This is a genomic window from Paracoccus sp. S4493 (genome assembly GCF_000967735.1).
Lineage (GTDB): Bacteria > Pseudomonadota > Alphaproteobacteria > Rhodobacterales > Rhodobacteraceae > Paracoccus > Paracoccus marcusii.
The window spans coordinates 1-48,867 of sequence record NZ_JXYF01000018.1 but is presented as its reverse complement, the minus strand read 5'-3'; the positions used below and the strand labels follow the sequence as shown (position 1 = coordinate 48,867).

Below are 48,867 nucleotides of genomic sequence, written 5' to 3'. Positions count from 1 at the left end.
GCCCGCCGTCATCAGCGGCGCCGCGACCATGAAGATGATCAGCAGCACCAGCATCACGTCCACGAAGGGCGTGACGTTGATCTCGGACATCGGCAGGTTGCGCCGACGGCCCTTGCTGCGGACGCGCTTGACGACCCCGGATGCCATGTCAGGCCTCGTCCATCTGACGCGACAGAAGCGTCGAGAACTCGTCCGAGAATGCCTCCCATCCGCCGGTGATGCGTTCCGCATCGCCCGACAGCTTGTTGTAGAAGACGACGGCCGGGATGGCCGCGACCAGGCCCAGGGCGGTCGCCAGCAGGGCCTCGGCGATGCCCGGCGCCACGACGGCCAGGCTGGTGTCCTGGGTCAGGGCGATACCCTCGAATGCGGACTTGATGCCCCAGACGGTGCCGAACAGGCCGATGAAGGGCGCGGTCGACCCCACGGTCGCCAGGAAGGACAGGCCGCGGAACAGGCGCTGTTCCTCGCGCTGGATGGCCACGTTCATGGCCCGGTCGATGCGCCCGATGCCGCCCGCGATCAGCCGCCCGTCATCGCGGTGGCTGCGGCGCCATTCGGTCATGCCCGCGGAAAAGATCCGTTCGGACGGCCCCTTGGGACGGTCGCCAAGCCGGTCATAAAGATCGTCCAAGGGCTCTCCGGACCAGAAGGCGCGGTCAAAGCGGGCGGCCTCCTTGCGCGCCTGCGCAAAGGTCAGGAACTTCTGCACGATGATCGCCCAGGACCAGAACGAGGCCGCGATCAGCATGATCATGACCACCTGCACCGTCAGCGAGGATCGCCAGAACAAAGCCACGGCCGAAAAGTCGATGGCCTCGGCGGCCTGAATGGGTTCCATGGTCTACTGCCTCATCATCAGGGGCCGCAACTGCCCCCTGGCAGCCCGGCGTTGCGGCCTGTTACCCTGTAATTGCCACGGGTTTCAGCCCCCGCGGCAACACAATGGCGTCAATTTTCATCAACCTGCGTCCGTGTTGCCGCATCCGCGCGGCAGAGGCCACGGGTTCAGCCCTCCGGCAGCGCCCGCGACAGGGCAGCGGGCAGGCGCACGGGACGTCCCCGCCCGTCCAGGCTGACGATCGTCACCCGCGCCGAAAACAGCACCTCATCGCCGCGCAGCACCTGCTGGTCGACCACGATCCGCGCGGCCGTGGCGTGCGACAGGTCGGTGACCACGGTCAGCAGGTCGTCGAAGCGCGCGGGGCGCAGATAGTCGGCCTCGATATGGCGGACGGCGAAGACATGGCCCGACGTCTCCTTCATGCGCATCTGGTCGATGCCGGTGGCGCGCATCCATTCGGACCGCCCCCGCTCGATGTATTTCAGATAGTTCGCATAATAGACGAACCCGGCCAGGTCGGTGTCTTCGTAATAGACGCGCAATGTCAGGTGATGGCTCATGGGGGCCAAAATACGCGCGATCGGTCCCGTCCGCAATCAGACGTCGAACAGCGTCGCCTGACCGGTGGGGACCGGCATGTCCAGGCCCAGATGGCGCCAGGCCCCCTGGGTCAGCATGCGCCCGCGTGGGGTACGCGCGACCAAGCCCTGCTGCAGCAGATAGGGCTCGATCACCTCCTCGATGGCGTCGCGGCTCTCGGACAGGGCGGCGGACAGCGTCTCGACCCCCACGGGTCCGCCCGCGTAATGCTGCGCCATCTGCGTCAGGTACCGCCGGTCGGCCCCGTCCAGGCCCAGATCGTCCACCCCCAGCCGGTTCAACGCGATATCGGCGATCTCGCGCGTCAGGCGGCCGTTCCCCTCCACCAGCGCGAAATCGACCACGCGGCGCAGCAGCCGGCCCGCGATGCGGGGCGTGCCGCGGGCGCGGCGCGCGATCTCCAGCGTGCCTTCGGGATCGGCGCTGATCCCCATCAGCCGCGCGCCGCGCTGCACGATCAGGTCTAGCTCCGCGATCTCATAGAACTGCAGCCGGGTCGGAATGCCGAACCGGTCGCGCAGCGGCGTGGTCAGCAGGCCAAGCCGCGTGGTCGCCCCCACCAGCGTGAAGGGCTGCAACTCGATCCGCACGGTGCGCGCGGCCGGGCCCTCGCCGATCACAAGATCCAGCTCGAAATCCTCCATCGCGGGGTACAGGATCTCCTCCACCGCGGGGTTCATGCGGTGGATCTCGTCGATGAACAGGACGTCGCGCGCCTCGAGGTTGGTCAGGATCGCGGCCAGGTCCCCCGCCCGCGCGATGACCGGCCCGGATGTCATGCGGAAGTTCACCCCCAGTTCGCGCGACATGATCTGCGCCAGCGTGGTTTTGCCCAGTCCCGGGGGGCCGAAGAACAGCGTGTGGTCCATCGCCTTGCCGCGCATCTTGGCGCTTTCGATGAACACCTTCAGGTTCGCGCGCGCCTCGGCCTGGCCCACGAATTCGGACAGGTTCTGCGGGCGCAACGCGCGATCCTCGACATCGCTGTCCAGCTTTTCGGGGCGCAGGTCAGGGTCCGGCCCGGTCATCCGCGGCCCCAGGGCGTGCGCGGCGCGGCGCCGGTGCGGGGGATGCGGCTTGGTCCGGCGGCGGGGGCCGGGTCACGCGGGGCCGTGCCATCCATCGCCATCAGCCGGGCGATCCGCTCCTCGGTCGGGGGGTGGGTGGTGAACAGCCGGTCGGCCCGCATCGCGTGCAGTGGGTTGATGATGAACATCGCCGCGGCGGCGGGGTTCTTCTCGGCCGGCAGGTTCACGCTGCGCCCCGCCGCCTGCGCGATCCGGCTCAGCGCCGAGGCCAGCGCCCGCGGCTTGCCGCTGATCTGCGCGCCGGTCGCATCCGCCTCGTATTCCCGCGCACGAGAGATCGCCATCTGCACCATCATCGCGGCCATCGGCGCCAGGATCATCGCCAGGATGCCGCCGATCATGCCGCCCCGCCCCTCGCGGTTTCCCGCGAACAGCATCATGTTCCCCATCATCGCGATGGCGCCGGCCATGGTCGCGGTGACGGTCATGGTCAGCGTGTCGCGATGCCGGATATGGGCCAGCTCATGGGCGATCACGCCCTCGATCTCGTCGGCGGACAGGTGGTTCAGCAGCCCCTGCGTCACCGCCACGGCGGAGTTCTGCGGATTGCGCCCGGTGGCAAAGGCATTGGGCTGCTGGGTCGGCAGCAGGTACAGCTTGGGCATCGGCATCTGCGCGCGCTCGGCCAGCCGCGCGGTCATCGCGTGCAGTTCGGCCCCCTGTTGGGGCGACAACTCGACCGCCCCCTGCTGACGCAGGACCATCTTGTCGCTGTTCCAATAGCTGAAGAAGTTCATGCCCCCCGCGATCACCAGCGCCATCACCGCACCGCCCGATCCGCCCAGCATCCAGCCCAAGGCCATGACCAGCGCGGTCAGCGCCGCCATCAGCATGAAGACCTTGACGTTTCCTGCCATGTTCAGACCTCCGGTTCAGTCCTTGGGCGCCAGCAGACGCAGCGCCGCGCGGATCAACGCGGGCATGGCCGCCGCCGGTTCCCGCGCCTGCGCCTCGGCCACGGCGGATGCCGCCTCGGACGGACCATAGCCCAGATTGGTCAGCGCCGACAGCGCATCCGCCATCGCCTGACCCTGATGCGCGCCGGTCGCGGGGGCGGGGGCATCGGCGCGACCGCGCGCGGATGCCGCGGAGGGGCCGGGCTCGATGCCCGGCTCCTCCGCATGACCGCCCGCGGCAACGTCCCCCGCATCAATGGTCAGTGCGCCGCCCAAGGCCATGACCGAGGGCGCCTTGTCCTTCAGTTCCAGCACGATCCGCTGCGCCAGCTTGGGACCGACCCCGTTCGCCTTGCGCACCGACGCCCAGTCCCCCAGCGCGATCGCCCGGCCCAGCCCCTCGGGGCCCAGCGTGCTCAGGATCGCCAGCGACACCTTGGCACCGACCCCCTGGACCGACGTCAGCAGCCGGTGCCACTCCTTGTCCAGCATGGTCGGGAATCCGAACAGCTGCAAAAGATCCTCGCGCACCACCAGTTCGGTATACAGCGCCGCCGCCTGCCCCACCGGCGGCAGCCCCGCCGCCGTCCGCTCGCTGACATGCACGATGTATCCCACGCCCCGCACGTCGATCAGCACGTGATCGCGCGCCCGGTGCAGGATGACCCCCGCGATCCGCCCGATCATGCCGCGCCCCGCTTGGGCGTGGCGACCCGCAGCGACCGTCCCTGCAGATGACGGGCGTGACAGATGGCGATGGCCAGTGCATCCGCCGCGTCCGCGCTGTCGAAGACCGCCCCGGGCAACTGGATGCGGACCATGTGCTGGACCTGCTCCTTGCCCGCGTGCCCCACGCCCACGACGGTCTTCTTGACCGCGTTGGGCGCGTATTCCCCGACCGATATCCCCGCCTCGGCTGGCGCCAGCAGGGCCACGCCCCGCGCCTGCCCCAGCTTCAGCGTCCCGGTCGCGTCCTTGTTGACGAAGGTCTGCTCGACCGCGGCCTCGTCGGGGGCATGGGTCGCGATGACCGCGCACAGACCTCGGAACAGGACCGACAGCCGCGCGCCCAGATCCTGCGCGCCGTCCGAATGGATGGTGCCGTTGGCGATGTGACGGATGCGCGATCCGTCGACCTCGATCATCCCCCAGCCCATGTTCCGCAAACCGGGATCGATACCCAAGACCTTCATGCCGCCCTCTTTTTTCCGATTGCTAGCACGAAGCGCGAACATCTGGCTAGGGGCATGCCACGGCGGGCCATAGGTATTCGAACGACGAAGACGCCCGGCTCACTCCTCGACCACGTCCAGCACGCCGGGCACCGCGCGCAGCGCCTGACGCGCGGGGGTGGTCAGGGGGGCGTCGTTGGCGACCTCGATCTCGATGATCTCGTCACCCTCGCGGATGCGCAGGCGGATCGGGCCGCGCGACCGAGGCGGCACGATGATGTCGGTGCGGATGCGGGTCAGCACCTCGACCAGGCGCGGGATCGTGTCGGCGCCCTGCATCTCGACCGCAAGGCAGCCTGCGCCCGCGTCGGCCACGGCGTCCTCCAGCGCGGTGACCGAATTGGCCAGCATCTTAACCTGATCGCCCGACGGCTCGACCTTGACCTGCAGCACGACGCTGGCGCCCGGTTCCAGCTTGTCGCGGCTGGCGGTCAGCAGGTCCGAGAACACCGTGACCTCATACAGCCCCGTGGGGTCCGACAGGCTGACGAAGGCATAGGCGGTGCCCTTGGCGGACTTGCGCTCCATCCGCGCGGCGACCGTGCCCGCGATCTGGGCGACCAGCGGGCCGTTCAGCGCGTCCTGGCTGATCTCGGCCAAGGTCATCACCTTCTTGCGGCGCAGGGCCGGCAGATAGTCGTCCAGCGGATGCCCGGACAGATAGAATCCGACGGCCTTGTGCTCCTCTCCCAGCTTCTCGGTCGGCAGCCAGATGCCCGACAGGGGGGCACGCGGCGGCGGCAGATCCTCTCCGCCCCCGAACAGCGACGTCTGACTGGAGGCGGCCTGGCTCTGGACCGCTGCCGACCAGGCGACCAGCCCGTCCAGCGACTTCATCACCCGTGCACGGTTGTCGTCCAGCCCGTCGAAGGCGCCGGCGCGGGCCAGCATCTCCAGCGGGCGCTTGCCCACCCGCTTCATGTCGGTGCGCCGTGCCAGGTCGTGGATGTCGCGGAACGGCTGGTCCGCGCGCGCATCGTGGATCAGGCGCATCGCCTCCAGGCCCACGCCCTTCAGCGCGCCCAGGGCATAGTGGATGCGCCCCGGCCCCACGGTGAAGGTCGGCGCCGAGCGGTTGACGCAGGGCGGCACGATCTCGATCCCCATCCGATCGCATTCGCGTTTGTAAACGGCCAGCTTGTCGGTCAGATGGATGTCGCAGTTCATCACCGCGGCCATGAACTCGACCGGGTGGTTCGCCTTCAGCCACGCGGTCTGATAGCTGACCACGGCATAGGCGGCCGCGTGCGACTTGTTGAAGCCATAGTTAGCGAACTTTTCCAGCAGGTCGAAGACCTCTCCGGCCTTCTTGTCGGGCACGCCGTTGGCGACCGCGCCCTTGACGAACTTGGGCCGCTCCTTGGCCATTTCGGCCGCGATCTTTTTGCCCATCGCCCGGCGCAGCAGGTCGGCGCCGCCAAGCGAATATCCCGCCATGACCTGCGCGATCTGCATCACCTGTTCCTGATAGACGATGATGCCCTGGGTCTCGGCCAGGATGTCGTCGATGGTCGGGTGGATCGATTCCAGGTCGCGCAGGCCGTTCTTGACCTCGCAATAGGTCGGGATGTTCTCCATCGGGCCGGGACGGTACAGCGCCACCAGCGCCACGATGTCCTCGATGCAGGTGGGTTTCATGCGGCGCAGCGCGTCCATCATGCCGCTGGATTCCACCTGGAACACCGCGACCGTGCGCGCGCTGGCGAACAGGTCGTAGCTGGCCTTGTCGTCCAGCGGGATCAGGTTGATCTGGTTTTCCGTCCCCGGCGCGGGGTCGTACAACTGCCGCCCGTCGGCGGCGATGTGCAGCGGACGGCCCTGACCGTTGATCAGGTCGACCGCATTCTGGATCACCGTCAGCGTCTTGAGGCCCAGGAAGTCGAACTTGACCAGGCCGGCCTGCTCCACCCATTTCATGTTGAACTGGGTCGCCGGCATATCGGATGCCGGATCGCGGTACAGCGGCACCAGCTGGTCCAGCGGTCGGTCACCGATCACCACGCCCGCCGCGTGGGTCGAGGCGTTGCGATAGAGGCCCTCCAGCTGTTCGGCGTAATCCAGCAGGCGGGCCACCACCTCCTCGCGCGCGGCCTCGCGCAGGCGCGGCTCGTCGGCGCGGGCCTTGGCGATGCTGACGGGTTTCACGCCCTCGACCGGGATCATCTTGGACAGGCGGTCCACCTGGCCGAAGGGCAGCTGCAGGACGCGGCCCACGTCGCGCACCGCCGCCTTGGACAGCAGCGCGCCGAAGGTGATGATCTGGCCCACCTTGTCGGCCCCGTACTTGCCCTGCACGTAACGGATCACCTCCTCGCGGCGGTCCATGCAGAAGTCGATGTCGAAATCCGGCATGCTGACCCGTTCGGGGTTCAGGAACCGCTCGAACAGCAGGTTGTAGCGCAGCGGATCAAGGTCGGTGATGGTCAGCGCATAGGCGACCAGCGAACCGGCGCCCGACCCGCGGCCGGGACCGACCGGGATGCCCTGTTCCTTGGCCCAATGGATGAAATCGGCCACGATCAGAAAATAGCCGGGAAAGCCCATCTGTTCGATGATGCCCAGCTCGAAATCCAGCCGCGCGGTGTATTCCTCGACCGTGACCGCATGGGGAATCACCTTCAGGCGCTCGGCCAGGCCGGCATGGGCCTGGCGACGCAGTTCGGTCACCTCGTCATCGGCGAACCTGGGCAGGATCGGCGCGTGCTTGGACACCGCGAAGGCGCAGCGGCGCGCGATTTCCACCGTGTTCTCGATCGCCTCGGGCAGGTCGGCGAATAGGACGGCCATCTCCTCGGCCGATTTGAAGTAATGCTGGGGCGTCAGGCGGCGACGGGGTTGGGACTGGTCGACATAGGCTTTCTCGGCGATGCAGATCAGCGCGTCATGCGCCTCGTACATGGTGGTCTTGGGAAAATAGACATCGTTCGTCGCCACCAGCGGCAGACCCTTGGCATAGGCCAGATCGACCAGACCGCCCTCGGACGCGGCCTCGGCGGCCATCAGCTGGCCGTTCTCGCCGGGATGGCGCTGCAGTTCGACATAGAGCCGGTCGCCGAAGGACGCCGCCAGCCGGTCCACCAGCGCCTCGGCCTTGGGCATCTGGCCCTGCGCGATCAGCAGCCCCAAGGGGCCCGTTGCGCCCCCGGTCAGGCAGATCAGCCCCTCGGCCTTGGCGCACAGCTCGTCGACCGTCACATGCGGCAGCGCCCCGCCCTCGCGCAGATAGAGGCAGGTGGACAGCGCCATCAGGTTCATCCACCCCGCCTGGTTCTGCGCCAGGAGGACGACCGGCCCGGTGGCCTCGGCCATCAGGGTCACCTGACAACCGATAATGGGCTGGATGCCCTTGTCGCGGGCCTTCACGCTGAATTCCAGCGCGGCGAACATGTTGTTCGTGTCGGTCAGCGCGACCGCCGGCATGCCTGCCTCGAAGGCAAGGCTTGGCAATTTGCCTACTGGAATGGCACCTTCCAGCAAAGAATGCTCGGAATGTGTGCGAAGATGGATGAATCGGGGGGATTTTGCGGCCATGATCGGGACAGTATCGCAGCGTGACCAAACAGTGCAATTGCGCGGCTGCCGAATTGCGGTCTAAGCAGGTCAGGAATTTGACCAAGGGGACAGAATTGACCGACATGCCCGTGTTCCGCGCCAGGGGTCTGGGCAAGTCCTATCCCGGCGTCCGCGCCAATGACGACGTGTCGTTCCACGTCATGCCCGGAGAGATCCACGCCCTGCTGGGCGAGAACGGCGCGGGCAAGTCGACGCTGGTCAAGATGATCTATGGGCTGGTGCGCCCCGATGACGGGCAGATGTGGCTGGGCGACGGCGCCCATGCGCCCTCCGATCCGCGGGCGGCGCGCGCGGCGGGCGTGGCGATGGTGTTCCAGCATTTCAGCCTGTTCGACGCGCTGACGGTCGCCGAGAACATCGCCCTGGGGATGGAGAACCCGCCGCCGCGGCGCGAACTGTCGGCGCGCATCACCAAGGTCAGCCATGATTTCGGCCTGCCGCTGAACCCCGCGCGGCGCATCGTCACCCTGTCGGCCGGCGAACGCCAGCGGGTCGAGATCATCCGCTGCCTGTTGCAGAACCCCCGCCTGTTGATCATGGACGAGCCGACCAGCGTGCTGACCCCGCAGGAGGCCGAGCTGCTGTTCGCGACCCTGCGCAAGCTGGCGGCCCAAGGCACCGCGATCCTTTACATCAGCCACAAGCTGGACGAGATTCGCAGCCATTGCGACCGCGCCACGATCCTGCGGCACGGCAAGGTCGTGGACAGCTGCGACCCCCGCGCCCATTCCGCCCGCGACCTGGCCGCGATGATGGTCGGCGGCCAGATGCGCCAGATCGACCGCAGCGGTCGCCAGCCCGGCGCCGTCCTGCTGGAGGTGCGCGCCCTGTCCCAGCCCGCCCCCAATGCCGAGGGCACCGCGCTGAAGGACATCGCCCTGTCCCTGCGGGCCGGAGAGATCCTGGGCATCGGCGGCGTCGCCGGCAACGGCCAGGAGGAGCTGTTGGCCGCCCTGTCGGGCGAGGCACCGACCGCGCCCGGCACCGTCACGCTGGAAGGCGCGGACCTGTCAGCCGCCGGCCCTGAACCGCGCCGCGTCAAGGGCCTGCTCAGCGCGCCCGAGGACCGGCTGGGCCATGCCGCCGTCCCCGATTTCAGCCTGACCGAGAATACGCTGCTGACCGCGGGCAGCCGCAAGTCCTTGGTCCGCGGCGGGCTGATCGACCACCGGGCGGCGCGCGACTATGCGCTGGCGGTGATCGAGGAGTTCGACGTGCGCATCCCCGGGCCCCATGTCGCGGCCCGCGCCCTGTCCGGCGGCAACCTGCAGAAATTCGTCATCGGCCGAGAGGTCATGCAGAACCCGCGCGTGCTGGTCGTGAACCAGCCCACCTGGGGCGTGGATGCGGGAGCGGCAGCCAGTGTGCGGCAATCGCTGCTGGACCTGGCCCGCCAGGGCGCGGGCGTCATCGTCATCTCTCAGGATCTGGATGAGCTTTTGGAACTGTCCGACCGTTTCTGCGCCCTGAACGAAGGCCGCCTGTCGCCCCCCGTCCCCACCGACGGCCTGACGCTGGACCGCATCGGCCTGATGCTGGGTGGCGCACATGGCATGGAAGAGGCGCATCTATGATCACGCTGATCCCGCGCCAAAGCGCCTCGACCGGCTGGCAGGTCGCGACGCCGGTCATGGCCGTGCTGGCCACGATGATCGCCGGCGGGCTGCTGTTCGCGATGCTGGGCCATGACCCGGTCGCGGCGATCCGCACGATCTTCTGGGACCCGCTGTTCGGCCCTGCCGCCGGCTATTCCCGGCCGCAGCTTCTGATCAAGGCCGCGCCGCTGATCCTGATCGCCTCCGGGCTGGCCATCGGCTTTCGCGCCGGCATCTGGAACATCGGGGCCGAGGGGCAGTACATCATCGGCGGCATCACCGGCGCCGCGGTCGCCTTGGCGCTGTATCCGCTGGAGGCCTGGTGGCTGTTCCCGCTGATGGTCGCGGCCGGACTGGCCGGGGGCTGGGCCTGGGGCATGATCCCCGCGATGCTCAGGAACTGGTTCGGCGCATCGGAAATCCTGGTGTCGCTGATGCTGGTCTATGTCGCGCAGCGGATCGCGGCATGGATGGCCTTCGGCCCGATGCGCAACCCGCAGGGCATGGGCTTTCCCGGATCGCGCAACCTGCAGCAATACCCCTCGGCCGCGAACCCCGAGCTGATCGCCGGGACCGGCGCGCATTGGGGCGTCGTGGCCGCCGCCGCCGCGGTCCTGGCCACATGGTTCCTGATGAGCCGCCACATCCGCGGGTTCCACATCCGCGCCGCCGGCACCGCGCCGCGCGCCGCGCGGTTCGCGGGCGTGCGGCCGCAGACGCTGGTCGCGTTCTGCCTGGGCCTGTCGGGCGCGCTGGCCGGTGGCGCGGGCCTGTTCGAGGTCGCGGGCCCCGCGGGCCAGATCACCGACAAGCTGGGCGTCGGATACGGGTTCACCGCGATCATCGTGGCGTTCCTGGGGCGGCTGCACCCGGTGGGCATCCTGCTGGCGGGACTGCTGCTGGCGCTGACCTATATCGGGGGCGAACTGGCTCAGCTGACCATGTCGCTGCCCGCCGCGACCGTGCAGGTGTTCCAGGGGATGCTGCTGTTCTTCCTGTTGGGCTTCGACGTCCTGACCCGCTATCAGATCCGCAGAAGGCGCACCGCATGATCGACCCCCTGTCCGTCTTTCTGCTGCTGATCTCGGCCTCGACCCCGATCCTGTTCGCCGCCCTGGGCGAACTGGTCGTGGAACGCGCGGGCGTCCTGAACCTGGGGGTCGAGGGGATGATGATCACCGGCGCGCTGGCCGGTTTTGCCGCCGCCTATGCTAGCGGCAATCCGTTTCTGGGGTTTCTGGTCGCGGCCGTGGCCGGGGCGGCCATATCACTGCTGTTCGCGGCGCTGACGCAGCTGTTCCTGGCCAACCAGGTCGCATCGGGCCTGGCGCTGACCCTGTTCGGCCTGGGCCTGGCCGCGATGTTCGGCAAGCCGTTCGAGGGGGTCAAGGCACCGCCCATGCCGATCGGGCCGCTGCGCATCAACTGGATCGTGTGGCTGGGGCTGGCGATGGTGCCGGTCGTCTGGTGGTTCCTGAACCGCACCCGGCGCGGCCTGGTCCTGCGCGGCGTCGGAGAGAACCACGAGGCCGCCCACGCCCTGGGCTATGACGTGCGCCTGACCCGTCTGGCGGCCATCGCCTTTGGCGGCGCGATGGCGGGGATCGGCGGGGCATTCATATCGATCGCGACGGTCCTGCAATGGACCGAGGGGATGACCGCCGGGGCGGGCTGGATCGCGCTGGCGATCGTGGTCTTCTCGAACTGGACGGCGGCGGGCGTCCTGGCGGGGGCCTGGCTTTTCGGCGGCGTTACCGTGCTGCAGCTGCGCCTGCAGGCGGCGGGCGTGCAGGTGCCGGTGCAGCTGCTGTCGATGGCGCCCTATCTGGCGACCATCATCGTGCTGGTGGCCATCTCGGCCCGGCAGAAATACTCGCGGCGCGCGGGGGCGGCTGCCCCCGGCTCGCTTGGGACCAACTTCCACGCGCTGCGGTAGAACCGCGGCCATACCAACCAAGAGGGATACCATGAACCGCAGACATCTTCTGGCCACGGCCGCCGCCCTGATGACCGCGATGGCCGCCCCGGCCATGGCCCAGGACGAGCCGCTGAAGGTCGGCTTCATCTATGTGGGCCCCGTGGGTGACGGCGGCTGGACCTATCAGCACGACCTGGCCCGCCAGGCCGTCGAGGCCGAGTTCGGCGACCGCGTCGAGACCACCTTCATCGAGAGCGTGCCGGAAGGCGCCGACGCCGAACGCGCCCTGACCCAGCTGGCCCTGGCCGGGAACGAGCTAATCTTCGCGACCAGCTTCGGCTTCATGGACCCGGTGATGAACGTCGCGGCCAAGTTTCCCGACATCAAGTTCGAACATGCCACCGGCTACAAGACCGCCGAGAACGTCGCGACCTATGACGCGCGCTTCTACGAGGGTCGGGCGGTCATCGGCACCATTGCGGGCCGCATGACGGAATCGAACAAGATCGGCTATATCGGGTCCTTCCCGATCCCCGAGGTGATCCAGGGCATCAACTCCAGCTTCATCCATGCACGCAAGGTGAACCCGGATGTGGAGATGCGCGTCGTCTGGGCATACAGCTGGTTCGACCCCGCCAAGGAGGCCGAGGCCGCGTCGGCGCTGTTGGCCGAGGGCGTGGACGTGATCCTGCAGCACACCGATTCGACCGCGCCCCTGGCCCAGGCCCAGCAGGCCGGCGCCATCGGATTCGGTCAGGCCAGCGACATGGCGGCGTTCAAGCCCAGCCCGCGGGTGGCCTCGATCATCGATGAATGGTCGCCCTATTACATCAAGCGCGTCGGCGCGGTGCTGGACGGCACCTGGGAAAGCGGGTCCAGCTGGGCGGGCATCGGGGACGGAGAGGTCGTGATCGGAGAGATCACCGACGCCGTCCCCGCCGAGGTCAAGGCCGAGGCCGAGGCCCTGCGCGACGCCATCGGCGCGGGCGAATACCACCCCTTCACCGGGCCGCTGAACAAGGCCGACGGCACCGTCTGGCTGGCCGAGGGAGAGCCCGCCAGCGACGCGGACCTGCAGTCGATGAACTTCTACGTCGAGGGCATCACCGCCCAGATCCCGCAGTAAGCGGCCCTGACCGACACCCTGCGCGCCCCGGTCCGAAACGGCCGGGGCGTTCGTCGTTCCGGCGACATCCCGCGCAGGCCTGGCCGCGATGATGACATCCGGCCGCGACCCCGGCGATACTGTGCGCAACCGATACCGGAGGCCGCCTGATGCGCCTGCTTGCCCTGACCGCCCTGCTGCTGTCCACCGCCCCTGCCCTGGCGCAGGACGCCGACGCGCTGCTGGCGCGCTTCCTGCAGGACCGGGGCGAGGATATCGACGCCTGCTTCACCGACATGCCACAGATGCGCGACGACCAGCGCGATGCCGATTTCCGGGGTGCGACGGACGCCCCGGTGCCCCTGCGGCGGCTGGTGGTGGCCTTCGACGCATCCGGGTCGATGGCGGGTGCGCTTGGCAGCGACACCAAGATGGCGGCGGCACGGCAGGCGGTCGATGCCCTGCTGGACGACCTGCCTGATGACGTGACCGCCAGCCTGGTGGCCTTTGGCCATCGGGGCACGAACGATGATGCCGGTCGCGCCGAAAGCTGTGCGGGAGTCGAGACCCTGGTGCCCGCCACCGACGATACCACGGCGCTGAAGGCGGCGGCGCAGGCGCTGGAACCGGCGGGCTGGACGCCCTTGGCCGATGCGCTGGCCGCCGCCGGGGCGCAACTGGCGCCGTCAGACACGGCGGGCGAACAGGTCGTCTATGTCGTGTCGGACGGAGAGGAGACCTGCGGCGGCGATCCCGTGGAACAGGCGCGCGCCCTGCATGACGGCGACATCCGCGCCGTCGTCAACATCCTAGGGCTGGACCTGCCCGCCGACGAACGCGCCCAGCTGGAGGCCGTAGCCCAGGCTGGGGGCGGCCTGTTCACCCCCGTCACCACGCAAAGCGAGCTGGCGCGCGAGATCAAGGAAAGGCGTCGCTGGAACGCCAACAGCTTCGAGATGCTGAGAACCAACAACCAGGCGTCGATGACCCAGCTGCGCAATTCCAACGCCGCCGGAGGTGCGCTGCTGCGGCTGAACAACTGCATCGGTGGCCGTTCGCTGCGCGAGAGCAACCGGGTGCGTGCCTGGTCACGCGACCAGGATCTGACCCCCGACCAGCAGGCCGCGCTGCGCGCCGCGCTGACGGCCGCGCATGACGCCCATGACGCCCGCGCGGCAGAAATCCGCAGCACACTGGAGGCCGCGCGCGACAGTGCAAACCAGGCCGTCCAGGATCAGCGCGACGCCGATGCGGCCGAGTTCGAGGCGGTGCGTTAACCCATCCGCTCGCTGGCATAGCTGCCGGGCGACGGCGGGAAGACCACCGTCTTGGCCGCATTCAGGAAGACGCGGCCGTGGATATGGGCATGGACCGCGCGGGCCAGCACCTGCGCCTCGACGTCGCGGCCAAGGGAGACATAGTCGCCGGGGGACTGGGCATGGGTCACACGGACCGTGTCCTGTTCGATGATCGGGCCTTCGTCCAGGTCGGCGGTGACGTAATGGCTGGTCGCGCCGATCAGCTTGACGCCTCGCTCATAGGCCTGCTTGTAGGGGTTCGCCCCCTTGAAGCTGGGCAGGAAGGAATGGTGGATGTTGATGATCCGCCCCGACATCTGCTGGCACATCCGGTCCGACAGCACCTGCATATAGCGCGCCAGCACGACCAGTTCGGCCCCGGTCTGGTCGATGATCTCCATCTGGCGGGCCTCGGCCTCGGCCTTGTTCTCGGGCGTGACGCGGATCATGTGGAAGGGGATGTCGTGGTTTACGACGACCTTCTGGTATTCGTGGTGGTTCGACACGACGCCAACGATCTCGATCGGCAGGGCACCGATGCGCCAGCGGTACAGAAGGTCGTTCAGGCAGTGCCCGAACCGGCTGACCATGATCAGCACCTTCTTCTTGACGGCATCGTCGGTGACCTCGACCTCCATGCCGAACCGCGTGGCGATGGGCGCGAACATCGCGCGCAGGCTCTCCAGCGTCGCGGCCCCTTCGGAGCGGAAGCTGACCCGCATGAAGAACCGACCCGTCTCGACGTCGTCGAACTGGGCGCTGTCGGTGATGTTGCAGTCCGCATCCGCCAGCGCGCCGGAAATCGCCGCGACGATGCCGCGGGTCGAGGCGCAGGTCACGCGCAGGGTGAAGGTCTTCATATGGGGTCCCCGTTTTGCCGATGGCGCGAACGCCACCGGCATTTCAACGCATTGCCCGCGAAGGGCAATCACGTTTGCGACGGCGGGGGGCCGCCCGCGACATCAGGCGGCCTGCATTAGGCCGCCGGCAGCCGCGCCTCGACCATGCCCGCATACCAGCTGGAGCCCGCCGGGATCGCGTCGTCGTTGAAGTTGTAGGCCGGGTGATGGACCATCGCCGTGTCGCCGTTGCCGACCCAGATATAGGCGCCCGGACGTTCGTTCAGCATATAGCTGAAATCCTCGCCGCCCATCATCGGCTGCATGTCCATGTTCACCCCGCCCGAGATGTCGCGCGCCACGTCGGCGGCCCATTCCGTCGCCTGCGGGTCGTTCATGGTGACCGGATAGCCACGCTGGTAATCGACATCGGCGCGTGCGCCCATCGCGGCGGCGATGTTGGTGGCGACGCGCTTGATCCCCTCCTCCAGCTGATCGCGGACCTCGGGGGCCAAGCTGCGGGCGGTGCCCTTCAGCTGGACGACCTGCGGGATCACGTTATGCGCCGTCGAATCCGTCGACACCACGCAGACCGAGATCACCGCGTTCTTCAGCGGGTCGATGTTGCGCGCCACGACCGACTGCAACGCCACGACGATCTGGGCGGCGGTCAGGGTGGTGTCGATGCATTCATGGGGCTTTGCGGCATGGCCGCCCTTGCCGGTCACGGTGATATCGAACTGATCGGCCGCCGCCATCATCGCGCCGGGCCGGATCGAGAACTGGCCCACCGGCATGCCGGGCATGTTGTGCATGCCATAGAATTCGTCGATCTTCCAGCGGTCGACCAGCCCGTCCAGGACCATCGCCTCGCCCCCGGCACCGCCTTCTTCCGCGGGCTGGAAGATCACGATGGCGGTGCCGTCGAAATTGCGCGTCTCGGCCAGGTACTTGGCCGCACCCAGCAGCATGGCGGTGTGGCCGTCATGGCCGCAGGCATGCATCTTGCCCGGCGTCTTCGACGCGTATTCCACGCCCGTCTGCTCGATGATCGGCAGCGCGTCCATGTCGGCGCGCAGGCCCACGACGCGGCCCTTGCTGTCGGTCCGGCCCTTGATGACGCCGACGACGCCGGTGCGGCCCACGCCCTCGGTGACCTCGTCACAGCCGAATTCGCGCAGCAGGTCGGCCACGCGGCCCGCGGTGCGGTGGACGTCGTACAGCAGTTCGGGATGTTCGTGGAAATCGCGGCGCCAGGCGGTGATTTCGGGCAGCAGTTCGGCAAAGCGGTTCTTGACGGGCATGGTTGTCTCCTTCGGACGCAGGGTGGCGATTTCCTGCACGATCTGCAAGAGGGGCCAGGGGCACCCCGCCACGCCCTGCCCGAAAAACGATCAGCCGTGGGTGACCGGATCGACCAGCACGCGGTGCCCCGGCGCGACCTCTCGGTAGACGGACGGCTTGGCCACGTAATCGACCGGGTGCATGGGCGACGGGATGGGCTTGAAGCTGAGATCCTCGCTGATCTTCTTCTGGCGCGGGTCGGCCACGGGCACCGCCGACATCAGCTGGCGGGTATAGCTGTGCTGGGGGTTCTCGAAGACCTGCCGGCGGGTGCCCAGTTCGACGATGCGGCCCAGATACATCACGCCCACATGGTGGCTGACGCGTTCGACGACGGCCATGTCATGGCTGATGAACAGCATCGATATGCCCAGGTCCTGCTGCAGCTCCATCAGCAGGTTCAGCACCTGCGCCTGGACCGACACGTCCAGCGCCGACACGGCCTCGTCCGCGATGATCAGCTTGGGGTTCAGCGCCAGGGCGCGGGCAATGGCGATGCGCTGGCGCTGGCCGCCCGACATCTCGTGCGGATAGCGGCGCATGAAGCTGCGCGGCAGTTCCACCCGGTCGAACAGGGCCGCGATGCGGTCCTGGCGTTCGGACTTGCTGCCGATGCCATAGTTCTCCATCGGCTCTGCGACTTGGTCGTAGAGCTTCATGTGCGGGTCCAGGCTGGCGAACGGGTCCTGAAAGATCATCTGCATGTCGCGGCGCGACTTGCGCAGCGCGTTCGCCGACAGGCCGATGATGTCGGTGCCACCCAGGTCGACCGTGCCCGATTCGGGCTCGACCAGGCGCAGGATCGACCGCCCGCAGGTGGACTTGCCGCAGCCGGATTCCCCCACCAGCGACAGCGTCTCGCCGGCGTTGATGGTAAAGCTGACATCCTCGACCGCGTGCACCCGCGCGACGGTGCGGCGCAGCAGGCCGCCCTTGACCTTGAACCGCGTGGTCAGGTTCTTGACCGTCAGCAGTGGCGTGGGGTTGGCGACGACGATGGGTTCGGGGGCGCCGGTCGATCCGTCGCTCATCAGGCGCAGGCGTTCGGGGGCGGCCTTGCCGGTCATCTCGCCTAGGCGCGGGACGGCGGCCAGCAGCATCTTGGTGTAATCCCGCTGAGGATTCTCGAAGATCTGCTCGACCGGGCCTTCCTCGACCTTCTCGCCGCGATACATGACCACCACCCGGTCGGCCATCTGGGCGACCACGGCCATGTCATGGGTGATGAAAAGGACGGCAATCTGCTTTTCCCGCTTCAGCCGGTCGATCAGCGCCAGGATCTCCGCTTGGATCGTCACGTCCAGCGCGGTCGTGGGTTCGTCGCAGATCAGCAGGCGCGGCTCGCAGGCCATGGCGATGGCGATCACGACGCGCTGGCGCATGCCGCCCGACAGTTCGTGCGGATACTGGTCCAGCCGGCGTTCGGGTTCGGGAATGCGGACCTGGCGCAGGATCTCCAGCGCGCGGGCGCGGGCCTCGGCCTTCTTCAGGCCGCGATGGGTGATCAACCCCTCGACCAGCTGGTCGCCAACGGTGAAGACCGGGTTCAGCGCGGTCATCGGCTCCTGGAAGATCATGCCGATCTGGTTGCCGCGGATGTCGCGCATCGCGGCGCTGTTCTGGCGGGCCAGGTCGACGACCTTGCCGTCATCCTGTTCGAACATCAGCTGGCCGCCCGCGATGGTGCCCCCGCCGAATTCCACCAACCGCATCAGCGACAGCGAGCTGACCGATTTTCCCGACCCGGATTCGCCCACCACGCAGACGCATTCGCCCGGCTTGATGTTGAAGCTGACATCCTTGACGCCGACCACGACCCCATCGTTGGTTTCGAATTCGACCCGCAGTTTCTCAATGGAAACAAGAGGTTTGTCGTCAAGCATCTGGGGCCCCCGGGAAAGATCAAGCCAGCAGGCTAGCCATTGCCCGGGGAAAGTCAAAGCCCAAACGCATGTGCGATGGGTCTTGCCTTTCGCGCAGGCTTCGTTCGATGATGCGCGCATTCCGCAGGGACGATGACAACACGAACAACCACCCGGACAATCGGGGACGCGACAAGACGATCAGCCCCCGAATGGCTGAAGGTGGCGTGGAACCCCCCGCGGGCCGCAACACCCAACAGGAGAGTGTAATGAAACTGAGAACCGGTCTGATGGGCGCCGCCGCCACGCTGGCGATGGCCCCTGCCGCTTTCGCGGAACGCGGCAGCGACGGCCAGCTGAACATCATCATGTGGCAGGCCCCGACCCTGATGCACCCCTATCTGTCGGGCGGCACCAAGGAAGTCATCGCCGGCAGCCTGGTCCTTGAACCGCTGGCGGGCTACGACACCGAAGGCCAGATCTATGCGCGCCTGGTGACCGAGATCCCGTCGCTGGAGAACGGCGGCATCGCCGAGGACCTGACCTCGGTCACCTGGAAGCTGCGCGACGACGTGAAATGGTCGGACGGCACGCCGCTGACCGCCGATGACGTCGTCTTCACCGCCGAATACTGCATGGACCCCGAGGGTGGCTGCGCGCAGCTGGCCAAGTTCGAGGGCATCACCGCGGTCGAGGCGGTCGATCCGCAGACCGTCAAGGTCACCTTCGATTCGCCGCGCGCCGACCCGTTCTCGGCCTTCGTCGGATCGCAGTCGCCGATCCTGCAGAAGGCGCAGTTCGAGGCCTGCAAGGGCGTGAACGCGCCGACCTGCACCGACCAGAACTTCGGCCCGATCGGCACCGGCCCGTTCCGCGTCACCCAGTTCCTGACCAACGACACGATCAGCCTCGAGGCGAACCCGGAATACCGCGACCCGGCCAAGCCCGCCTTCGCGACCGTGCTGGTCAAGGGCGGCGGCGATGCGGCCGGTGCGGCGCGCGCCGTGATGGAGACGGGCGAGTTCGACTATGCCTGGAACACCCAGCTGGCCCCCGACGTCATCGCCGGCATGGAGGCCGCGGGCCGCGGCAAGGTCTCGGCTGCCTTCGGCACGCTGGTGGAACGCATCCACGTCAACCTGACCGACCCGTCGTCGTCGCTGCCCGAGGGCGAGCGTTCGACCGCCGCGCATCCGCATCCGTTCCTGTCGGACCCGGCGGTGCGCAAGGCGCTGTCCATGGCCATCGACCGCGCCCTGCTGGTCGAGATCGGCTATGGCACGTCGGGCCAGCCGACCTGCAACTATGTCCCCGCCCCCGAGGCCTGGGCGTCCGACAACACCGAATGCCTGACCCAGGACATCGCCGGTGCGAACGCGCTGCTGGACGAGGCAGGCTGGACGATGGGCGGCAACGGCGTGCGTGAGAAGGACGGCGTGCAGCTGAACATGGTCTTCCAGACCTCGGTCAACGCGGTCCGCCAGGACTTCCAGGCGCTGATCAAGCAGTGGTGGTCGGAAATCGGCGTCCAGACCGAACTGAAGACGGTCGACGCGTCGGTGTTCTTCGGCTCGGATGCGGGTTCGCCCGACACGCTGCAGAAGTTCTATGCCGACGTCGAGATGTATGCCGACAACTTCGACGGCAACAACCCGGCGCCCTACCTGTCCAAGTGGACCTGCGACAAGGCGCCCTCGCCCGCCAACCAGTGGCAGGGCGAGAACATCAGCCGCTTCTGCGACCCGGAATACGACCGCATGGTCGACGAGATCGAAGGCATCGTCGATGCCGACGAACGCGCCGCCATGGGCCGGACGATGAACGACATGCTGACCAAGGACAGCAACGCGATCATCCCGCTGGTCTATCGCGGCACGGCCTCGGCGCATTCGAACACGCTTGGCGGCGTGCAGCTGAACGCCTGGGACAGCGAGATCTGGAACGTCGCGGACTGGACCCGCGTCGAACAGTAATGCATCCTGCCGCCCTGGCCCTGCGCCGGGGCGGCGCCCCTCTCTCAGGGGCCCGCGGGCGCGCGGGACCGTGACGGGGGGACACAGATGCCCAGAAACCACCGGATCGAGGCACCATGCTGAGTTTCACCATCCGCCGGCTGCTGCTGGCCATTCCGACATTGCTGTTCATCTCGCTGGTGATCTTCCTGCTGCTGGAAGCCTCGCCCGGCGACCCCTTGGGCGACGTGCCCCTGACCGTGCCCCCGGAGGTCCGCGAACGCATGCGCGCGGCCTTGGGCCTGGGCGAGCCCTGGCCGGTCCGCTATCTGCTGTGGCTGAAGCAGTTCTTCTGGGTCGAGCCGCTGTACTGGACCGACCAGTGGTTCGGCACGAACTTCAGCGACGGCGCCCAGCGCATCATCAGCTTCCAGTCGCGCAGCCCCGTCTTCGACGTGATCGCCCAGCGCGTGCCGCAGACCCTGACCGTGGTCGGCATGTCCTATCTGGTGGGCATCCTGATCGCGATCCCCATCGGGATCATCTCGGCCTACAAGCAGTACAGCTGGTTCGACCAGATCGGCACCTTCGTGTCGATGATCGGGTTCTCGATGCCCACCTTCTTCACCGGCGTCGTGCTGATCATCATCTTCGCGGTGAACCTGCAGTGGTTCCCGTCGGTCTATGACACCACGCTGCAGGTCGACGACTGGGCCAGCTTCAAGCAGCAGGCCCGCCAGATGGTGATGCCCGTGACGGTGCTGGCGCTTTACAATGCGGCGCAGATCAGCCGCTTCATGCGCTCGTCCATGCTGGACAACCTGGGCCAGGACTATGTCCGCACCGCCCGAGCCAAGGGCCTGTCCGAACGCGTCGTCGTGTTGAAGCACGTCTTGCGCAACAGCCTGATCCCGGTCGTGACCGTGATCGCGCTTGGCCTGCCGGCGGTGTTCGGCGGCGCCATCATCACCGAACAGGTGTTCAAGGTGAACGGGCTGGGACAGCTGCTGATCACCTCGATCCACGGCAACGACATCCCGATGGTCCTGACGCTGACCTTCATCTTTGCCATCCTGATCGTCGTCTTCACCCTGATCGCAGACATCCTCTATGGGGTGCTGGACCCGAGGATCCGCTATGACTGACCCCAAATCCCCCGACGACCTGCGCGCCGCCGCAGGCAACGCCGCCGTCCCCGCCGCCGCCAGCCCCCCGGTCGTGCCCCCCCAGGGCGCGGTCGAGACCCGCAGCCAGTGGTCCGACGTCTGGCGCCAGTTCCGCAGCCACCGCGGCGCGATGGTGGCGCTGGTGCTGTTCGTGGCGATCATCCTGTTCGTGTCCGTCGGACCGCTGATCTGGACGATCGACCCGACCTATGTGGACATCCGCGCCCGCAACTCGGGCTTCTCCGCGGCCCATCCCCTGGGCACCGATCAGCTGGGCCGCGACCTGCTGGCGCGCCTGATGGCGGGCGGCCAGGTGTCCATCGCCGTCGGCCTGACCGCGATGATCATCGCGATCTTCCTGGGCAGCCTGATCGGCGTGATGTCGGGCTATTTCCGCCGGCTGGACGCACCGCTGATGCGCCTGACAGAGCTGTTCCTGGCGCTGCCGCTGCTGCCCTTGCTGCTGCTGATGGTGACGCTGTTCCGCGAGCCGCTGTCACAGACCTTCGGCCCGGCGCTTGGCATCTTTTTCCTGATCGTGACCGCCATCGGCGCGACCAGCTGGATGCAGGCCGCCCGCATCGTGCGCGGCGAGGTGCTGGGCCTGAAGGAACGCGAGTTCATCCTGGCCGCGCGGTCCATCGGCACGCCGTCGCACCGGATGATCACGCGCCACATCCTGCCCAACGTGCTGTCGCCGATCATGGTGGCCGCGACCCTGGGCATTGCCACCGCGATCATCACCGAAAGCGCGCTGTCCTTCCTGGGCTTGGGCTTTCCGCCCGACTTCCCGACCTGGGGACGGCTGCTGTTCGACGCCGTGGACCAGATGGTGCTGTATCCGTGGCGGGTGATCTTTCCCGGCTTGCTGATCTCGCTGACGGTGCTGTGCGTGAACTATATCGGCGACGGGCTGCGCGACGCCATGGACCCCCGCATCCGGGGGCGCTGACGGAAAAGGGGGGCCAAGCGGCCCCCCTTCTTCGTTTCAATAGGCCGCGCTGCCGCTGCCCGCAGGCAGGGCGCCATAGGGCAGCCAGATCGTCTTGGACCGCGTCGCATGGTGCAGGAACGCCTCGCCCTGCGCGTGGACGCCGGTCCAGTCGCGGGCGGGCACGGCCCAGACCGGCTTCAGGTTCCCCGCCGCCGCCCGGTCCACCGCCGCCAGACCTGCCGCAGGTCCCGCGTGCCAGAAGCCCGCGACCTCCTCATGGGCAGCCAAGGGCACGGCCAGATCGGCGGTGACCCCGGTCACGATGTTCACCACGCCCGCGGGCAGGTCCGAGGTATCGAACACCTGGTACAGGTCCGTCACCGCCAGCGGATCGTCCTGCGCGGGGATCGCCACGACCGCGTTGCCCATGGCGATGGCGGGCAGCACCAGCGACAGGAACCCCGCCAGCGGCTGTGCATTCGGGCAGGCGATGCCGATGACGCCCATCGGTTCGGGGATCACGTTGACCAGATGGCCCGGTTTGGCCTGCACGGTCGTACCGTCGAACTTGTCGGCCCAGGCGGCATAGTGGAAGGCGCGCGCGATGGCGGCATCGACCTCGGCCCGGCTGGTGCGGGCGGCGAATTCCGCGGCCCGCGCCGACAGGTTCTCGGCAATGTAATAGAGGACCTGCGCGCGGGCATGGCCGCCCGCCGCCGCCCATTTCCCCGCCTTCGTCGCGGCCTCGACGGCGTTTCGGATGTCCTTGCGGCTGCCCAGGGGGGCCAGCCCGCCCGGCACCGCATACATCGCGCCGCCATCGGGCCGCTTCTGCGCGCCGCCGTAATAGAGCTTGGCCGTGCGGTCGATGCCCTGCTGCGGCGCGGCCCCGTCCGTCACCGCGACGGCGGCCTTGGGGGCGACCTCGCGCGCGGGCTTTATCGGCGGTTCGGCCAGATAGTCGCGCATCCCCGCGGCCCCGCCCTCGCGCCCGTAACCGCTTTCGCGATAGCCGCCGAAGGGGGCTGCGGCGTCGAACATGTTGGCGCCGTTGATCCAGATCACCCCGGCCTTGATGCGCGCGGCGATGTCGGTGGCGACCGTCGCGCTTTCCGACCAGACCGATCCGGCCAGGCCATAGCGGGTGTTGTTGGCCAGCTCGACCGCCTCATCCGCGGTGCGGAAGGTCGACAGCGTGGCGATGGGGCCGAGGATCTCCTGCTCCATGCCGGGATTGGCGGGGGCGATGTTCTTCAGGTATCCGGGCGCGATAAAGCAGCCTTCCTGCGCCTGCCCGCCGACCAGTTCCGCCCCGGCATCTGTCGCGGCGCGGCAGATCGACAGGATGCGGTCCTTTTGTACCGGATCGACGATGGCGCCGATATCGGTGGACTTATCCAGCGGCGCGCCCACGCGCAGCCGCGCCATGCGGGCCGACAGCAGCGTTTCGAACCGCTCCGCCACGGATTCCGCCACCATGATGCGCGACCCCGCGCAGCAGACCTGGCCCTGGTTGAACCAGATGCTGTCCACGACGCCCTCGACGGCGGCGTCCAGATCGGCGTCCTCCATCACCATGAAGGGCGACTTGCCGCCCAGTTCCAGCGTCAGCTTGCGCCCGGTCCCGGCCAAGGCGGTGGCGATGCCGCGCCCGACCTCGGTCGATCCGGTGAAGGCGATCTTGTCGACCTCGGCCGCGACCAGGGCCGCGCCCGTTGCCCCGTCGCCGGTCACGATGTTCACGATGCCCGCGGGCAGGCCGACCTCCTGGCAGATCTCGGCGAAGGCCAGGGCGGTCAGGGGGGTGTATTCGGCGGGCTTCAGGACGACCGTGTTGCCCGCGGCCAGCGCCGGCGCGACCTTCCAAGCCAGCATCAGCAGCGGAAAGTTCCACGGGATGATCTGGCCGCAGACGCCCAGGGGGGCATGGCCCGGAAACCGCGTGTCGCGCAGTTCCGCCCAACCCGCGTGGTGATAGAAATGCCGCGCGACCAGCGGCACGTCGATGTCGCGCGCCTCGCGGATCGGCTTGCCGTTGTCCAGCGTCTCCAGGACCGACAGGAAGCGTTCGCGCTTTTGCACATGCCGGGCCAGCGCATAGAGATGCCGCGCCCGCTCGGTGCCCGACAGCGCGGCCCAGCTCTTCTGCGCGCGGCGCGCGGCCTTGACCGCCGCCGCGACGTCGTCCGCCGTTCCCTGCGTCACGCGGGCCAGAACCTCGCCGGTGGCGGGGTCGCGGGTCTCGAAGGTGTCGCCCGGCTTGGTGAAGCTGCCGTTGATGAAATGGCCGAACGTCCCGCGCCGGGCCAGCCAGTCGCGGACCGCGGACGCGTCCTCGGTCGAGGGGCCGTATTCCATGGTCTGCATGATCTCGCTCACTTTGGTCATCGGATCCTCAGGCAATCGCTTGGCGGTGGGCGGCAGCATAGCGGCCCGTCACGTGGTGGCTGATCTGGCGCTCGATATCGCCCAGCAGGCTGGAGGCGCCGATGCGGAACAGGTCCGGGGCCAGCCAGTCGCGGCCCAGCTCCTCGTTCATCAGCACCTGCCAGCTGATCGCGTCCTTGGCGGTGCGCAGGCCGCCCGCGGGCTTGAACCCGACCTTGATGCCGGTGCGGGCATGAAAGTCGCGGATGGTGCGAACCATGACCAGGCTGACCGGCAGGGTCGCGTTCACGCCCTCCTTGCCGGTCGAGGTCTTGATCCAGTCAGACCCGGCCTGCATCGCCACATGGCTGGCCTTAGCGACATTCTCCAGCGACTTTAGGTCGCCGGTGGCCAGGATCGCCTTCATCCGCGCCGCGCCGCAGGCCTCGCGCATGGCGCGCAATTCGTCATACAGCGCCGCCCAGTTGCCCTGCAGCACATGGGCGCGGGTAATGACGATGTCGATCTCATCGGCGCCCTGATCCACGGCATAGCGGATCTCGGCCAGGCGCAGGTCCAGGGGCATCAGGCCTGCGGGAAAGCCAGTCGCCACGCTGGCGACGGGGATGCCGCTGTTGCCCAGGGCGCGCTTGGCGGGCGCGACCATCGTCGGATAGACGCAGACCGCGCCGGTGGTCAGCCCGGTCACGCCCACGGCCTCCAGCAGATCGGCGGCGATCGGCTGGCGCGCCTTGGCGCACAGACGGGCGACCCGGTCGGGCGTGTCATCGCCCGCCAGCGTGGTCAGGTCGATGCAGCGCACCGCGTTCAAAAGCCACGCGGTCTGGTGATCCTTCTTCAGGCTGCGGCGCGCGGGTAACGTCGCGGCGCGGCGTTCGACCGCCGGGGTGTTGATGCGGATGCCCTCGAACCAGTCGGGGTGGAGGTCGGTTCCGGGGTTGGTCATGCCGGTCTCCTTGCGCTGCGCTGACGGAACTGCGCCCACATGCGCCAGACCAGCGTCAGCAAGGCCAGCAGCACGCCACATACGATCAGCGCGGCCCAGTTGGTCGGGCGGTCGTCGGGGCCCGCCACGGTGTTGATGGAAATCGCATTGGGATAGGTCGACATCCACGGCAGGCGCCAACCATAGGCGGTCACGCTGACCCAGATCGGATCACGCGCCGAGGATTGCAGGTTCGTGGCCTCGGCCTGCAGGTTCGCGCTGTCGTACTTGAAATAGGGTGGCCAGACCCAGCCAGTATCCTCGTTACGATAGACGAAGACGCGCCCGCCGGGCCGCACCGCGTCGATGAAGCGCACGTCGCGCTGGCCTTGGGCGTTCTCGACCGTGCCGGTGCTGTCGGATGCCCAGAAGATCGCGGCCGAGGGCGGGATCTCCGTCAGGCGGTTGTAGGTGTTGCTGATCCGCAGCGTGTTCTGGGACGGCAGGGTGTAATCCAGCAGGCCAAAGACCAGGATGCCGAACAGGACGCCTGCGACGACGCGCACATAATACATGGCAGCTCCTATTGCCAGTTGACCAGGATGACGATGACCACGACGGCCAGCGTGGGCAGCACGAAGACCAGGCCGGCCAGCCGCGCCCGCAGGGTCCGGTTGAACCCGACCATCGCCTTGGCGATGAACGCACGCCGTGCGGCAGTGTTCCCCGCCTGGTCGGGATGGCGGGCATCCCACCGGTTCTCAAGCCGTTCGACCTGTCCGGACCGGATATGCATGCGCAGCAGCACATAGAACACCACCTGCGCCGCCAGCACGAACAGCCACAGCCGGATCACCGCCACCGCAAAGCCCCCGTCATCATTGGCGACCACGTTAGCACGCCCCGCGCGGCAGGGGCCAGATGTCGCGTCGCGTCACGGCGGCGCAGCGTGCAACCCTTTGAACGCGTGCGGCGTTCGGCGGCCGAAAGGACCCCCATGACCCGCCCGATGTCCGAACAAGCCGTCCTGCGCCTGTCGATCGCCATGACCTTCGTCGTGGCGGCGGTGGGGATCGGTTTCGGCGTGGCGTCGGGGTCGGCGTCGATCATCTTCGACGGCATCTATTCGCTGACGGATGCGGTGATGACGTCGGTCGCGCTGCTGGTGTCGTCGCTGATCACCCAACGCCTGTCGGAACGCCGCCAGGCCCGGCTGGTCCAGCGGTTCACGATGGGCTTCTGGCACCTGGAGCCGATGGTCCTGGGCCTGAACGGCATCCTGCTGTCGGGGGCCGCGGTCTATGCGCTGGTGACGGCGGTGGGCAGCCTGCTGACCGGCGGCCACCCGCTGCAGTTCGGGCGGGCCATCCTCTATGCCACGGTGGTGCTGATCGTCGCCATCGGCATGGCAATCCACAACCGTCACGCCAACCGGTCGATCCGGTCGAACTTCGTGGCGCTGGACGTGCAGGGCTGGACCATCTCGGCCGCGCTGACGGGGGCGCTGCTGGCGGCCTTCGTCTTTGGCTGGGCAATCCAGGGAACGGCGCTGGCCCCCCTGTCGCCCTATGTCGATCCGGCCGTGCTGGCGCTGGTCTGCGTGATCGTGATCCCGCTGCCGGTGCCGACCATCCGCAGGGCGCTGGCCGACATCCTGCTGATCACGCCCTCCGACATGCTGGCCGAGGTCGACGCCGTGGCTGGCGACGTGGTTGCCCAACACGGCTTTCTGGACCACCGCGCCTATGTCGCCCGTGTCGGGCGCGGCCGCCAGATCGAGCTGTACTTCATCGTCCCCCAGGGCCAGCCCCCCCGCCCGCTGGAGGAATGGGACGCCATCCGCGACCAGATCGGCGAGGCCATCGGCGGCGACATCACGAACCGTTGGCTGACCATCGCGTTTACCACCGACCCGGAATGGGCCGACTGACCAGGAGCATGACCATGACCTCGACCGCGCTGACCGACCCGACTGCCGACCTGCAGGCCGAACTGGACCGCCTGGCCGCCCGCCAGCTGGCCGGGCGCGGCCTGCTGATGCGCGGGGTCGAGGCGGTGGGCCGGCTGACCGAAGGCGCGGCCACCACGGTCCTGGGCCTGTCGCCCCTGTCACTTGAGAAGGTCATGGAAAGTGCGTTCCGCCAACTGTACGACCTGTCCGCGCGCGGCGACGGGATCAGCGTGGTGCGTGACGCGCCGCTGGTCGCCAACAGGGCGGCGGCGGTGATGTCGGGAGCCACGGGCGGATGGTTCGGACTGGCGGGCATCGTGCCTGACCTGGTGGCCTCGACCACGGTCATCTTCAATTCCATCCAGAAGGTCGCGCGCAAGCATGGCTTTGACACCACCGATCCGCGGGTGCGGCTGGAATGCCTGGCGGTGTTCCAGTACGGCGAGCCGGGACAGGAAGGCGACGCGGCCGCGCAATCGTTCCTGGCGAACCGCCTGCTGACCAACGGGCAGACCGTGTCGACGCTGATCACCCGCTTTGCCGGTCAGTTCGCGACCCGCCTGACGACCAAGCTGGGCGCGCAGGCCGTTCCGGTCCTGGGCGCGGCGACGGGGGCCGCGATCAACTATGCCTTCCTTGATTACTACGAACGGGTCGCAGACATCCATTTCCGCCTGCTGCGGCTGGCAGAAAACCATCCGGGCACGGATGTCGACGCGGCCTATGCCCAGGCCCTGACCCGCGCGGGACAGCCCCGCCTGTCCCGCCGTCAGAAGGGGACGTCGTCGCCCCCGCCCGCCGGCTGAACATAGGCCGCCTTGATGTTCTTGAACCCGACCTCGAACTGGACGGTCAGCGTGTCCTCGGCGATGCCCATCACCTGACCCTCGCCGAACTTGGCGTGGGTCACGCGGTCGCCCACGGTGAATCGCGACGCGGGCGCCGCGTTGATCGTGACGGGGGTGCGATGTACCGGCTGGCCGCGATCGGCGGCCCGCGCCTGCATCCGCTTCCATCCCGGAGAGGCATAGACATCGGCCTTGGCCACCCGTTCGTCCATCCGCGTGCCGCCCGCCATCGCCATGGCCGCGCCGTATCCGCCGCCGTACAGGCCCGGCGGGGTCAGCACCTCGACATGGTCCTGGGGCAACTCGTCGATGAATCGTGACGGCAGGCTGGACTGCCACTGCCCGTACATGCGCCGGTTTCCGGCAAAGGTGATCGTGGCCAGGCGTTCGGCGCGGGTGATGCCGACATAGGCCAGCCGCCGCTCCTCCTCCAGGCCCTTGGTGCCCTGCTCGTCCATGGCGCGCTGGTTCGGGAACAGCCCGTCTTCCCAGCCCGGCAGGAAGACGACCGGAAACTCCAGCCCCTTGGCACCGTGCAGCGTCATGATGCTGACCTGTTCGGCCTGCTCTCCGTCGTCGCGGTCCATGACCAGCGACACGTGCTCCAGAAAGCCCTGAAGGTTCTCGAATTCCTCCAGTGCCTTGACCAGTTCCTTGAGGTTGTCCAGCCGTCCCGGCGCGTCGGGCGACTTGTCGTTCTGCCACATCGCGGTATAGCCCGATTCGTCCAGCACCCGCTCGGCCAGTTCCACATGGCCCACCCCGTCGCGCACCGCCATGTGCGACCGCCCGATCAGCGCCACGAAATCGCGCAGGTTCGCCAAACCCTTGCCGCCCAGCTGCTTCTCCTCCACGACGATGCGCGCACCCTCCAGCAGGTTCACGCCGTTCCGCCGCGCCGCATGCTGGACCGTCTGCAGCGCCTTGTCGCCCAAGCCGCGCTTGGGCGTGTTCACGATCCGCTCGAAGGCCAGGTCGTCGTCCGGGGACACCACCAGCCGGAAATAGGCCATCGCGTCGCGGATCTCCTGTCGCTCATAGAAGCGCGGGCCGCCGATCACCCGATAGGGCAGGCCAATGGTCATGAACCGGTCCTCGAAGGCCCGCATCTGGTGCGACGCGCGCACAAGGATCGCCATGTCGTTCAGGCTGACGCGGCCCAAGGCCTGTCGATGGCCGCCCTGAAACGCCTCGATCTCCTCGCCGATCCAGCGCGCCTCGGCCTCGCTGTCCCAATGCCCGATCAGGCGCACCGGCTCTCCGGGTTCGGCGTCGGTCCACAGCGTCTTGCCCAACCGCCCCTGGTTCGCCGCGATCAGGCCGGACGCCGCCGCCAGGATCTGCGGCGTGGACCGGTAATTCTGCTCCAGCCGGATCACCTCGGCGCCCGGAAAGTCCTTCTCGAACCGCAGGATGTTGCCAACCTCGGCCCCGCGCCACCCATAGATCGACTGGTCGTCGTCGCCCACGCAGCAGATGTTGCGATGCGCCTGCGCCAACAGCCGCAGCCACATGTACTGCGCGACGTTGGTGTCCTGATACTCGTCCACCAGGATATAGCGGAACCGGTCCTGCCATTGGCGCAACACGTCTGGATGCGCCTGGAACAGCGTCACGCAATGCATCAGCAGGTCGCCGAAATCGACCGCGTTCAGCGTCAGCAGCCGGTCCTGATAGGACGCGTACAGCTTGCCGCCATGCCCGTCAAATGCCTCACCCTCGCCCCGGGGCAGGTTGCCGGGCGTGATGCAGCGGTTCTTCCACCCGTCGATCAGATGCGCCAGCTGCCGTGCGGGCCAACGCTTCTCGTCGATGTTCTCGGCCGCGATCAGCTGCTTCAGCAGGCGGATCTGGTCGTCCGTGTCCAGAATGGTAAAGCTGGGCTTCAGGTGCAGGTTGCCGTGCCCGATCAGCTCGGCATGCCGCCGCAGAATCTTGACGCTGATGCTGTGGAAGGTGCCCAGCCAAGGCATCCCCTCCACCGCATCGCCCAGCAGGCGGCCGATCCGGTCTTTCATCTCGCGCGCAGCCTTGTTGGTGAAGGTCACGGCCAGCAACTGCCCGGGCCGCGCCTTGCCCAGCATCAGCAGATGCGCGATCCGCGTGGTCAGCGCGCGCGTCTTGCCCGTGCCTGCCCCCGCCAGCATCAGGACTGGCCCGTCCAGCGCCTCGACAGCGGCGCGCTGCGCGGCGTTCAGCCCGTCCAGATACGGCGCGGGCCGCGCGGCCATCGCGCGCTGCGACAGCGGCACCGCCGCCAGATCATCGGAATCGTTGAAATGCTCCATTCCGCCAACATAGGCATCGCCGCGCGCCAAGGAAAGCCCGACGTTCGCCCTATGTTCTCACCCGTGCCGAAATGGTGCGCCCCATCAGCAGGGGGTCCGGGGGGCGCGCAGCTCCCCCGGCCACCGCGGGACGCAGATCAGGCGCGCAACCCCGCAAAGGTCGCAGGGTCCAGCGATGCCTGGGCAAAGGTCGGCCCGCTGGTCAGCAGGCTGACCGCATCATGAGAATGCAGCGATTCCTGGTGGCTTGCCACGACACGAAAATCGCCCACCCGCGGATCGGCGATCAGCTGGCCCGCAAAGGCCCGCACCGCATCCTCGACAAAGATCGGGTTCGCCGCGTTCAGCTCGGCAAAGGCCTGCTCATCCTCGCGCTTGACCATGACCTGCGTCTCGGTCGGCACGGCGGCGCGGCAAAGCGCGATGACATCCTCGAACCAGATCCGCTCGGGGCCGTCCATCACCAGCGATATCCGCGCGACTGACCGCTGCGAATGCGGGGTGGCCAGCCGCCCGCGCGTCTGTCGGGCATGCTCGGACAGTTCTAGCGAACAGGGGCAGGTCGACGAATAGATGTAATCGACATGCATGACCCGCAGCCGCGCGCCGGCCACGTCGATCACCTCCAGCGCGATGTCGTAATATTGCCAGCCTGACAGGCCCGACCGCAGGCTGTCCACCCGCACCGGGTACGAAAACCGCATCTGGATCCGCGCATCCAGCGCGTCCAGGTCGGTCTTGTAATCGTCCAGCGCCGCCTCCAGCACCGACAGGCTGAACGCATGATCGGCGTGGCCATAGAACGACCGCATGATCCGGGACATGTTGATGCCCTTGCGGTCGGCCTCCAGACTGACGGTGCCGGTCACGCTGGTCTCCAGCGTGATCTCTCCGCCGTCGCGCACCAGATAGCGGATCGGCAGCCGAAAGTTCGAGATGCCCACATGCTGGATCGCGGTGCGCGCGCCCACGATCAGGCTGGCAGGCCCGTTCTGCAGGTCCGGCAGGCTGTCCTTGTAGGCGGGGTCCACGCGGAACTCCGCGTCATAGCTGCGCGCCAGCGCGGGATAGGCGGGGGTCAGGGGGCGGATCTCGGTCATGGTGCCTCCGGCGTGATCGCCACAGATATAGGGGGCGGCACAACAAATGTCAGCCCGCCCCTGCAGATGCGCCACGCCACGATGACGCAGCCCGGCTCAGCCCTGCAGCGCGTCCATCAGATCGGCGGTCAGGTCACGCGCGTCCTCCAACCCCACCGACAGGCGCAACAGGCCCGGCGTGATGCCAAGGCGCGCCTTGTCCTCATCGGTCAGGCGCGAATGGGTGGTGGTTGCCGGATGGGTCACGATGGATTTCGCATCGCCCAGGTTGTTCGAGATCGCGATGATCCGCAGACGATCCAGCGCGGCGAAGGCCGCCTCCTTGCCGCCCGCCAGTTCCATCGCGATCATCGTGCCGCCCGACCCCATCTGCCGCATGGCCAGGTCGTGCTGCGGATGATCGGCCAGGCCCGGATAGATCACGCGGCTCAGCGCCGGATGGCCGTGCAGCGCGGCGGCGATGCCCGCGGCGGCCTCGGCCTGGGCGCGCACGCGCAGGTCCATGGTCTGAAGCCCGTTCAGCATGATCCAGGAATGGAACGGGCTGATCGCCCCGCCGGTATGCTTCAGATAGGGCTCGGCCACCTCGCGCACGAACTGGCGCGTGCCGCAGATCACCCCGGCCAGCGCCCGCCCGCCGCCGTCGATATGCTTGGTCGCGGAATAGACGACCACATCGGCCCCCTGCTCGACCGCGCGGGAAAAGACCGGGGTCGCGAACACGTTGTCGACCACCACCGTCGCGCCCGCCGCATGGGCAAGGTCCGCGACGGCGCGGATGTCGATCACCTCCAGCGTGGGGTTTGACACGCTCTCGAAGAACACCGCCCGCGTGCCGGGCGTGATCGCCTTGGCCCATTGGTCCAGATCGGTGCCGTCGACATAGCTGACCTTGACCCCGAACCGCACCAGCAGGTCCAGCACGTACAGGCAGGACCCGAACAGCGCCCGCGCCGCGACGACGTGATCGCCCGGCTTGCACATCGCGAACATCGCGCCGTTGACGGCGGCCATGCCGCTGGCGGTGGCAAAGGCGTCCTCGGTCCCCTCCAGCGCGGCGATGCGGTCCTCGAACATGCGGCTGGTGGGGTTGCCGTAGCGGGCATAGATGAACTCGTCCGGGCCGGTGCCCTGGAACCGCGCCTCGGCCGAGGCCGCGTCGGGATAGACGAAGCCCTGGGTCAGGAAGATCGCCTCGGCCATCTCGCCATACTGGCTGCGCCGGGTGCCGTGATGGACGGCCTGGGTCCGGGGATGGGGGGTGCGGGGGGTCAACTTGTCGTCGGACGAAACGCTCATGCGGGCTGCCTTTCCGTGGTCTCCTGCGGCGTAATCCCCACAGGCATCTTTCGCAAGTCCCGCGACCCCGGGCGCGCCGAACTGTCGCCTGGCCGACAAATTGCAGGAAATGCAGATAAAGGCTTAGTTTACAGGGGGATGCTTGATCTTCCTGTCCAAATGGACAGTTGGAAACCGACGGGTCGCAAGCTATGGTTGAACCACGGTCGGGTGATGTTCACCCAAAACCGGTACGGGGCTTTCGCCCCGCTTTCACCAGTGTCCCGCAGGTGCGGGGTCGTGTCACAAGTTTCCTGAAGACGGTTCCTGCGGTCCAGTGTGTTGCTGTGACCATCGCGTGTTTATTCGGACGGCGGGACCCGGACAGTTGGGGGCGGCAGGTCGTGCCGCCCCCAATGGTCCCTTAAAGATAGTCGCCGCGTTGCAGGCCGTACTTGGCCATCTTCTCGTTCAGCGTCCGGCGCGGCAGGCACAGTTCGTCCATCACCCCGGAAATGCTGCCCTTGTGGCGGCGCATGGTGTTGTCGATCAGCATTTTCTCGAAGCTCTCGACATATTCCTTCAGCGGCTTGCCCTCGGTGGTGGTGGCCTGCTGGTTGTCCTCGCCATCCGCCATCAGCAGCGACGCGATCGACCCCGACCCGCGGCGGTTTTGCAAGACGGCGCGTTCGGCCACGTTGATCAGTTGGCGGATGTTGCCCGGCCAGGGCGCCTGCAGCAGCTGCGCGGCCTCCTGCGCGCTGACCTGAGGCGGCTCGCAGCCGTATTCCTCGCTGAACTGCTCGGTCATGCGGGTGAACAGCGCCAGGATGTCCTCGCCCCGCGCGCGCAGCGGCGGCAGGGTGATCTTCAGCGCCGACAGGCGATAGAACAGGTCAGGGCGCAGCGAATCCTCGGCCTTGCGGCCCTCGCCACGAGCGTTGCTGATGGCGATGATGCGCGTCTCGGCAGGTGTGCCCTGCTCGCTGATGAACGCCAGCAGGCGGGCCTGCAGCGCCTCGGACAGGGCCTCGACATCCTCCAGGCAAAGCGTGCCGGCGCGGGCCTCCTCGACGGCGGGCAGCCCGTCCTCGATGGGGCCGAACAGGCGCGATGCCAGGGCCTCGTCGTTGTAGGCCGCGCAGCTGACCGGCACGAACTTCTTGGACGCGCGTGGCCCGACCGCATGCAGCGCATGGGCGACCAGCGTCTTTCCAGTGCCGGTCTCGCCGTCGATCAGCACGTGGCCGTCGGCCTGGCCCAGGTCCAGGATGTCCTCGCGCAGGCGCTCCATCACCGGGCTGGCGCCGATAAGCTTGGACATGACCTGCTGGCCTTCCGACAGGTCGCGGCGCAGGGCGCGGTTGTCCAGGGTCATGCGCCGGGCCTGCGTGGCCTTCTTGGCCAGCTGGGTCATGCGGTCTGGGTTGAAGGGCTTCTCCATGAAATCCATCGCGCCAAGGCGCATCGCCTCGACCGCCATGGGCACGTCGCCATGGCCGGTGATCATGATGACGGGCAGGTTCGAATCCAGGCCCATCAGGCGTTTCAGAAAGGCCATGCCGTCCATGCCGGGCATGCGGATGTCGCTGACGACGATGCCGGGCCAGTCGGACCCGATGACCTTCAGCGCGTCCTCGGCGCTGGCAAAGGTCTCGGTCTCGAAGCCCGACAGGACCAGCCACTGGCTGATCGATTCGCGCATGTCGGGTTCGTCATCCACGATGGCGATCTTCAGCTTGCGGGACATTCTTGTCATCCTCTCGTGTTGCGTCATTCGGCCGCCAGGGCCTGACGGGGCTGTCCGGGGCGATGCAGCGGCAGCTCGACCCGGAACACCGCTCCGCCGGTGTTTTCGTTATGGGCGGTCAGGCGACCCCCGAAATCGGCGACGATCGTGGACGAGATCGCCAGCCCCAGCCCGGTCCCCTCACCGGGCTTCTTGGTGGTCCAGAAGGGTTCAAACAGCTTTTCCAGGTCCGAGACACCCGGCCCGTTATCGCGGACGGACACATAGGCGTGAGCCGCGGCCTCGACCGTGATCTCGATCGCGGCGTCGGGGCGGCCCTTGACCGCGTCGACCGCGTTGCGCAGCAGGTTGATCAGCACCTGTTCCAGCCGGATGCGGTCGGCCATGACCATCACCCGCTCGCGCGGCACGATGCGGATGATGCGGATGGGTCGGGTGCGCAGCTGGGGCTCCATCATGGTCAGCGCGCTGCTGACTGCGGCGCGCAGATCGACCGGCTCGACCGCCTCGCCGCCCTTGCGGGCATAGGACTTCAGCTGCCGGGTGATCGCACCCATCCGGTCGATCAGGTCGTCGATGCGCTGGAAACTGGACAGCGCCTCCTCGGGGCGGCCGCGCTGCAGCAGCAGCCGCGCCCCCGCCAGATAGGTCTTCATCGCGGCCAAGGGCTGGTTCAGCTCGTGGCTGACGCCGGCCGACATCTCTCCCAGGGCGGCCAGCTTGGAGGATTGCTGCATGGTCTGCTCGGCCACGCGCAGCTCCTTCTGCACGCGCTCGCGTTCCGCGATCTCTCGGGTCAGGCGGGCGTTCAGGGCGCGCAGGTCGGCCGATTCGCGCATATAGGCCTGGCTCTGGATGCGCGCGCGCCGCGACAGCATCCAGAACGCCCCCGCCAGCAGGATGGCGAAACCCATGATCTGCAGCGCCAGAATGGCGTTGACGCGCTCACGCACGGACGAATAGGCGGTGAAACTGATCATCCGCCAGCCGCGGAATGGCACCCGCGCCTCGGACTGCATCACCGCGCGGCCCTGGACATAGGCGTCGGCGGGGCTGGAGGTCCAGTCCGCCGTCACCTGGAACGCCCGCCGGATCGCAGAGGGCGCATCGCGCACCGCCTGCGCCTCGGCGACGGTCAGGCCTCGCCAGCGCGGCTCGGTCGACAGGATGATCACACCCTCGCTGTCGGTGACGGCCACAGCATCGGAAATGCCCGCCCAGGACCGTTCCAGCCGGGTCAGGTCGGCGCCGACGACGATCACACCCAGCGTCCGCCCCTCGGACACCACGGCGCGGGAATAGGCGAACTCATGGGCGCCCGATGCCAGTTCGGACACGGTGAAGACCGTGTCGCGCGACCGCAGTGCCTCGACATATTGCGGGGCCGCGACGCTGTTCGTGCCGATCTGATAGCGGTCCGTGGCCCCCACGACCCGCCCCGATGCGTCCAGCAAGCGGATCGAGGCCGCGCCGATCTCTTTCTGCGCGGTCATCAGCCGCGCCGAGGTGGTGGAAAAATCGTTGCCGTTCAGCGCCCCGATCAGCGCCGGATCGCGTGCCAGCAGCAAGGGCACGACCGAATTGCGCTGCAGTTCCGACATCAGGTTGCCCGAATACAGCGCCAGACGCAGTTCGGACCGCACGCGCGTGTTCTCGGAGAAGCGGTCGGTCAGCCATGCGTTGGTGACCCAGATCGTGCCCAGCGCCGCCATGCAGATCAGCGCGATCGTCGCACGCAGCCACCAAGGGTTGACCGGCTGGCCGACCCTGCCGCGCCTGCGTTCGGCGCTGTCTTCGATATGATCCTCAGTGACCACGCACGGACCCGTCCCACAAGATCGGCTGACGCAATCTATGGCGAAGAACGGTCCGGCTCAAGTCAGGCGTGCGTCAGCGCCGTGGCCAGCCCCGTGAACAGCGCCGCCCCGTCGGTGCCGCCCGTGACCGGGTCGGCGGCGCGTTCGGGATGCGGCATCATGCCCAGGACGCGCCGGTTTTCCGACAGCACGCCCGCGATGTCGCCGACAGACCCGTTGATCGCCGGGGCATAGGTGAAGGCGATGCGGTCCTGATCGCGCAGCTGCGCCAAGCCTTCGGTGCCGATCTGATAGTTGCCGTCGTGATGGGCCACCGGAATGCAGATCCGCTGGCCCTTGGCGTAACCGCCGGTGAAGGCGCTGTCCGCGGTGCCCACGGTCAGGACCGACGGCTTGCACAGGAAAGTCAGCCCGGTGTTGCGCATCAGCGCGCCGGGCAGCAGGCCCAGTTCTGTCAGCACCTGAAAGCCGTTGCAGATCCCCAGCACATAGCCGCCCCGCGCCGCATGGGCCCGCAGCGCGTCGGCGATGGGGGAATGCGCGGCGATCGCCCCGCAGCGCAGATAGTCGCCATAGGAGAACCCGCCCGGCACGCCGACCAGGTCGATCCCGTCGGGCAGCTGGCTGTCCTTGTGCCAGACGCGCACCACCTCGGCCCCCGCCTGTTCCAGCGCGACGGCAAGGTCGCGGTCGCAATTCGATCCGGGAAAGGTGACGACAGCGGCTTTCATCGCGGGACTCCTGCTTGGGACGCCCTGCCCTTAACGCAGGCCGGGTTCCAAAGAAAGGGGGGCCAGCCCCCCATCGCCTTGCGGCGATCCCCCCGGGGGTATTTGGACAACGGAGAAATGCATCCTGCGCCCTCGAAAAGCAGAAGGCCGGGCGATTGCCCGGCCTTCGCGATCAGTTCAGCGCCTTGTTCAGGTACTGGTCGACCTTTTCCAGATAGCCCATGGTGGTCAGCCATTTCTGGTCGGGACCCACCAGCAGCGCCAGGTCCTTGGTCATGTGGCCGTCCTCGACCGCCTGGACGGTCACCTTCTCCAGCGTCTGCGCAAAGGTCAGCAGGGCGGCGTTGTCGTCCAGCTTGGCGCGGTGCTTGAGGCCGCCGGTCCAGGCAAAGATCGACGCGATCGAGTTGGTCGAGGTCGCATTGCCCTTCTGGTGTTCGCGATAGTGGCGGGTGACGGTGCCATGGGCGGCCTCGGATTCGACGATCTTGCCGTCCGGCGTCATCAGGACCGACGTCATCAGGCCCAGGCTGCCAAAGCCCTGCGCGACGGTGTCCGACTGCACGTCGCCGTCATAGTTCTTGCACGCCCAGACATAGCCGCCCGACCATTTCATGGCGCTGGCGACCATGTCGTCGATCAGGCGGTGTTCGTAATGGATGCCGGCCTTCTTGAACCGGTCCTGGAACTCGGCCTCGTAGACCTCCTGGAACAGGTCCTTGAAGCGGCCGTCATAGGCCTTGAGGATCGTGTTCTTGGTCGACAGATAGACCGGATAGCCGCGCGCCAGGCCATAGTTCAGCGAGGCACGGGCGAAATCGCGGATCGAATCGTCCAGATTGTACATGGCCATCGCGACCCCGGCGGCGGGGGCGTCATAGACCTCGTGCTCGATCGTCTCGCCGTCCTCGCCGACGAATTTGATCGTCAGCTTGCCCTTGCCCGGAAAGCGGAAATCGGTGGCCTTGTACTGGTCGCCAAAGGCGTGGCGGCCGACGATGATCGGCTGCGTCCAGCCGGGCACCAGCCGCGGCACGTTCTTGCAGATGATCGGCTCGCGGAAGATCACGCCGCCCAGGATGTTGCGGATCGTGCCATTGGGGCTGCGCCACATCTTCTTCAGGCCGAATTCCTCGACCCGCGCCTCGTCGGGGGTGATGGTCGCGCATTTCACGCCGACCCCGTGGCGCTTGATCGCCTCGGCCGCGTCGATGGTGATCTGGTCATTGGTGCGGTCGCGCTCCTCGATGCCCAGATCGTAATATTTCAGGTCGATGTCCAGATAGGGCAGGATCAGCTTTTGCTTGATGAAGTCCCAGATGATCCGCGTCATCTCGTCCCCGTCCAGCTCGACGACGGGATTGGCAACCTTGATCTTCGACATGAACTGCCCCTTGTGCGGTGGATACGGTCGCGCCGCTTCTAGCCGCAAAAGGGTCCGATTGAAAGACGGTATGCGATGGTATGCAAAACGCCCGTCCGGTGATCAGCTGCCCGCGAAATGGGCGCGCAGACCGTTATGCAGCCACTGCCACAGCGGCGCGCAGCCGCGTTCGACCCAAGGGCCCACGCGGCTTTCCACCTGCGCCAGGGTCACGTCGTATTCGACCCAGCCCGCGCCGCCCGACCGCAGGTTCTGGACCGCGGGCTGGCAGCGGTCCAGCGCCTTGGCGAAGACGGCATCGGGGCTGGCCGCCGCCTCGAACTCCTGCCACAGGGCCAGCATCTGCTGCCCTTGCGGGTCGGGCAGCAGGCCGAACAGGCGCCGCGCGGCGGCCTCCTCGGCGGCCTGGATCGCCGCCGATCCATGCGCCTGCCCGCCGGCGGAATGCAGGGGCACATCGCCCACGTCGATCTCGACCAGATCGTGGATCAGCAGCATCCGGATGACGCGGCCCGGATCGACGCCCGGCCCCGCCAGACCGCCCAGCACCAGCGCGTACAGCGCCAGATGCCAGCTGTGCTCGGCGCTGTTCTCGCGACGCGATCCGTCCAGCAGGCGGTTTGCGCGCAGGACGCCCTTCAGCGCGTCGGCCTCGGCCAGAAAGGCCAGGCGGCGGGCCAGATCGCCCTGGGCGACCTCCTGCCCGGACAGCAGCGCCTGCGCGGCCTGCCACCCCTGCGGCCATTCGCGTTCGAACCGCGCCGCGCGCCCGGCCGACAGGTTGTCGCGCACGATCCGGACATGGTCGGGGATCGGATCGCGCGCCTGCAGTACCTGAAAGATGGGCTGTGCGTGATCCATGCGCTTGGCAGTCACCGCGGCAGCGTCCGCGCGCCCCTCGAAATCGCGCCAGAGGGCGGCCAGACGCGCCCCGTCCGGCGTCAGACCGAAGATGCGATCCGCCGCCGCGGCCTCGGCGATGGCCAGGCCCGCTACGTCATGATCCAGGTGGATCGGCTGATCGCCCGTGTCGATCTCGACCAGATCGTGGATCAGGATCATCGCGATGGCGCGGTCGCTGGCGCCCATCACCATCGCCCACAGGGCGACGTGCCAGCTGTGTTCTGCACTGTTCTCGGGGCGCGACAGGTCCATCAGGACGCTGGCGCGGTGGACCGACTTCAGCCGGTCCGCCTCGCACAGAAAGGCGAACGCATCGTCCAGCATGGCCGCAGCCCTCAGCGCGACGTCTCGGTCAGGCGCTTCCTGACGTAACCCTGCACCAGGTCGATCATCGGCTTCATGTGGGTCTCGTCGTCGCGGAAGAAATGGTCCGCGCCCTCGATCTCCTCATGGGTGACGGTGATGCCCTTCTGCTCGCGCAGCTTTCCCACCAGGGTGGCGGTGTCCTTGGGCGGAGCAACGCGGTCGGCGGTGCCGTTCACGATCAGGCCCGACGACGGGCACGGCGCCAGGAAGCTGAAATCGTACATGTTCGCGGGCGGCGCCACGCTGATGAAGCCGGTGATCTCAGGGCGGCGCATCAGCAGCTGCATCCCGATCCACGCGCCGAAGCTGAATCCCGCGACCCAGCAATGCTTGGAGTTGGGGTTCATCGCCTGCAGGTAATCCAGCGCCGAGGCGGCATCGGACAGCTCTCCGATGCCCTGGTCGAATTCGCCCTGGCTGCGGCCCACGCCGCGGAAGTTGAACCGCATCACCGTGAATCCCATGCGGTGGAACGCATAGTGCAGGTTGTAGACGACGCGGTTGTTCATCGTCCCGCCATATTGCGGGTGCGGATGCAGCACGATGGCGATGGGGGCGTCTGGCTTGCCGGGCTGAGGGTGGTAACGGCCTTCGAGACGGCCTTCGGGGCCGGGAAAAATCAGCTCGGGCATGGTTGTCCTTCACAGGTCCTGTCGGGTTTCTTGACGCGTGCGCGCATGGCTTCTAGACGGGATATCTGGGCAGCCGGCACAGGTTTGGCAAGAAACATGCTGGGCCGGGCATAGCGCGCGACGACGGCGCGCGTCAATGCAAAGGCAGGCCCGGCAGGGACCATCGGGGGGAAGACGCGCCATGAAACTGTCCACCAAGGGACGCTACGCGATCATCGCGCTGACCGACCTGGCCATCGCCAAGGGGGGCGACCTGACCTCTCTGGCCGAAATCTCGAAACGCCAGGACATCTCGCTGCCCTATCTGGAACAGCTGTTCGTGCGCCTGCGCCGGGCGGGGCTGGTGGCATCCGTGCGCGGTCCGGGCGGCGGATACCGCTTGGCCCGCACCCCCGAGACGATCCGTGTGGCCGAGATCCTGGAGGCCGTGGACGAGACCGTCAGCGCCATGCATATCGGCGCGGGCGCGTCGGGCGGCATTTCCGGGTCGCGGGCGCAGACCCTGTCGAACCGGCTGTGGGAAAGCCTATCCGCGCATGTCTATGTCTTCCTGCACAATCACACGCTGGCCGACGTGGCGAAGAACCAGCTGCTGCCCTGCCCCGCGCTGCCCAAGATACTGAACGTCGTGGACGACTGAGGCCGCACGGGAATTAATTCGACAAATCCTGCATCCGGTCGGCGGTTTCCCGCGTCCCCCGGTCAGAGGCCCGCAAAAGGCCCTGTCCAACGGATGAGGAGAATCCCATGACCTACCTGCCCCGTACCCGCGCCATGGTGCTCGGCGGTGCTGCCGCCGTCGCGATGATCGGCGCCGTCGGCACGGCTGCCGCACAGGAATGCCAGCAGGGCGCAGGCGGCGCCGGATCGCTGGCCTGCGGCCCGACCGCCATCGCCGAGGGCCCGCTGTCGGTCGCCATCGGCGACAACGCCTCGACCGACGCGACCGCCGTGGACGGCGTGGCCATCGGCGGAGAGGCGACCGCCACCGGCCCCTCGACCACCGCGGTCGGCGGCGAATCGGTCGCGACCGGCCCCGGCGCCAGCGCCATTGGCTGGCAGGCCCAGGCCACCGCCGAACGCGCCCAGGCCTTCGGCCACCTGGCCACCGCACAGGGCGTCCGGTCGATGGCCATCGGCGAGAATGCCGACGCACAGACCGACCTGTCCACCGCCATCGGTAACGAATCCATCGCCAATGGCGTCGATGCGCTGGCCGTGGGCGACACGGCGGCGGCGAACGGCAACTCGACCACCGCCATCGGTGGCGAATCGGTCGCGACCGGGCCGGGCGCCAGCGCCATCGGCTGGCAGTCCATGGCGACCGCGGAACGCGCCCAGGCCATCGGCCACCTGGCCACCGCGCAGGGTGTCCGCTCGCTGGCCGTGGGCGAGAATGCCGACGCCCAGTCGGATTTCTCGACCGCGATCGGCAACGAATCCATCGCCAACGGCACGGACGCGCTGGCCATTGGCGATACCTCGGTCGCGAACGGAACGTCGACCACCGCGGTCGGCGGTGAATCGGTCGCAAACGGCACCGCCGCCACCGCCTTCGGCTGGCAGGCGCAGGCCACCGCCGAACGCGCCCATGCCTTCGGCCATCTGGCAGCGGCCAGCGGCGTGCGCTCGACCGCCATCGGCGAGGCCGCGATGGCCATGGGATCGGGGTCGATCGCGCTTGGCAACCAGGCGGTCGCCGCGGCCGACAACTCGGTCGCCATCGGTGATGGCGCGACCGCGACCCGCGCGAACGAGTTCGTGCTGGGCAACGGTGCCAACACCTATCGCGCGGCGGGCATCGCGTCGGATGCTAGCACGGCGGCGCAGGGCACCCCCATCGGCGTCGTGACCTCGGACGCGCAGGGCAACCTGGCGGTCGACCGGTCGATCGGCGAGAGCATGTCGTCGCTGAACGGCCGCGTGCGCTCTCTGGGCCAGCAGGTCGAGGACAACAAGGAAGGCATCGCGATGGCGATGGCGCTGAACACCCCCTATGTCCCCGAGGACAAGACCTATGCCGTGTCGACCAGCATCGGCAGCTTCGAGGGATCGCAGGCACTGGCCGCGTCGATGGGCTACCGCTTCGATGCGAACACCCAGTTCGACGCGGGCATCACCTATGGCTTCGACCGCAACCAGGTCGGTGGCCGCATCGGCGTGACCTACGCGTGGTAGGCCACGCCCCAACACGAACGGGGACGGCGCATGCGCTGTCCCTGGCCATCGCGATGGCGCTGGCGCTGGTCGGCGCCAGCGCCCATGCGCAGGACGCCCCCGCCGAACCGCAGCCCGAACCCCGGGCCGAGGCCCCCCTAGTCGAACCCAGCTATGCCACCGCGCTGATCCGCGATGTGCTGGCGGCGGTGAACCACGGCAACTGGACGGGCAACTATACGGTGCTGCGCGACATCGCCGCCCCGGAATTCGCATTGGCCAACGATCCGACGCGCCTGGCTGGCCTGTTCACGCCGCTGCGCGAGGAACGGCTGGACCTGCTGCAGGCGATGGTCGTCGACCCGGTCATCCTGGACAGCGCACTGTCCGATACCGGGCAGGAGCTGCGCCTGACCGGCTTTGTCCCGCTGCAGCCGCGTCATGTCAGCTTCGATCTGGTCCTGGGGCTGGAGGGGCGGCGTTGGCTGTTGCTGGGCATCTCTGTCGGGGCGTTCGATCCGATCGATCCGTAAGGCATCTGCCGATGTCGCCGCAGTCTGGGCGTCATCTGTCGGTTCGCACCCCGCACCCCCACCGGATCACGGCGGACCACCTGCGTGATTGCGGGCGATCAGCTCACTGACCCGCTCCTTCGGCCGGCACAGCACGGCGCCATGCGGCGCAAAGACGACCGGCCGTTCGATCAGGATCGGATGGGCCGCCATCGCCGCGATCAGCGCATCATCGGACAGGCCGGGATCACCCAGCCCCAGTTCCGCGAATGGCGTTCCCTTGCGCCGCAGCAACCCCCGCGCCCCGATGCCCAGACGCGACAGCGCATCGCGCAACGCATCCTCGGACGGCGGCGCGGCGATGTAGTCGCGCACCTCGGGTGCGATCCCCGCCTCGCGCAGCGCGGCCAGAACCCAGCGCGAGGTGGAGCAGGTCGGCTTGTGCCAGATCACCCAATCCATCTCAGCGCTCCCCGTCCGGGATGGGCAGGGCGCTGGTCGCCTTGATCTCCTCCATCGACAGCAGGGCCGTGACGTTGTGGATCTTCACCTCGCCGATCAGCGATTGGTAAAAGCGGTCATAAGCGCGGGCGTTCCTGACCTGCACCTTGAGGATATAGTCGATGTCGCCCGCCAGACGGTGTGCCTCGACCACCTCGGGCCGCTCGCGCAGCGCGCGCAGAAAGCGCGCGGCCCAATCGCGGTCATGTTCGCTGGTGCGGATCAGCACGAAGAAGCAGGCCTCCAGCCCCAGCGCCTCGGGGTCCAGGATGGCGACCTGCCGGCGGATCACGCCCGCCTCTCGCAGCTTGCGGATTCGGTTCCAGACCGGGGTCTTGGAGGCCCCCACCCGGTCGGCGATCTGGTCCAGCGACAGGCTGGCATCCTGCTGCAGCAGGGACAGTATCTTGCGGTCCACCTCGTCCAAGCGGACAGGCGTTTGGCCTGCGCCCGCATCGGGGGAAATCGGTTCCGGCATGGCGCGCTCCTTGGTCGATCGTCCTTATTTGCCGCGACCACTGTGCAGAATCCAGAACGAAATTCTATATAGAGGTCAGCAAAACCGCGAGGTCCAGTCATGAGCAAGTCCTTCCCCCTGTCGGCCGCACGCCCCGGCGTCATCACCGCGAACGACCTTCGCGAAGGCCACAATGTGTGGATGTGCGCCGACGGCTGGACCCGCGATCCGCGCCAGGCGACCGTCTATGACGACGAGGCCATCGCCGACCTGGACCTGCTGCAGGCCGTGGCGCAATCCGAGATCGTCGTCGGTCCCTACCTGGTCGAGGCCAGGCGCGGTCCCGACGGACCCGAGCCCGTCCATTTCCGCGAGGCCTTCCGCCAGCGCGGACCGTCCAACTATTTCCACGGAATCCAGGCCGATCGGCAAGCCGACGCCCAGAAGACGGAAACCGCCCATGTTTGATATCCGCCCCGTCGAGACCGATTATGTCCGCCAGCGCGCGGCCGAATTCCGCGCCCAGGTCGCCCGCCGCCTGGACGGCAGCCTGACGGAGGACGAGTTCAAGCCGCTGCGCCTGATGAACGGCGTCTATCTGCAGCTGCACGCCTACATGCTGCGCGTGGCCATTCCCTATGGCACGATCAGCCCTGACCAGATGCGGACCCTGGCCCTGCTGGCCGAGAAGTGGGACAAGGGTTACGGCCACTGGACCACCCGCCAGAACATCCAGTTCAACTGGCCCAAACTGGTGGACATCCCCGATATGCTGGACGCGCTGGCCGATGTCGGCATGCATGCGATCCAGACCAGCGGCAACACGATCCGTAACGTGACCACCGACGCCTTCGCCGGCGCGGCCTTTGACGAGGCTGCCGATCCGCGCCCCTATGCGGAACTGCTGCGCAGCTGGTCGACCGATCACGCCGAATTCCAGTTCCTGCCGCGCAAGTTCAAGATCGCCATTTCCGGCGGCAAGAAGGACCGCGCGGTCATCGCCGCCCATGACATCGGCCTGCGGCTGGTGGAACGCGACGGCAAGACCGGCTTCGAGGTCTGGATCGGCGGCGGTCTGGGCCGCACGCCCCTGCTGGGCCAGGTCGTCCGCGACTTCCTGCCCGAGGAGGACCTGCTGCCTTACGTCGAGGCGATCATCGCGACCTACAACTTGGCCGGCCGCCGCGACAACAAGTACAAGGCCCGCATCAAGATCACCGTGCTGGAGCGCGGCCTGGACGTCATGCGCGCCGAGATCGAGGAAGAGTTCCTTGCCCGCCGCCGCGATTTCCACGGCGCCGACCGCGACGCGCTGGCGGTGTTCAAGGATCGCTTCCGCGCGCCATCCTTCCGCAACGCGCCCGTCGATGGCTATGAGGCCGAGCGTCAGGCGAACCCGGCCTTCCGCAGCTGGTCTGATACGAACCTGCATCAGCACCGGGTCGAGGGCTATGCCAGCGTCGTCGTGACCTTCAAGGCGCCGGGCCAGACGCCGGGCGACGCCAGCGCCGACCAGATGCGCCTGCTGGCCGATCTGGCCGAACGGTTCGGCCACAACGACCTGCGCGTGATGCACGACCAGAACGTGGCCCTGCCGCATGTGCACAAGTCGGACCTGCCGGCGCTGTACGCCGAGCTGCGCGCCGCCGGTCTGGCCACCGCGAATGCCGGGCTGACCAGCGACATCATCGCCTGCCCCGGCATGGATTACTGCGCGCTGGCCACCGCGCGTTCCATCCCCATCGCCGAGGAGATCGCCGACCATTTCCGCTCCGTCGGGCTGGAGGAGGAGATCGGCAACCTGAACATCCGCATCTCGGGCTGCATCAACGCCTGCGGGCATCACCATCTGGGCCATATCGGCATCCTGGGGCTGGATCGTGCAGGCGTGGAAAACTATCAGATCACGCTTGGCGGCGATGCCTATGACATCCCGGCCATCGGCGAACGCGCGGGCGCGGGCTTCCCCGCCGAACAGGTGGTCCCGGCCATCGACCGTCTGCTGCGCGCCTATCTGGAGGTCCGCGAGGACGCGTCCGAACGCTTTATCGACGCCTATCGCCGTCTGGGTCAGGCCCCGTTCAAGGCCGCGCTCTATCCCGTGGCCGCCGATGCTTGACGGAAACTTGGACACGCGCGCGGGGCGGCTGAACGACCGCTATCGTCACCATGCCGCCATCGAGGTGCTGCGCCGCGCGGTCACCGACCCCGATCTGGGGCAGGTGGCGCTGGTGTCGTCGTTTGGTGCGGAATCGGTCGTGCTGCTGCACATGGTCAGCCGGGTCGCGCCGGGCCTGCCGGTGCTGTTCATCGACACGCAGATGCTGTTCCCCGAGACCCTGGCCTATCAGCAGGAAGTCGCGGAGCGGCTGTCCTTGACCAACGTGCAGGTCATCACCGCCAGCGAGGCGGAGATCGCGGCCCATGACCCGGACGGAACGCTGCACAAGGTGAACCCCGACGCCTGCTGCGATTTCCGCAAGACGGTGCCGCTGGAGCGCGTGCTGTCGGGCTATGACGCCTGGATCACGGGCCGCAAGCGGTTCCAGAACGGCCAGCGCGCCGCGCTGGAGTTCTTCGAGCCCGAACCCCCGTCGCGCCTGCGCGTTAATCCTCTGGCGCATTGGCGTCCCGAGGACGTGCAGGATTACATGGTGGAAAACCGCCTGCCCCGGCATCCGCTGGTGGCCAAGGGCTATCCCTCGATCGGCTGCGCGCCCTGCACCTCTCCGGTCAAGCCGGGCGAAGACCCCCGTTCGGGGCGCTGGCGCGGCCAGGAGAAATCCGAATGCGGCATCCATTTCATCGGCGGGCGCATGGTCCGCGGAAAGGTCTCGGCATGAGCGAGCAGTTGAACAGCGAACCCGTCCTGGCCCGTGACGACGGGTTTCATCCGGTGACCGACCAGCCCGCCGTGGTGCTGGCCCCCGACACCGCCCCCGCGACCCTGGCCGACCATCTGGATCAACCGCTGATCGGGATCGCCTTTCCGTCCTTCAGCGACGGGCGCGGTTTCACGCTGGCCCGCCGCTTGCGCGAGCTGGGCTATACCGGTCGCCTGCGCGCGACGGGGCGGCTGATCGCCGATCAATACGCCATGGCGCGCCGCGTGGGCTTCGACGAGGTCGAGGTCGCCGCCGACATCGCCGCCCGGCAGCCGCAGGACCAATGGCTGGCCCGCGCCGACTGGAAGGCCTGGGACCATCGGGCGCAGCTGGCTGGCTGACCCTTTCACCTGCGCGCCCCTTCGATTAGACGACAAGGATTGCAACAATGACGCTGGATCTGCCCGTGACCGAGGCCGCCAAGATTACCGTTCCCGATGCCCAGACCGTGACCTCGGTCACGAAATGGACCGACAGCCTGTTTTCGTTCCGGGTGACGCGGCCTGCCTCGCTGCGCTTCCGGTCGGGCGAATTCGTGATGATCGGCCTGCCGGGCGACAACGGCAAGCCGCTGCTGCGGGCATATTCCATCGCCTCGCCCAACTGGGACGACGAGCTGGAATTCTATTCCATCATCGTTCCCGACGGGCCGCTGACCTCCAAGCTGCAGCACATCAAGCCGGGCGACCAGATCATCCTGCGTCCGAAACCCGTGGGCACGCTGGTCCTGGACGCGCTGCTGCCCGGCAAGCGGCTGTGGTTCCTGGCCACCGGCACGGGGTTCGCGCCCTTTGCCAGCCTGATGCGCGACCCCGAGACCTATGAGCGGTTCGAGCAGGTCATCATGATGCATACCTGCCGCACCGGTGAAGAGCTGGTCTATGGCGCCGAGCTGGTGAACAATTTGCGCCACGACCCGCTGCTGACCGAGATCTATGGCGACGATTTCGCCCAGCGGCTGAAATACTATCCGACGACGACGCGAGAGCCCTCGCCCTTCATGGGGCGCATCACCGACAACCTGACCTCGGGCAAGGTGCTGTCGGATCTGGGCCTGCCGCCCATCGATCCGGCACAGGATCGCGCGATGATCTGCGGCAGCCTGGCGTTCAACGTCGACGTCAAGGCGGTCCTGGAAGGGTTCGGCCTGAACGAGGGCGCGAATTCCGAGCCGCGCGAATTCGTCGTCGAAAAGGCCTTTGTCGGCGACGGCGTCTGACGTCGTTTCTATCGAACCGCCCCAAGGGCCGCGCCGTTTCGGCGCGGCCTTTTGCATGGCGCACCGCCGCCCATCACGCGATGGTCACGGCAAGTTTGGGAACCCTTGGCGCAAGTGCCTGTTAAAGCACCAAAGACAGTCATTCGATTTTCCACAAGGAGCGTCTCATGCGCCGGATTATCCATAACACAACCGCCATCGCGGCCTGCCTGTCGCTGATGGCACCGCATCTTGCGATGGCCCAGACCGCGATGCCGGCCCCCGACCAGGCGGCCCCCCAGAACCTGATCCTGGCGCAGGCCGCACCCGAAGGTCAGGTTCCGCCCCCGCCCGCAGCCCCCGGCGAGGAGGGACCGCAGGACGGTGCCGATTTGAACCAAGCTCAGAACCCGCCGCCGGCGGAGCCCGCGCCCGCGGAAGAGCCTGCGCCCGAGCCCGCGCCGGTCGAGGAGCCCGCGCCGGAAGCCCCGGCCGAGGCGCCCCCTGCCCCCGAGGAAGCACCGGCCGAAGTCCCGGCAGAGCAGCCTGC

General features: G+C 67.7%; 44 protein-coding genes and 1 pseudogene. 19 read left to right on the top strand and 26 right to left on the bottom strand.

Annotated features, from left to right (window positions below):
- The 8 genes from TW83_RS03895 to dnaE form a co-directional block, all read right to left on the bottom strand.
- Positions 1-147: biopolymer transporter ExbD (locus TW83_RS03895; protein WP_045981460.1), on the bottom strand; the 147-nt coding region annotated here is incomplete at its 3' end.
- Between the two features lies 1 nt (position 148).
- Positions 149-841, bottom strand: a complete 693-nt coding sequence (tolQ, locus tag TW83_RS03890; protein ID WP_045981459.1) for a protein TolQ — start codon at positions 839-841, stop codon at positions 149-151.
- A gap of 167 nt (positions 842-1,008) precedes the next feature.
- Positions 1,009-1,404 (bottom strand): tol-pal system-associated acyl-CoA thioesterase, encoded by a 396-nt coding sequence (ybgC, locus tag TW83_RS03885; RefSeq protein WP_045981458.1) that lies wholly within the window; start codon positions 1,402-1,404, stop codon positions 1,009-1,011.
- 36 nt (positions 1,405-1,440) lie between these two features.
- Positions 1,441-2,472 carry a Holliday junction branch migration DNA helicase RuvB gene (gene ruvB, locus TW83_RS03880; RefSeq protein ID WP_045981457.1) on the bottom strand — a complete coding sequence of 344 codons (1,032 nt, stop codon included), beginning with the start codon at positions 2,470-2,472 and terminating at the stop codon, positions 1,441-1,443.
- Positions 2,469-3,389 carry a zinc metalloprotease HtpX gene (gene htpX / locus TW83_RS03875; RefSeq protein ID WP_045981456.1) on the bottom strand — a complete coding sequence of 307 codons (921 nt, stop codon included), beginning with the start codon at positions 3,387-3,389 and terminating at the stop codon, positions 2,469-2,471. The genes ruvB and htpX overlap by 4 nt, the downstream gene beginning before the upstream one ends.
- A gap of 15 nt (positions 3,390-3,404) precedes the next feature.
- A complete protein-coding gene (ruvA, locus tag TW83_RS03870) occupies positions 3,405-4,115 on the bottom strand; it encodes a Holliday junction branch migration protein RuvA (RefSeq protein WP_045981455.1) in 711 nt (236 codons plus the stop codon).
- Positions 4,112-4,621 carry a crossover junction endodeoxyribonuclease RuvC gene (gene ruvC / locus TW83_RS03865; RefSeq protein ID WP_045981454.1) on the bottom strand — a complete coding sequence of 170 codons (510 nt, stop codon included), beginning with the start codon at positions 4,619-4,621 and terminating at the stop codon, positions 4,112-4,114. The genes ruvA and ruvC overlap by 4 nt, the downstream gene beginning before the upstream one ends.
- Positions 4,622-4,720: 99 nt before the next feature.
- A complete protein-coding gene (dnaE, locus tag TW83_RS03860; RefSeq protein ID WP_045981453.1) occupies positions 4,721-8,191 on the bottom strand; it encodes a DNA polymerase III subunit alpha in 3,471 nt (1,156 codons plus the stop codon).
- Between the two features lie 104 nt (positions 8,192-8,295).
- Here dnaE and TW83_RS03855 point away from each other — a divergent pair, with 104 nt between their 5' ends.
- From TW83_RS03855 to TW83_RS03835, 5 genes are all read left to right on the top strand, one after another.
- Complete coding sequence (locus TW83_RS03855) at positions 8,296-9,807, top strand: ABC transporter ATP-binding protein (RefSeq protein WP_204245714.1); 1,512 nt, start codon at positions 8,296-8,298, stop codon at positions 9,805-9,807.
- On the top strand, positions 9,804-10,880 hold the full coding sequence (locus tag TW83_RS03850) for an ABC transporter permease (RefSeq protein WP_045981451.1): 1,077 nt from the start codon (positions 9,804-9,806) through the stop codon (positions 10,878-10,880). Before TW83_RS03855 ends, TW83_RS03850 begins: the two co-directional genes overlap by 4 nt.
- Positions 10,877-11,764: an ABC transporter permease gene (locus TW83_RS03845; protein ID WP_045981450.1), complete on the top strand. Its 888-nt coding sequence runs from the start codon at positions 10,877-10,879 to the stop codon at positions 11,762-11,764. Before TW83_RS03850 ends, TW83_RS03845 begins: the two co-directional genes overlap by 4 nt.
- Positions 11,765-11,795: 31 nt before the next feature.
- Positions 11,796-12,872, top strand: coding sequence for a BMP family ABC transporter substrate-binding protein (locus TW83_RS03840; RefSeq protein ID WP_045981449.1), 1,077 nt, complete (start codon positions 11,796-11,798; stop codon positions 12,870-12,872).
- A gap of 149 nt (positions 12,873-13,021) precedes the next feature.
- A complete protein-coding gene (locus TW83_RS03835; protein ID WP_045981448.1) occupies positions 13,022-14,128 on the top strand; it encodes a VWA domain-containing protein in 1,107 nt (368 codons plus the stop codon).
- Here the strand turns inward: TW83_RS03835 and purU are convergent.
- The 3 genes from purU to TW83_RS03820 all read right to left on the bottom strand — a co-directional run bounded on the left by purU (position 14,125) and on the right by TW83_RS03820 (position 18,215).
- On the bottom strand, positions 14,125-15,009 hold the full coding sequence (gene purU / locus TW83_RS03830) for a formyltetrahydrofolate deformylase (RefSeq protein WP_045981447.1): 885 nt from the start codon (positions 15,007-15,009) through the stop codon (positions 14,125-14,127). The genes TW83_RS03835 and purU overlap by 4 nt on opposite strands.
- Positions 15,010-15,125: 116 nt before the next feature.
- Positions 15,126-16,292 (bottom strand): M20 aminoacylase family protein, encoded by a 1,167-nt coding sequence (locus TW83_RS03825; RefSeq protein ID WP_045981468.1) that lies wholly within the window; start codon positions 16,290-16,292, stop codon positions 15,126-15,128.
- Positions 16,293-16,382: 90 nt separating this feature from the next.
- Entirely contained in the window at positions 16,383-18,215 is a 1,833-nt protein-coding gene (locus TW83_RS03820) for an ABC transporter ATP-binding protein (protein ID WP_045981446.1), read from the bottom strand.
- Between the two features lie 248 nt (positions 18,216-18,463).
- Between TW83_RS03820 and TW83_RS03815 the strand changes: the two genes are divergently transcribed.
- The 3 genes from TW83_RS03815 (at position 18,464) to TW83_RS03805 (ending at position 22,264) form a co-directional block, all read left to right on the top strand.
- The gene (locus TW83_RS03815) at positions 18,464-20,167 is read left to right on the top strand and encodes a peptide ABC transporter substrate-binding protein (RefSeq protein WP_045981445.1); all 1,704 of its coding nucleotides are present in this window, start codon (positions 18,464-18,466) and stop codon (positions 20,165-20,167) included.
- A gap of 116 nt (positions 20,168-20,283) precedes the next feature.
- On the top strand, positions 20,284-21,291 hold the full coding sequence (locus TW83_RS03810) for an ABC transporter permease (protein WP_045981444.1): 1,008 nt from the start codon (positions 20,284-20,286) through the stop codon (positions 21,289-21,291).
- Entirely contained in the window at positions 21,284-22,264 is a 981-nt protein-coding gene (locus TW83_RS03805; RefSeq protein WP_045981443.1) for an ABC transporter permease, read from the top strand. The genes TW83_RS03810 and TW83_RS03805 overlap by 8 nt, the downstream gene beginning before the upstream one ends.
- A gap of 36 nt (positions 22,265-22,300) precedes the next feature.
- Here the strand turns inward: TW83_RS03805 and TW83_RS03800 are convergent, their stop codons facing one another.
- The 4 genes from TW83_RS03800 to TW83_RS03785 are packed head-to-tail and all read right to left on the bottom strand — an operon-like array spanning position 22,301 to position 26,451.
- Complete coding sequence (locus TW83_RS03800) at positions 22,301-24,634, bottom strand: aldehyde dehydrogenase family protein (RefSeq protein WP_045981467.1); 2,334 nt, start codon at positions 24,632-24,634, stop codon at positions 22,301-22,303.
- A gap of 7 nt (positions 24,635-24,641) precedes the next feature.
- Entirely contained in the window at positions 24,642-25,580 is a 939-nt protein-coding gene (gene deoC, locus TW83_RS03795; RefSeq protein WP_045981442.1) for a deoxyribose-phosphate aldolase, read from the bottom strand.
- A complete protein-coding gene (locus TW83_RS03790; protein WP_046001470.1) occupies positions 25,577-26,134 on the bottom strand; it encodes a DUF1523 family protein in 558 nt (185 codons plus the stop codon). Before TW83_RS03790 ends, deoC begins: the two co-directional genes overlap by 4 nt.
- Before the next feature lie 8 nt (positions 26,135-26,142).
- Positions 26,143-26,451, bottom strand: a complete 309-nt coding sequence (locus TW83_RS03785) for a hypothetical protein (protein ID WP_052714614.1) — start codon at positions 26,449-26,451, stop codon at positions 26,143-26,145.
- A 105-nt stretch (positions 26,452-26,556) separates the two neighbouring features.
- Here TW83_RS03785 and TW83_RS03780 point away from each other — a divergent pair, with 105 nt between their 5' ends.
- The gene (locus tag TW83_RS03780) at positions 26,557-27,489 is read left to right on the top strand and encodes a cation transporter (protein ID WP_204245713.1); all 933 of its coding nucleotides are present in this window, start codon (positions 26,557-26,559) and stop codon (positions 27,487-27,489) included.
- 8 nt (positions 27,490-27,497) lie between these two features.
- Positions 27,498-28,316, top strand: a complete 819-nt coding sequence (locus TW83_RS03775; protein WP_157020510.1) for an EcsC family protein — start codon at positions 27,498-27,500, stop codon at positions 28,314-28,316.
- Here the strand turns inward: TW83_RS03775 and TW83_RS03770 are convergent.
- The 9 genes from TW83_RS03770 to TW83_RS03730 form a co-directional block, all read right to left on the bottom strand.
- Positions 28,280-30,646 (bottom strand): UvrD-helicase domain-containing protein, encoded by a 2,367-nt coding sequence (locus tag TW83_RS03770; protein ID WP_045981440.1) that lies wholly within the window; start codon positions 30,644-30,646, stop codon positions 28,280-28,282. The genes TW83_RS03775 and TW83_RS03770 overlap by 37 nt on opposite strands.
- Positions 30,647-30,783: 137 nt before the next feature.
- Entirely contained in the window at positions 30,784-31,746 is a 963-nt protein-coding gene (folE2, locus tag TW83_RS03765; protein WP_045981439.1) for a GTP cyclohydrolase FolE2, read from the bottom strand.
- A 96-nt stretch (positions 31,747-31,842) separates the two neighbouring features.
- Entirely contained in the window at positions 31,843-33,045 is a 1,203-nt protein-coding gene (metZ, locus tag TW83_RS03760; protein ID WP_045981438.1) for an O-succinylhomoserine sulfhydrylase, read from the bottom strand.
- A 403-nt stretch (positions 33,046-33,448) separates the two neighbouring features.
- Complete coding sequence (locus TW83_RS03755; RefSeq protein WP_045981437.1) at positions 33,449-34,774, bottom strand: sigma-54 dependent transcriptional regulator; 1,326 nt, start codon at positions 34,772-34,774, stop codon at positions 33,449-33,451.
- Between the two features lie 23 nt (positions 34,775-34,797).
- Entirely contained in the window at positions 34,798-36,486 is a 1,689-nt protein-coding gene (locus tag TW83_RS03750) for an ATP-binding protein (protein ID WP_084693898.1), read from the bottom strand.
- Between the two features lie 167 nt (positions 36,487-36,653).
- Positions 36,654-37,322, bottom strand: a complete 669-nt coding sequence (gene purQ, locus TW83_RS03745; protein ID WP_045981436.1) for a phosphoribosylformylglycinamidine synthase subunit PurQ — start codon at positions 37,320-37,322, stop codon at positions 36,654-36,656.
- Between the two features lie 172 nt (positions 37,323-37,494).
- Complete coding sequence (locus tag TW83_RS03740; protein WP_045981435.1) at positions 37,495-38,706, bottom strand: NADP-dependent isocitrate dehydrogenase; 1,212 nt, start codon at positions 38,704-38,706, stop codon at positions 37,495-37,497.
- 102 nt (positions 38,707-38,808) lie between these two features.
- Positions 38,809-39,933 carry an HD domain-containing protein gene (locus TW83_RS03735; RefSeq protein WP_045981434.1) on the bottom strand — a complete coding sequence of 375 codons (1,125 nt, stop codon included), beginning with the start codon at positions 39,931-39,933 and terminating at the stop codon, positions 38,809-38,811.
- An 11-nt stretch (positions 39,934-39,944) separates the two neighbouring features.
- Positions 39,945-40,607 carry an alpha/beta hydrolase gene (locus tag TW83_RS03730; RefSeq protein ID WP_045981433.1) on the bottom strand — a complete coding sequence of 221 codons (663 nt, stop codon included), beginning with the start codon at positions 40,605-40,607 and terminating at the stop codon, positions 39,945-39,947.
- 181 nt (positions 40,608-40,788) lie between these two features.
- On the opposite strand from TW83_RS03730, the gene TW83_RS03725 reads away from it, so the two are divergent.
- The 3 genes from TW83_RS03725 to TW83_RS03715 all read left to right on the top strand — a co-directional run bounded on the left by TW83_RS03725 (position 40,789) and on the right by TW83_RS03715 (position 43,297).
- Complete coding sequence (locus tag TW83_RS03725) at positions 40,789-41,247, top strand: Rrf2 family transcriptional regulator (RefSeq protein WP_045981432.1); 459 nt, start codon at positions 40,789-40,791, stop codon at positions 41,245-41,247.
- 107 nt (positions 41,248-41,354) lie between these two features.
- The gene (locus TW83_RS03720) at positions 41,355-42,785 is read left to right on the top strand and encodes a YadA-like family protein (protein WP_052714611.1); all 1,431 of its coding nucleotides are present in this window, start codon (positions 41,355-41,357) and stop codon (positions 42,783-42,785) included.
- Positions 42,779-43,297, top strand: coding sequence for a hypothetical protein (locus TW83_RS03715; RefSeq protein WP_148911343.1), 519 nt, complete (start codon positions 42,779-42,781; stop codon positions 43,295-43,297). Before TW83_RS03720 ends, TW83_RS03715 begins: the two co-directional genes overlap by 7 nt.
- A gap of 66 nt (positions 43,298-43,363) precedes the next feature.
- Here the strand turns inward: TW83_RS03715 and arsC are convergent, their stop codons facing one another.
- Both arsC and TW83_RS03705 read right to left on the bottom strand, forming a co-directional pair.
- The gene (gene arsC, locus TW83_RS03710; protein WP_045981430.1) at positions 43,364-43,738 is read right to left on the bottom strand and encodes an arsenate reductase (glutaredoxin); all 375 of its coding nucleotides are present in this window, start codon (positions 43,736-43,738) and stop codon (positions 43,364-43,366) included.
- A gap of 1 nt (position 43,739) precedes the next feature.
- Complete coding sequence (locus TW83_RS03705; RefSeq protein ID WP_045981429.1) at positions 43,740-44,255, bottom strand: Lrp/AsnC family transcriptional regulator; 516 nt, start codon at positions 44,253-44,255, stop codon at positions 43,740-43,742.
- Between the two features lie 99 nt (positions 44,256-44,354).
- Here TW83_RS03705 and TW83_RS03700 point away from each other — a divergent pair, with 99 nt between their 5' ends.
- The 6 genes and pseudogenes from TW83_RS03700 to TW83_RS20425 form a co-directional block, all read left to right on the top strand.
- On the top strand, positions 44,355-44,702 hold the full coding sequence (locus tag TW83_RS03700) for a DUF2849 domain-containing protein (protein WP_045981428.1): 348 nt from the start codon (positions 44,355-44,357) through the stop codon (positions 44,700-44,702).
- Positions 44,695-46,353 (top strand): nitrite/sulfite reductase, encoded by a 1,659-nt coding sequence (locus TW83_RS03695; protein ID WP_045981427.1) that lies wholly within the window; start codon positions 44,695-44,697, stop codon positions 46,351-46,353. The genes TW83_RS03700 and TW83_RS03695 overlap by 8 nt, the downstream gene beginning before the upstream one ends.
- The gene (locus TW83_RS03690; RefSeq protein ID WP_045981426.1) at positions 46,346-47,077 is read left to right on the top strand and encodes a phosphoadenylyl-sulfate reductase; all 732 of its coding nucleotides are present in this window, start codon (positions 46,346-46,348) and stop codon (positions 47,075-47,077) included. The genes TW83_RS03695 and TW83_RS03690 overlap by 8 nt, the downstream gene beginning before the upstream one ends.
- Complete coding sequence (locus TW83_RS03685) at positions 47,074-47,460, top strand: DUF934 domain-containing protein (protein WP_045981425.1); 387 nt, start codon at positions 47,074-47,076, stop codon at positions 47,458-47,460. Before TW83_RS03690 ends, TW83_RS03685 begins: the two co-directional genes overlap by 4 nt.
- Before the next feature lie 47 nt (positions 47,461-47,507).
- Positions 47,508-48,338 carry a ferredoxin--NADP reductase gene (locus TW83_RS03680; RefSeq protein WP_045981424.1) on the top strand — a complete coding sequence of 277 codons (831 nt, stop codon included), beginning with the start codon at positions 47,508-47,510 and terminating at the stop codon, positions 48,336-48,338.
- A gap of 167 nt (positions 48,339-48,505) precedes the next feature.
- A pseudogene (locus tag TW83_RS20425) lies at positions 48,506-48,867 on the top strand (hypothetical protein); the annotation flags it as partial.

Bases quoted from the DNA above. Each gene is read 5' to 3' on its own strand.
- tolQ (WP_045981459.1), bottom strand. From the start codon at position 841: ATGGAACCCATTCAGGCCGCCGAGGCCATCGACTTTTCGGCCGTGGCT.
- ybgC (WP_045981458.1), bottom strand. From the start codon at position 1,404: ATGAGCCATCACCTGACATTGCGCGTCTATTACGAAGACACCGACCTG.
- ruvB (WP_045981457.1), bottom strand. From the start codon at position 2,472: ATGACCGGGCCGGACCCTGACCTGCGCCCCGAAAAGCTGGACAGCGAT.
- htpX (WP_045981456.1), bottom strand. From the start codon at position 3,389: ATGGCAGGAAACGTCAAGGTCTTCATGCTGATGGCGGCGCTGACCGCG.
- ruvA (WP_045981455.1), bottom strand. From the start codon at position 4,115: ATGATCGGGCGGATCGCGGGGGTCATCCTGCACCGGGCGCGCGATCAC.
- ruvC (WP_045981454.1), bottom strand. From the start codon at position 4,621: ATGAAGGTCTTGGGTATCGATCCCGGTTTGCGGAACATGGGCTGGGGG.
- dnaE (WP_045981453.1), bottom strand. From the start codon at position 8,191: ATGGCCGCAAAATCCCCCCGATTCATCCATCTTCGCACACATTCCGAG.
- TW83_RS03855 (WP_204245714.1), top strand. From the start codon at position 8,296: ATGCCCGTGTTCCGCGCCAGGGGTCTGGGCAAGTCCTATCCCGGCGTC.
- TW83_RS03850 (WP_045981451.1), top strand. From the start codon at position 9,804: ATGATCACGCTGATCCCGCGCCAAAGCGCCTCGACCGGCTGGCAGGTC.
- TW83_RS03845 (WP_045981450.1), top strand. From the start codon at position 10,877: ATGATCGACCCCCTGTCCGTCTTTCTGCTGCTGATCTCGGCCTCGACC.
- TW83_RS03840 (WP_045981449.1), top strand. From the start codon at position 11,796: ATGAACCGCAGACATCTTCTGGCCACGGCCGCCGCCCTGATGACCGCG.
- TW83_RS03835 (WP_045981448.1), top strand. From the start codon at position 13,022: ATGCGCCTGCTTGCCCTGACCGCCCTGCTGCTGTCCACCGCCCCTGCC.
- purU (WP_045981447.1), bottom strand. From the start codon at position 15,009: ATGAAGACCTTCACCCTGCGCGTGACCTGCGCCTCGACCCGCGGCATC.
- TW83_RS03825 (WP_045981468.1), bottom strand. From the start codon at position 16,292: ATGCCCGTCAAGAACCGCTTTGCCGAACTGCTGCCCGAAATCACCGCC.
- TW83_RS03820 (WP_045981446.1), bottom strand. From the start codon at position 18,215: ATGCTTGACGACAAACCTCTTGTTTCCATTGAGAAACTGCGGGTCGAA.
- TW83_RS03815 (WP_045981445.1), top strand. From the start codon at position 18,464: ATGAAACTGAGAACCGGTCTGATGGGCGCCGCCGCCACGCTGGCGATG.
- TW83_RS03810 (WP_045981444.1), top strand. From the start codon at position 20,284: ATGCTGAGTTTCACCATCCGCCGGCTGCTGCTGGCCATTCCGACATTG.
- TW83_RS03805 (WP_045981443.1), top strand. From the start codon at position 21,284: ATGACTGACCCCAAATCCCCCGACGACCTGCGCGCCGCCGCAGGCAAC.
- TW83_RS03800 (WP_045981467.1), bottom strand. From the start codon at position 24,634: ATGACCAAAGTGAGCGAGATCATGCAGACCATGGAATACGGCCCCTCG.
- deoC (WP_045981442.1), bottom strand. From the start codon at position 25,580: ATGACCAACCCCGGAACCGACCTCCACCCCGACTGGTTCGAGGGCATC.
- TW83_RS03790 (WP_046001470.1), bottom strand. From the start codon at position 26,134: ATGTATTATGTGCGCGTCGTCGCAGGCGTCCTGTTCGGCATCCTGGTC.
- TW83_RS03780 (WP_204245713.1), top strand. From the start codon at position 26,557: ATGACCCGCCCGATGTCCGAACAAGCCGTCCTGCGCCTGTCGATCGCC.
- TW83_RS03775 (WP_157020510.1), top strand. From the start codon at position 27,498: ATGACCATGACCTCGACCGCGCTGACCGACCCGACTGCCGACCTGCAG.
- TW83_RS03770 (WP_045981440.1), bottom strand. From the start codon at position 30,646: ATGGAGCATTTCAACGATTCCGATGATCTGGCGGCGGTGCCGCTGTCG.
- folE2 (WP_045981439.1), bottom strand. From the start codon at position 31,746: ATGACCGAGATCCGCCCCCTGACCCCCGCCTATCCCGCGCTGGCGCGC.
- metZ (WP_045981438.1), bottom strand. From the start codon at position 33,045: ATGAGCGTTTCGTCCGACGACAAGTTGACCCCCCGCACCCCCCATCCC.
- TW83_RS03755 (WP_045981437.1), bottom strand. From the start codon at position 34,774: ATGTCCCGCAAGCTGAAGATCGCCATCGTGGATGACGAACCCGACATG.
- TW83_RS03750 (WP_084693898.1), bottom strand. From the start codon at position 36,486: ATGGCGGCGCTGGGCACGATCTGGGTCACCAACGCATGGCTGACCGAC.
- purQ (WP_045981436.1), bottom strand. From the start codon at position 37,322: ATGAAAGCCGCTGTCGTCACCTTTCCCGGATCGAATTGCGACCGCGAC.
- TW83_RS03740 (WP_045981435.1), bottom strand. From the start codon at position 38,706: ATGTCGAAGATCAAGGTTGCCAATCCCGTCGTCGAGCTGGACGGGGAC.
- TW83_RS03735 (WP_045981434.1), bottom strand. From the start codon at position 39,933: ATGCTGGACGATGCGTTCGCCTTTCTGTGCGAGGCGGACCGGCTGAAG.
- TW83_RS03730 (WP_045981433.1), bottom strand. From the start codon at position 40,607: ATGCCCGAGCTGATTTTTCCCGGCCCCGAAGGCCGTCTCGAAGGCCGT.
- TW83_RS03725 (WP_045981432.1), top strand. From the start codon at position 40,789: ATGAAACTGTCCACCAAGGGACGCTACGCGATCATCGCGCTGACCGAC.
- TW83_RS03720 (WP_052714611.1), top strand. From the start codon at position 41,355: ATGACCTACCTGCCCCGTACCCGCGCCATGGTGCTCGGCGGTGCTGCC.
- arsC (WP_045981430.1), bottom strand. From the start codon at position 43,738: ATGGATTGGGTGATCTGGCACAAGCCGACCTGCTCCACCTCGCGCTGG.
- TW83_RS03705 (WP_045981429.1), bottom strand. From the start codon at position 44,255: ATGCCGGAACCGATTTCCCCCGATGCGGGCGCAGGCCAAACGCCTGTC.
- TW83_RS03700 (WP_045981428.1), top strand. From the start codon at position 44,355: ATGAGCAAGTCCTTCCCCCTGTCGGCCGCACGCCCCGGCGTCATCACC.
- TW83_RS03695 (WP_045981427.1), top strand. From the start codon at position 44,695: ATGTTTGATATCCGCCCCGTCGAGACCGATTATGTCCGCCAGCGCGCG.
- TW83_RS03690 (WP_045981426.1), top strand. From the start codon at position 46,346: ATGCTTGACGGAAACTTGGACACGCGCGCGGGGCGGCTGAACGACCGC.
- TW83_RS03685 (WP_045981425.1), top strand. From the start codon at position 47,074: ATGAGCGAGCAGTTGAACAGCGAACCCGTCCTGGCCCGTGACGACGGG.
- TW83_RS03680 (WP_045981424.1), top strand. From the start codon at position 47,508: ATGACGCTGGATCTGCCCGTGACCGAGGCCGCCAAGATTACCGTTCCC.